This window comes from Advenella faeciporci (assembly GCF_014652395.1).
Classification (GTDB): domain Bacteria; phylum Pseudomonadota; class Gammaproteobacteria; order Burkholderiales; family Burkholderiaceae_B; genus Advenella; species Advenella faeciporci.
Map to the genome: position 1 here is coordinate 1 of NZ_BMYS01000021.1, position 51,356 is coordinate 51,356.

Below are 51,356 nucleotides of genomic sequence, written 5' to 3' on the forward strand. Positions count from 1 at the left end.
TTCGCTTCAAGCCGCTCTTGGGTAACTTCAATTGCCTGCTTTTTTTAGCCATGTTCAACTGTCAATCAAAGCCGCTTATTATCTCAAAAAATGCTTAACTTAATGGCAGTGACGCAGAGCGTGGGAACGAGATCGAATGCTTTGTAAATGCTTGTGATTAAGGGGTTATTCATTCCCAAGCCGGAGCGTGGGAACCAGGGGATAAATGCTTGTGATCGATCTCGTTCCCACGCTCCGGCGTGGAAACGCAGACGACATCCAAAACGCTGTTTTTGAGATGGCGTTTTGAACTTGATAAAAATTTACATTTTGAGTACTATTTCATTTACATTTTTTTGTATTGATCTATATCAACAAAATGCTATTTTGTATGGCGCTGAAGCATATGGAAATAATTTCACAATGTGAGATTTCCGAGTGTGGAGTGAGTGGTATGCTTTTTATTATTAGTAAAAAATAAAAATCCTGGACTTTATTTCAAAGAATATTTCAATTAAACGGTTTTAATAAAAGAGATTTATTTTTAAAACAACAAATTAATGCTTAATTTTGTAACAAAATGTATTATTAAATTTTTAAGAAATGTAAATTTCAATGTTTTTATTTTTGTAAAAAAAAATTTCATATAATGCGTTTTTTCATTTGCTAATGATTTGGACTCTAAAAAAATCGTATTTTTTAATAATCTTGAATTTTCATTATTGGAATAATTATTTTTAATTATGGATTTTTTTGTGTGCAAGATGCATTGCATAATTGGCAGTAACAAAACGATTTGTCTAAGGCTATTCTTGTTTTTTTGTATCAAGCGGGCATAATTCGGGTATCAAGGCAATTAATAAAACATAAATTTATTATTTTGTCATTAAGGGTTTTCCGTTAGATTCATAAAATGTTAACAAATTTTTTTATGATGGAAGCTTTGTTAATTAACTTTATGTTTACCAGGTTTATTAACAGCAAATTCAGAAGCGTGCAAAAAAATTTGTAAATTGGCAAAATAATCATCCATTAAAAATGCTGGGGTGTGTGAGGTCTTCGGTGTTGGTAAGGTGGTTGTGACTTTTGCTTGTGTTTCCGAATAAATTTAATAAGTGATCAAGAATAATGAGTATTAGCCAATCTCCCTTTATGCAGGACAACAACCTGGTGAATGAGTTAAGAGAAGTTAACTTGTCTTATTTGTTGTTGGCCCAACGCATGTTGCGGGATGATTTTTCCAAGGGAATGTACCGTTTGGGACTTGGCAGGGATGTTGCCGAGTTGTTAATGGATTTAAGCACTTCGCAGGTATTGTCGCTGGCTTCCTCAAATTCCCTTATTTGTGGTTTTCGCCTGAACGATATTGCCTTACTTGGCGCTCTCACTAAAGACGGCATGAATGGTACCCTTAAGCAGGTACATGCCTCCATGATGCTGGCACAGCAGGAGCCTGATCGCGTCATGCAGGAGGCTTCTCAGTGATCGAAAAGGTGAAAGCCAAGGCAAAACCCAAGGCAAAACCAAAAAGTGTTCTTAAAGACGGCATGGATATCTCGCTGGCCAGCCAGATGATACAGCTGGGTGCCCGCTTGCAGGTGCTTGAGGCGGAAACCGATTTAAGCAGTGACCGCCTTTCCCGTCTGTATCATGAAATTCATCATCGCTCTCCGCCCAAGGGCATGTTGCCTTACTCCACCGATTGGTTCATGTCTTTTTACCAGAATATTCATGCGACCCTGTTTTACAGCATTTATCTTAACCTGGTAAGTCATACTGAAACCCAGGGAATTCAGGCGGTTATTGATGCCTATACGCTTTATCTTGAGCATGATGAGGTAAAACGTGCCTGGGACGAACAAAGCAATGAGCCGGTATTAAGCTTTACCCGCGCCTGGATGCTGGTTCGATTCTTTAAAAGCGATTTAATGCAAATGTCCACCTGCTCACAGTGCAATACTGCTTTTGTCACTCACAAGCATGAGTTGGAAAACGGTTTTGTCTGTGTCATGTGCAAGCCCCCTGCCAGAATTGTGGGCATGCTGAACAAGCAGGCAACCACTTCTTACTACGGCAAGTTTTAATCGATCTTCTTCCTGCCGGCTTTGCCCGGGGATATCCGGCGGCTTGCATTTTACCTGTTTGTAGTGTGGTTTAAGTGTGGCTGTGGGACGAGCCTGTTTTTTTGCTTCTAAAAATTAAATTAATGTCATTTATGGACGTTAAGAAACAGTACAGCACTGAATACTATTAACAATTGTTGGCTGATATTAACAGCCTGAATGGATTGCCTGAATCATGCGTAAGAATTTGCCTGTTAACGATATTGAAACTTTGGTCCAGGATGACCAGTACCTTATTTCCAAAACCGATCTTAAGGGGCGTATCACATATTGTAATCCGGCTTTTGTGGAATTAAGCGGCTTCACCCGGGAAGAGTTGATAGGCAAACCGCATAATATTATTCGTCACCCTGACATGCCTGAGTTGGCATTCCAGGACTTGTGGGAAAGTGTGCAAAACAGAAAGCCCTGGACCGGCCTGGTTAAAAACCGTCGCAAAGATGGCGGCTTTTACTGGGTATTGGCCAATGTGACGCCCATCTTTCAGGGCAATGAGGTGACGGGTTATGCTTCGGTCAGGGTTAAAGCCGACCCCGAGAGCATTGCCAAAGCCGAAGCCTTGTACAGGCAGATTAATAATGGCGAGAAAATACCCTATACGATCAAACAGGGGCGTAAAGTGCCTGTAGGGATTCGCCGGATATTTGCCGGAGCAGGGCGTATTTTTCAGAAAGGATTTGCGCCTGGCCTGATGCGGGCAGGTTTGTTGTCTGTGGCGGGCATGTTGTTCCCGGCATGGTTGGCCGCTACCCAAACCCAACTTCCCGGCGGTAACCCGGCCCTCTTCGGGATCATGGCTTTGTTCATTTTTGCCATTGTGTTGCTGTCTCTGAAAATGGCCCGGGATATCAGGAAGCCTATCGACGGTGCAGCTGACATTATTCGTCAGATTTCTGCCGGTAACCTGAGTAATAATGTTCATTCCATTCCTAAAAACGAGATGGGAGAGTTGTATTATTACCTGGATATGATGCGCAAGGCTCTTATTGGTATTAGTGGCGAAGTCATGGTGGGTGCGGATGCGAATTCAAGAATTGTGACCTCGTTGCAGAAAAACAGCCAGACCCTGGCCATGCAAACGGAAGATCAGGCCGCGTCCTTGCAGGAAACTGCTGCCAGCCTGGAACAGTTGACGGTTACCGTCAAACAGAATGCCGAGAATGCACGTTCGGCCAACTCGATTGCCCTGGAAGGGTTGCGGGTGGCGGAAAATGGCAGTGACAAAGTCAATCAGGTCGTGCGTTCAATGGAAGAAATGAACGATAGTTCAAGAAAAATTGAAAGCATTGTCAAAATTATTGAAGATATTGCATTCCAGACCAATCTTCTGGCGATTAATGCCAGTGTGGAGTCTGCACGCGCCGGTGAGGCCGGACGCGGGTTTGGGGTGGTGGCCGCCGAGGTACGCAACTTATCGCAAAAAAGTTCTGATGCCGCCAAGGAAATCAAGAGCCTGGTCCATGCATCAGTTGAAGATGTCACGCAAAGTTCCCGTCTGGCAGAAGAGGCGGGCAGTGTGATGAAAGAAATCATGGATTCGGTGCAGGGCATGGTCAATATCATGGCTGAAATTTCCACAGCCTCGGTTGAACAATCCAGCGGACTGCAACAAATTAACCTGGCCGTCAATCAAATGGATCACGCCGTGCACCAGAATTCGGCCATGGTGCAAAACCTGTCACAGACTTCTGTTGAGCTGGGTCAGCGGGCACAGGAACTTAAGCAATCCATTGGCGTACTTAATAATATGCAGGGTTAAGCCTGGTTAAATGCTGAAGTAAGCCGGTTTTTACAGGCTGTTCTATTCAATGGCCGGGGTTCCTTGTCGGTAAAATGATATTTTGGTCAGTTTTGGTGCCTTTGGGTACGGGTAAGGGGCTAGCGTGTTAGTCGTCATTGGATACGGTATTGTATTAATTTGTGTTTTTGGAGCCTATGTGGGAATGGGGGGGCATCTTAGTGCCCTTTTTCAACCCCTGGAGCTGGTTCTGATTGGGGGTGCGGCACTGGGTGCTTATGTGGCCGCCAACAACATGCGTTCCATCAAGCAATTGGGTAACAGCCTGATGCGGCTTTTCAGAAAAAACAAATATGACAAGGCGCTGTACCTGGAAATACTTTCATGTCTTTTTGTGCTTACCCGAAAAGCCAAAAGCGAGGGCAAGAACGTTATTGAGTCTCATATTGAAGCGCCTGAGGAAAGTGATATTTTCAGTCAGTTTCCCATGGTGCTTGAAGATAAAAGGGTGCTGAATTTCATCTGTGACTATTTCAGGATGATTATTAGCAGCAACATGAGTGCCTTTGAGCTTGAGCAGCTCATGGATGAAGAAATTGACACGTGTCGCCATGAAATGAACGTCCCGGTCAAAGGTCTCAAAGCCGTAGGAGACGGTCTTCCTGCATTTGGGATTGTGGCTGCCGTTTTGGGCGTTGTTAAAGCTTTGGCTTCCATTGACCAGCCCCCCGCCATTTTGGGTGACCTGATCTCCAAGGCGATGGTGGGTACCTTTTTGGGTATTTTGATGGCTTATGGCTTTGTCTACCCGGTGGCTGATGCGATTGAGCGCCGTAACAATGAAAGCGTCAAGACATTAGAGTGCATCAAGGTGTCTTTGCTGGCCTATATGCACGGCTATTTGCCGGCTGTCGCAGTCGAATTTGGCCGTAAGGTCCTGTTCTCTTCTGTTCGCCCCTCATTTTCGGAGCTTGATGAACAGGTTCAATTGTCCAAGTCAGCCAAGTAAACATAAAGTATGTCAGGTAATGCACCTCGTATAGTCATCCGGAAAAAACGCGCTTCACATGATGAGGGGCATTCGGGTGGGTCATGGAAGATTGCTTACGCAGACTTCATGACTGCCATGATGGCTTTTTTTCTGGTGATGTGGATTTTGTCGCTGGTGCCCAAAAGCGAACTTAAGGATCTGGCTGATTATTTCAGACGGCCGCTTATTTCAGCCGTGACCGGTGATCCTTATTTACCAGCCACCAGAAACGTGATTCCTGGTGGGGGCACGCCATCTCCGATTCCCACCAAAAGCGCCTTGCAGGAAATTACCACCCTGATCCCGCAGGTTAGCCGTGGCGAGCAGAGTGAAGATAACGAGCGTCTGGAAAACCTGAAGCGCAATGTCGATTTGCAAATTGAAAATAATCCGACCCTGAAAAACTTCCAGCCACAAATGGTCATGGACATGACACCAGAGGGTTTGCGTATTCAAATTCTGGATAATCAGCAGCAGCCCATGTTTGCAACCGGCAGTGCACGGCTTAATCCGGAAATGATATACATCCTTAAAGAGCTGGCGCCATTGCTTAATGACATGCCTAATGGGATCTCCATTAGCGGCCATACTGATGCCACCCAATACGTAACCGGTGAGCATGCCTATAGCAATTGGGAGCTGTCAGCGGATCGGGCCAACTCTGCCCGGCAGGCGCTGGTGAATAATGGCCTGTCTGAAAGCAAGGTAAGACGGATACTGGGCTTGTCTTCCACGATTAACCTGGTCAAGGATGATCCGTATTCGCCCATTAACCGGCGCATCAGCATTGTGGTGCTGAATCATAAAACAGAGCAAATGCTTGAGAAAATGAATGCGTCTCCTGGTCTGAAGCAGGAAGACCTGGATGCGAGGCTGAGACAGGAAAAAGACAAACCGCAGACATCCGCGACCTCATCTTTAAGCAGCCTGCAAAGTCTTTCGCCTTCGGTTAATTCCGCCACCCTGGCGGCGACGTCTGAAAAGGCCCCTGAGTTGTTTGCCCGCCAGGAGTCTGTGCAGCCACAGGGCACGGTACCAGTGGCTCAGGATGCGATTGCAGCTCCAGGGGTTGCCGGCCAGGCAATGGCTGGTCAGGTTGCCAGTGAAAAGACGGTTCAGCTGGTTCAGGGTTTGGGTGACAGCGGTTATGATATTGAGCAGATCATGCCATCACCTGTCAGCAGGCAGGAAAATATTCTGTGGCAGACTGCCGATACGGTTGTTGGTTCGCTGGTGGGTACCGCCACGGCAGCCATTGCTCCCTCATTGCCGCCAGAGCAGGTTTCAACCACATCGCTGGTATCGCAAAATAAAAATCAGAATTTGCCCCGGGAAACCAAGGAAATTGAAAATCCTGTCGTTAATGTAAACAGGGCGTTTGAAAATTCGCCAGCTTCAGATGAACCAGTAGTGCCAGCGAAGAAAACAACTTCAGACAAGAACAATGCTTCCGGGAAGAAGCCTGTTTCAGCCAAGGGTAATGTTTCTGATAATAAAGCGGCTTCAGGGAATAAGTCGGCCTCAACACAGAAAGCGGCCCCGGCAAAGAAAGCGGCCCCAGCCAAAAGCGTCAATCTGGAAGTGAAGGGTGACGCCGGGAAGAAGGGAATCATCGCAAAGCAGGGAATGCCTCTGCAAAAGGCAAACCCGGATAACAAGGTTTCGTCTGTGAGTAAAAGCGGCTCCAGGAGTACCTCCGGCCCGGCCAAACCAGGCCCTTCGACCAGAGCGGTCGAGACGGAAATTGATCTCAGGAGTATTCTTCACAACAATTTTTATCAGTGACAGACAAGGTATATGAGCAGCCCAGATTTAAGTGAGTTTCATGATACGTTTTTTGACGAGGCCCAAGAACTTCTTCAGGGTATGGAACAGACCCTGCTGTCCCTGGATCCTGAATCGCCCGATCACGAATCACTGAATGCGATTTTTCGTTGTGCCCATTCCATCAAGGGTGGAGCGGCTGCTTTTGGGGTTTTTGATGATCTGGTCAGCACAACGCATAAACTGGAAAATATTCTTGACCTGGTTCGTAATGGGAAAATGCCCCTGACGCATGAGGCGATCAGTGTTTTTCTAAAAGCCAAAGATGTGTTGTGGGATCTTGTGCAGGCTTATCGGGAGCAAAACGAGCCTGGCAGTGAAAGCGCACGCGAATTGCTGGCCATGTTGCAACAACTAAGCGAAGCAAAACCGGCTGAAGCAAAAACAGCTACACAAAGTGTATCAGGGCAAGCCGTCCAACCCATTAAGACCGCCGTTGCGCAGGAAGAAACGCCGCCGGAAAAACCGGCAACAACACCGGATGTAGTGATTCCCGAAGGTGAAAAACTGCTTAAGGTTACCCTGTTTGATGTGTCGGAAAAAGACCGTTTGTCTTTGCATAATGAAATGGGCATTATGGGGACCCATATCCGTCAATCAAGTTCAGGCAATGAGCATTATTACTGGCTAAGTTCTGCCTTGCCCCCCGAAGACATTATTGCCGTGTGTTGCTTTGTGATTGATGAGTCACAAATTAAAGTGGAAGAAGACAAGCCTGTCGCACAACTGCCTTCTACAGAGGTCCCGGAACAGATGGCGGTAACCCCTGAACCGGTACCAACACCAGTACCAGCGACGTTGTCGTCTTCGCCTGTCGTGGAGCCCACGCCTGGTCCGACACCTGCACCCGCTTCGGCCCCCGTCCTGACGGCAAAAACCGTTAGCGCGGCACCGGTAAAACAGGCCTTGCCCAAAACAGCGGCAGCCAGTAAAGAAAGCGGGACGATTCGTGTGCCCATCCAGAAAGTCGATCAACTGGTCAATCAGGTGGGTGAGATGGTAATTAACCAGTCCATTCTGATGCAAGCCAACCAGTCACTGGACCCGATTGCACACGCCTCGCTGATCCAGGATATTGAACATATGGGCAGTGCCTTGCGGACCCTGCAGGAAGCGATCATGGCTTTGCGCATGATGCCCATGGATTATGCCTTCGGACGGTTCCCACGGCTGGTGCGTGAAACGGCGGGCAAACTGGGCAAGCAAATTGAACTGATTACCAAGGGCGGTGGCACCGAGCTGGACAAAGGCCTGATCGAGCGCATGATAGATCCCTTGACTCACTTGATTCGCAACAGTCTCGACCATGGCATTGAAATGCCTGAAAAGCGCATTGCGTCCGATAAGGACCCGGTGGGAAAAATCACTATCAGTGCGCAGCACCAGGGTGGTCGGATCATTATTGAGGTGATTGATGACGGCGCAGGCATGGATCGAGAAAAATTAATTAACAAAGCCATTGAAAAAGGCCTGCCCGCCTCGCACAACATGACGGATGACCAGGCATTCATGCTTATTTTTGAAGCCGGATTTTCTACTGCGGAAAAAGTGACAGATGTCTCGGGTCGTGGCGTGGGCATGGATGTTGTCAAGCGTAATATCCAGGAACTGGGTGGTTTGACGCAGATCGAATCGGAAAAGGGCAAGGGCACGACAATCCGGATCTCACTGCCGCTAACGCTGGCTATTATGGATGGCATGACCGTGCAGTCGGGCAAAGAGCGGTTTGTGCTTCCCCTGAGCCATATTGTTGAATGCCTGCAACCAAGCAGTGATCAGATCCGTATTCTTGAGGAAAACAAGGCCTTGCTGTTATTGCGAGGCGAGCACTTGCCCATTATTAATTTGTGGGAAATTTTTTCTATTCCCAATACCGAGCGTGACCTGGAAAAGTCTATTATTGCCGTTTTACAGGTTGGCAAAAGCCGGTATGCGCTGGCGGTTGACCAGCTGTTGGGACAGCATCAAATCGTGGTCAAAAACCTTGAAACACATTTCAAACGGGTGCCAGGTGTTTCCGGGGCCACCATTTTGGGTGATGGCAGTGTTGCCCTGATTCTGGACGCGGCGGCCATTCTTGAGCAAAACAGGCTCGGATTGATGCCTTATGGCTCGGGATTCAATAGCCCTGTATTACAACAAGAGAGAGTTTAAGCATGAGTCAGGAAAAAAAAGATGAGCTGAATTATCACTGTCTGGTGTTTTGTGTCGATGGGCAAGAGTTTGCCATTGATATCCTGAAAGTCCAGGAAATCAGGGAATATCAGCCGGTAAACGTGACGCGCGTGGCACATATGCCTTCGTATATACAGGGGTTGATCAACCTGCGTGGGCAAATTATTCCCATTATTGACCTTCGCATCAAACTGAAAGTGAGTGAAGTGGAGTACACCCCGCAAACCGTGGTGATTATTCTGGGTTTATCAGACCGTATTGTGGGCATTGTGGTGGATAGCGTGTCAAATGTAGAGTTAATAGCCAAAAACACCATTGAACCGCCTCCCAATGTGAATAATCCTGCACCGTATTTAATTGGACTGACCACTTATAAAGACGAATTATTGCAAATAGTAGATGTTGAAAAACTGATTGATCACGAGCACTGGACGTTAAGTGACATCAACCAGGAGGCGTGATGGATGCCCTGACAAGATCGGCATGGACGGATGCCAGCTATAAGCATGCCCTGAAAATGCTCCACGATAGAAGCGGTATCATTGTGGGCGAGCATAAAATGAAATCAAGCGAAAGATTGCTTGAGGGCTTGCGCAAAGAGTTTGGTTTTGTAACCATTGACGATTTTCTGATGGCGCTGGACAAAGACAGGGATCACACCGGGTGGCCAGCGTTTATCAATAGCTTCACCATTAACCATACCGCGTTTTTCAGGGAACCACATCATTTTGAAATTCTGGCGCAGCACATAGAAAAACTCCGGACCAATTGTGCCATTTGGTGTGCTTCCTGTTCTACCGGGGAAGAGCCCTATTCCATTGCCATGGTGTTAAATGAGATTGTGGGTGAACAGGCGGCTTGCCCCAGGATTGTAGCCACTGACATAGACAGTCAGGCGATTAAAAGAGCCAAGGCGGGGGTTTACAGCCTTGACAGATTGACGGGCATTTCTGAAGAGCGACTGCGCCGGCATTTCCTGAAAGGAAACAACCAGTTTGAGGGTATGGCCAAAGTCAAGCCGGCCTTAAGCGCCAGGGTAGAGTTTTCCGAATTGAACCTGATGTCGTTTTCATGGCCAAAGCCTGCCATGTTTGACGTGATTTTCTGTCGCAACACCATGATTTATTTTGATCACGATACGCAGGTGCGTCTGGTGGCAAGCTTCGCCCGCTCAATGAAGCCGGGTGGCTTGTTGTTTATCGGGCACTCTGAAACCCTGGCATCCACCACAGACCAGTTTACCCTGTTGGGCCAGACAGTGTACAAGCGCAATCATCGTTAGTTTTAAAGCAAGAAGAAATATGACTGAGTTGAAAAAAGGATTGATCCGGGTATTGTGTGTTGATGATTCGGCACTGATGCGACGGATTATGACTGAGGTAATTAATGCCGAGCCGGATATGGAGGTGGTGGGAACCGCACCCGATCCGCTGGTGGCACGGGACATGATCAAACAATTGAATCCCGATGTGATTACGCTGGATGTGGAAATGCCCAAAATGGACGGGTTGGATTTTCTGGAGCGCCTGATGCGACTGCGTCCGATGCCTGTAGTCATGGTTTCTTCCTTAACCCAGAAACATTCTGCCATCTCTTTGCGGGCGCTTGAATTGGGTGCTGTTGAAATCGTTTCCAAACCCAATGCGCAGTCAGGCAAAACCCTGGAGGCTTACCAGCATGAAGTCGCTGAAAAAATCCGGGCGGCCAGTCGGGCCCGTTTGAAGCAATATGTAATGCCCGGTCAGGAAGTGCCGGTCATTAAAACAGCGGGCAATGTCAGTAATGTCAGGAATGACTGGGTGGTGGCAATCGGTTCATCCACCGGTGGAACCGAAGCATTGTCCAGGGTTTTGACGGGTTTGCCACGGGAATGCCCACCTATAGTGATTACCCAACATATGCCGGCCGGATTTACCGCTTCATTTGTGCAAAGGCTTGATCGCACGTGCGCGCTGACCGTTCATGAGGCAACAGGCGATGAGGTGCTGGAAAGTGGCCATGTCTATCTGGCACCCGGCAGTGTGGCACACCTGGCCATTCGCAAGTCGGGGGGTGTTTACCGGACAGTATTGATAGAGTCTGAGCCCGTGAACCGTCACCGGCCATCGGTAGATGTCCTGTTTTCCAGTGTGGCTAAAGAGGCCGGAAAAAAAGCCACTGGTATCATATTGACCGGCATGGGTAAAGATGGTGCCCAGGGTTTGCTGGAAATGCGCCAGGCCGGTGCCGATACCTTTGTGCAAAATGAAGCTACCTGCGTGGTTTATGGCATGCCCGGAGAGGCCATGCATATTGGTGCTACCGATGAAGCGGTGGCGCTTGACCAGATTGGTGAGCGCCTTTTCAAGGGGATTGCCAAAGCGCAGTCACCGCTTAAACGATAATAATCAATGTTGAATACTTAAAATTAGGATAAATGCCATATGAATAAAGATATCAGGATTCTGATTGTTGATGATTTTCCGACAATGCGCCGTATTGTTAAAAACCTCTTGAAAGACCTGGGGTTTGAAAGTGTTGATGAGGCTGAAGACGGTGCCCAGGCGCTGGGTAAATTGCGCAATGGGGTATCTGGTTACGATTTGGTGGTTTCCGACTGGAATATGCCGGTCATGGACGGGTTGACCATGCTTCAGGAAATCCGGGCCGATGAAAAACTCAAACAGATTGCCGTTCTGATGGTGACCGCTGAAGCTAAAAGTGAAAACATCGTGAGCGCCGCCAAGGCGGGTGCCGACGGTTATGTGGTTAAACCCTTTACCGCGGCAACACTGGAAGAAAACCTGAATAAGGTGTTTGAAAAGGCCAAGCGCCGCATGGGTGCTTAAGAATGCCAAACACCGGATGGACCGCAATGCCTCCTGAAAAGGACTAAAACAATGACAGATTCAACACAACCTTTACCGGAAAACGGAAGCACCATGGGTGAAGCACCGGTGTATGACCGGATTGCCCATGTGACCCGTTTGTTGCGAGACAGCTTGCGTGAACTGGGTCTTGAGCCCAGCGTTCAGGCTGCCGCCAAGGCCATGCCAGATGCCCAGTCCCGTCTTCGTTATATTACGTCCCTGACCGAAAAGGCCGCCAATGACGTGTTAAACAGCGCGGAACTGGCCCAATCGGAGCTTGGTCACCTGAAAGCGAATGCAGCCAGTCTGTCTGAAGAACTGGAGCAAGCCATGCAGCCGGTTACCCATGCGCAGGTGCAGCTGCCTGTGGAGCTGGCCAAAAATGTCCAGGCTTTCCTGGCGGGTGTGAAAGAGGAAATCCGGCCGGTTGATACCGCCTTGATCGACATTATTACGGCCCAGGCTTTTCAGGATTTGACCGGCCAGGTGGCCGGCAAGCTGACGGTGCTGCTGGATCGCATCGAGCAGGAGCTGGTTCAGGTTCTCATTGAATACATGCCCGAAAAATACAGTCAGGAAATGGAAAAAGAAGCCCGGGAGGAAAATGCCCTGCTCAATGGCCCCGTTGTAGAGCATAAAGAAAACGGAGGTACCGTGCAAAACCAGCAGCAGGTAGACGATTTGCTGGCCCAGCTGGGTTTTTAATCGCAATGATGTTTTTTTTACCTGCCTTGTCAGGCCATAACAGGCGTTAAGGCGGGTTTTTCATCCCTTACTCCCCCAATTGCCTTGCTCGCAAACCCGCTACACTGGTAACAGTTTAGAGTGCGCTCATTCCGGATAGCGCCATTTAACCGTACCTCCCAGCATGGCAGAAGATAGCGACCTTGAAAAAACCGAAGCCGCTTCCCCGCAACGATTAACCAAAGCGCGGGAAGAGGGGCAGGTTGCGCGCTCGCGAGAGCTCAATACCTGTCTTATTTTGCTGGCCGGAGCAATGACGCTTTGGATCAGTGGCGGTTTTTTGTATGACCGGCTGGTTTATGTCATGCGAACCACCATGCATTTTGACTGGACGCCTAAAAGTGCGGTAGAAAGCCTGGCGCCAGGCATGCTGGACAACTTTCTGCATGTCCTGACCGGTTTGTTTCCGCTGTTTGTGGTGTTGGTGGTGATCGCCATCGGTTCATCGGTTGCGCTGGGCGGCCTGGTTTTTTCAGGCAAGGCCCTTAACCCCAATTTTGGACGCATGAATCTGCTCAAGGGGCTGGGACGCATGGTTAGCGCGTCAACCTGGGTGGAACTGTTAAAAACCCTGCTGAAGGCTGCCGTAATTGGTGGCGTTGGGGTCATGGTTATCAAATCTTATTTGCCGCAAATGCTGGCCCTGTCACACTTGTCTTTGCCAAGGGCATTGGCCCAAGGGATGGAAATGGTCATGTTTTGCTGTGCAACCATTATTGCCTCCCTGCTGCTGATTGCGCTCATAGATGTGCCCTGGCAAATGTTTTCCCATGCCAAAAAGCTGCGCATGAGCAAAGAAGAAGTGAAGCGCGAACATAAGGAAAACGAGGGTGACCCGCATATCAAGGGTCGAATTCGCCAGCAGCAGCGTGAAATGGCGCGTCATCGTATGATGAGCAGTATTCCAGATGCGGATGTGGTGGTTACCAACCCGACCCATTATGCCGTGGCGCTTAAATATGAACAGGAAGGGGACCGCGCGCCGCTGGTGATTGCCAAGGGGATCGGAGAAATTGCCCGTAAAATCCGTGAAATTGCCGCGGAAAACAAAGTGGTACAACTGGAGGCGCCGGCACTGGCCCGTGCCCTGTATGCCAATGTCGAACTGGATCAGCCCATTCCGGAAGCGCTGTTTACCGCTGTTGCCCAAGTGCTGGCCTGGGTTTATCAATTGCGGCAGTATCGGCAGGGAATGGCTGAAGAACCGGATCGGCCCGTGAATTTGCCGGTGCCGCCCGAGCTTGATCCGCAGTCCGGGCAGGCGCCTGCGCCTTAAGATACCCCCTGATTCTGCAATACCCTGAATGACCTAAATTATCAAGTATATGAACCGTTTTTTTTCCTCACTGAAATTGCAGGCGGCAGACTCCAGAATGCTGGCTGGTCCGGTGCTGATTGTCATGGTGCTTGCCATGATGGTCTTGCCGTTGCCGCCGTTTTTGCTGGATTTGTTTTTTACTTTTAACATTGCCTTGTCCATCATGATCCTGCTGGTGGCCATGTTTACCAAAAAACCGCTGGATTTTGCCGCGTTCCCGTCGGTGCTGCTATTTGCCACCCTGTTGCGTCTGTCACTGAACGTGGCCTCTACCCGTGTGGTCTTGTTGCATGGGCATACCGGCCCTGATGCTGCCGGTCAGGTTATTGAGGCGTTCGGCCACTTTCTCGTGGGCGGCAATTTTGCGGTAGGGATTGTTGTTTTTGCCATCCTGGTCTTGATTAACTTTGTGGTCATTACCAAAGGTGCCGGCCGGATTGCCGAGGTGGGTGCCCGGTTCACGCTTGACGCCATGCCGGGCAAGCAAATGGCGATTGATGCCGACCTGAATGCCGGGCTGATTGCCGAAGATGATGCGCGCAAAAGAAGGGCGGAAGTGGCACAGGAAGCCGAATTTTACGGTGCCATGGATGGCGCCAGTAAATTTGTGCGGGGTGATGCCGTTGCCGGCCTGATCATTATGGTGGTCAGTATTGTAGGTGGCTTGCTGGTTGGCGTTTTGCAGCATGGCCTTAGTTTTGGCGAGGCAGGCACGGTGTATACCTTGCTGACGATTGGTGATGGCCTGGTCGGGCAAATTCCCGCACTTATCATTTCAACCGCGGCAGGTGTGGTGGTGTCGCGCGTGGCGAACAACCAGGATGTTGGCCAGCAAATGATGAGTCAGCTGTTTTCCAACCCGATGGTGCTTTATATTACGGCTGCCATTATTGGCATTATGGGCCTGATTCCCAATATGCCGCATTTTGCCTTTTTGTCCCTGGCCGGTTTTTTTGCTTATTTGGGTTATCGGATACAGAAAAAAAATGAAGCGCTTGCCTTGCAGGGGCCTGTGCAGGAAACCGACGCCACGCCTGTAGATACCGCTTCAAAGGAAGCCCGCTGGGATGATGTGACCCTGGTGGAGCCGTTTGCCATGGAAGTGGGCTATCGCCTGATCAGTCTGGTGGACCAGGAGCAGGGGGGCGAATTGATTTCCCGTATTCGCAGCCTGCGTAAACAGTTTGCCCAAAATATGGGTTTTCTGCCGCCGGTCGTGCATATCCGCGACAATCTGGAATTGCATCCCAGTGAATACCGTATTTTGCTGTCCGGCGTTGAAATTGGCAAAGGCCAGGTTCAGCCCGGTAAATGGCTGGCAATTGATCCGGGCGGCGTTGAATTTGAGCTCACCGAAGGTGAAAAAACCACTGACCCAACCTTTGGCCTGACGGCTTACTGGGTAACTGAGGATATGCGTGAGCGGGCCCAGGTGATGGGGTATACCGTGGTTGATGCCAGCACGGTGATTGCCACCCACATTAACCAGTTGCTGACGCGGCACGCGGCGCACTTGCTGGGCCGCCAGGAAGTGCAGCAGCTGCTTGAGCATATTGGCAGGGAAGAGCCCAAGCTGGTTGAGGATTTTGTGCCCAAGGCCGTGTCCCTTACCACCTTGCATAATGTATTGCGCGGCCTGTTAACCGAAGGGGTGTCTATCCGGGACATGCGCACCATTGTTGAGGTTCTGACCGAGTGGGGGCCTATTCTGAATGGCCAGACCCAGCCAGGCATGATGATTAATATTGAAGAATTGATTGCGCGGGTGCGTACGGCATTGGGCAGGGCCATTACGCAGCAATGTTTTGGAGATGCGGTTGAGTGCAATGTGATTGGCCTGGCACCCCAGTTGACGCAGGTCCTGACGCAGGCCCTGACCACAAGCGGTTCATTGGAACCCGGTCTGGCCGATAACCTGCAGACGGAAACCGAGTTGGCCCTGCAAAAGCAAACCGTTCACAATTTGCCGGCTGTGCTGGTGGTGCCACCGGTATTGCGTTCTTCGTTGGCCAGGTTGTTCAGGTACGGGTTTCCACAGTTAACCGTACTATCCAACACGGAAATTCCCGAAGAACGGTACTTGAAAGTCACGTCGGTAATTGGTGGCTGATACAGGCCTGCTTCAGGCCCGGGCATGGATGTGAATTCCGGGCAGCAAGGCAGCTGATTAAGCGCTTGCCAGGGGCTTGCCCGTGCTGACCGGTTTACGCATGCCCTTGCCATCATAGGTATGCTGTACGCCAGCGGCACGGTTAAGGGAGTCAAGCGCATCCTGGTTGTATTTCAGGTAACTGTGAATCATGATGGCATTGCTTTCATTCAGGCTTTTTGCCTGTGCAACAAGCTCGTTATAGCTGTTCCATTGTTTGGCCAGGTCGTCCTGTTGCTGCGGGTCAAGCCTTTCAAGAATATCCGCCAGGCCGTGTTGTGTAGCAGAAACCGGAAAGCGTGATTGCACCAACTGCATCCTTTCTTTGTAGGCGGCTTCCAGTTGCTGGCCAATTTGCCATTTTTTTTGCGCCAGCTCGCGCAAGGGTTCAGGTGAGCTGAATTCCATGAGCGTTGCACATTCATCATTCAGGATTTGCAAAAACTGTTTCGCAATTTCTGTTTCCAATACAAGCTGCTCCAGAATTTGGCGGGACAGGGAAGGCGGGAATGAATCGATATGGGCTGTCATGGGCAAGAAGTGATTAAGTCAGTATGTCAATGGCATCTTGTAAAATGCCTTCGGCAATACGGGTGGGGTTGATATTAAGCGTGCCATTGGCCAAAGCCTGGCGAATGGCCTGTACGCGCTCAAGGTCTACATCATTGTCCGAACTGGTAAGGTCGCGGGCAACCGGGCTTAAATCCACCTTGGTGCTGCTGCCGGGTTGCGCGGTTGCTGGTGTACTGGCGGGCGCAGACGCACCGTTACGGTAGGCGGGCTTGGTAGAAACCGCGGTTGACTGATAGAGCGAAGCGGGAGAGATTTTCATGGTCATGATCTTGGGGTCTGCCGAACGGGTAAAAACCGCTTGGACAGCACTAAAACAGTTGGCTTACCGGTATTAACGGATGAATCAGTGAAAACTTTAGCCAAAGGCCGGTTTTTTCTGCCGTTAATGTGTTGATTATAAGCCAGGGCCGCCATCATGCTGCCTAAAAAAGCACATTCACCGTGTTGGCATTAATAACCGTTCCCATGATGACCTTGCCGGAACCGGTTTTAACCTGGATGCTGCCACCCACGTCTGCCGTGGTAAGTGCTTCTCCTTGCTGGGTAACGGTAAGGGCGCCTTGCCTTACCTGAAGCCGCACAGGTTGTCCTTTGCTAATGGATTGCGGGCTGCGAATCATGTTCAGCTTAATGGGGCGTCCGGCCGGGATGCGTGTATTGGCAATATGCCCCAGTAATTGCTCGGGGGTTGTACGTGAGTTTGCCGGCAGCTTAAGCAGGTCACCCTGTTTTTCTTCAATATGGTTGGGCATAAGGGTTTGCCCGATATCGATGTTTTGGGACGCAACGTAATAATTGCCTGCAATTGAAAGCGAGACACGCAGGTATTCGGTTTTGCCTGAGTCCATGCAGCGAATGCCTACGGACATCGAGGAACGCAAGGTGCCTTTGTTGGGCAGGAAATACACCCGGTCATGACAGGTTTCAAAGGACTGGGCCTTTGGTACGCTGACATTAATGGTGGGGGTGCCGTCAATGGTGGCGGCCTGTTCGGCAAGATAGTCTTCGGTTTCCTGCATGATGGCCTGCTGTAGCCCGGATATCTCATTGGCATGAGACATGCTGCCTAAGGCAGCCAGGCAAAGCAGGACCAGGCCGGGTGTTTTCAGGCCGGAGCCAAATAATTTTGTGCGAGCCAAAGTCATTATCCTGTTCATAAATCAAATTCTATCCTGACCCTTTATTTTTGATTAGCCTGAATTAAGCAGGAAAACCCCCGTTTACCTTTCCTTTGTATTGACTTCGGATAGCTTAACATATTGACTGTAATGGCTTAAATGTATGTTGCGTCAGCAGCAGGGACAGGCACTATGGACAGAATTGGTAACGAATTCAAATTTTTGCAGACCGCAGTCGGTTTGCGCCAGCAGCGGATGGAATTGCTTTCCACCAACATTGCCAACGCGGATACGCCCAATTACAAGGCGCGCGACTTCAGTTTCAGGGAAGTGCTTGCGCAGGCAAGCGGCGCGCAAAAAGGCTTGGCCGACACGCAGCTTACCCTGACTTCTGCCAGGCATATTCCGGCGGCGGCAATGGGGCCTTTGCAGTTCTCGCCCCAATATCGTTTGCCAACGCAAAACAGCCTTGATGGCAATACGGTTGAGATGGATGTGGAACGGGTGGCTTTTGCGGACAACACCATGCAATACCAGGCCACCCTGACGCTGTTGAATGGCAAGATCAAATCCATGCTGTCCGCCTTGCAGCCTAATTAATCAAAAGGAAACAGAATGTCTGACATGATGAGTATTTTCAGCATTTCCGGTTCGGCATTGAATGCGGGTTCGCAACGCATGAACGTTACGGCCAGCAATATTGCCAATGCCGACAGCGTGGCCGGGCCCGATGGGCAGCCTTACAAAGCCAAACAGGTGGTTTTCAAAATGCAGCCGCTGGGCAATGCCTTCAGTCAATACCCGATTGGGGGCGTGCAGGTCAGTAATGTGGTTGAAAGCCAGGCGCCCATGCGCTTGCAGTATGACCCGCAAAGTCCTTATGCCGACAATAATGGTTACGTTACCCTGCCCAACGTTGATGTGGTGGGCGAGACCGTCAATATGATTGCCGCCGCCCGTTCTTACCAGGCCAATGTGGAAGTCATTAATACGGCCAAGTCAATCATGATGAAAACACTGACGCTTGGCCAGTAAAGGATAAAGGCAACTTATGACAACCATTAATCCAACCAGCGGTGCCAGCTCCCTGAGCGGTGGCGCAAGCAGCCTGGGCACAAGCAGTATCGCAGAAACACAAGAGCAGTTCCTGACCTTGCTGGTAACTCAGTTGCGTAACCAGGATCCCCTGAACCCCATGGACAATGCCGGCATTACGTCGCAGCTGGCCCAGCTGTCTACCGTAAGTGGTATAGAAAAGCTTAACCAGACCGTTCTGGCCCTTACCGGCCAGCTGGATGTGTCGCAGTCAATGCAGGCTTCAAACCTGATCGGCCGCCATGTATTGGTGCCCGGTGAAGCCATCAAGCTGGGTGAAAGTGGTGTGGCCACCCCTTTTGGGGTTGACCTGATGGGTGCAGCCGCCAGCCTGAAAGTGGAAATTGTGGATGCCGCCGGCAATCCGGTACGCACCTTCGATTTGGGGCCCCAGAATGTGGATGTCATTTCCATGCAGTGGGATGGTCTGGGCGATAATGGTACGCAGGCACCGGCGGGCAAATACACGGTTCGTGTAACGGCTCTTGATGCGGCCAATAGTTCCGTTCCTGCAGAGGCCTTGCAATATGGGCAGGTACAAAGTGTTTCTTACAGCACCGAGGGCATGAAAATGGACCTGGGGCTAACCGGTCGTTACGCGCTGACTGATCTGCGTAAAGTAATGAACTGAAGATTAATTTTTTATAAGTGATTTTTTATCATGGCATTTGGACAAGGTTTATCAGGCTTGAACGCCTCGGCACAGAATCTGGACGTGATTGGAAACAATATTGCCAACTCGGCCACGGTGGGTTTCAAGGCATCGTCAGTAGCATTTGCCGATGTATATGCTTCATCACGGGTGGGTATGGGCGTGCAGGTTGCGGCCATTAACCAGCGCTTTACCTTGGGTAATATCTCTTCAACGGGTAATTCGCTTGATTTGGCCATTGATGGTGAAAAAGGCCTGTTCCGTTTGGTGGACACCAGTGGAAACGTGTCTTATACACGTAATGGTCAGTTCCAGGCAGACCGTAACAATTACATTGTCAATAGCAGCGGGCAGCGTCTTACCGGTTACATTGGTGAAAACAGCACCTTGCTGCAGGAACTGAAAATCCCGGTTGGCAATATTCCTCCCAAAGCAACGCAAAATACAGGCTTGATCACCAACCTGGATGCCAATGCGTCCATTATCTCCATTACCGGTTCTCCTGAAGTGTTGGGCGAAGTTGCGCTGGAGTCTGGTGGCGTTACCACGACCTATAATTTTCGGGTAAGCAGTACCGGTGGCCTGACCTGGACCGATGCGGCCGGTGCCACTGTACCGGCACCGCCAGATGGCACTTACACCAGTGGCACCTCAACCGTCACCCTGTCAGGTGGGCAGGTGGTTAGCGGGGCCCTGGACCCCACAGTGGCTTATCAGCCCGCACAGCAGGCAAGACCATTTTCACCGGCTGATCCGGCCAGCTTTACCCATTCGCTGAACATGAATGTGTATGACTCTTTGGGCAATGCCCATGAGCTGACCCAATACTTTGTCAAACGTGCCGGTACCACTGGTACCGAAAGCGAATGGGATGTTTATTACTATATGGACGGGGTCCCGGTGGATGCGCCTGCCGGTGGTGGCCCGTTACCCATGACCTTCGACAGTATTGGCCGTTTAACCAGCAGCAATACTTTAATGGTCACGGTTAACCAGCCCGGTACCGCAGCCGCCCCGGCAGAACCATTGGTTATTAGAATGGATTACACTGGTACCACGCAGTTTGCCGGTGCTTTTACGCCCAACTTTGTCCAGGACGGCTATGCAACGGGTGAATATAACGGTTTGTCCGTTTCTGCGGATGGTGCCATTGTGGCCAATTACACCAACGGTGAATCACAGGTCATGGGTTACGTGGCGCTGGCCAATTTTAACAACCTGAATGGCCTGCAGCCCATCGGTGGCAATGCCTGGCAGGAAACCCGTGACTCAGGCCCACCGGTTTTTGGTAAACCGGGTACCAACAGCCTGGCTCGTCTTAAAGGGCAGGCGGTTGAAGAGTCCAACGTGGATATGAGTTCCGAATTGGTGAACATGATTATTGCCCAGCGCAATTATCAGGCCAATGCCCAAACCATTAAAACCCAGGATCAGATCTTGCAGACCCTGATCTCCCTGCGTTAACCGGCAGGAGTGAAATAAATGGATCGTGCCATATATACAGCCAGCAACGGGGCAGCCAGAATCCTGGAGCAGCAGGCGGTTCTGTCCAATAATCTGGCGAACGTGAACACGCCGGGCTTTCGGGCCCAGCTTTCGCAATACCGTTCCACACCGGTGGTCAGTCCCTTAATTGGCAGTGCTGAAACCACCCGGGTGCTAACGGTGGCCACCACCTCGGATAGCGATATGGAGCAGGGGGCGTTTATGACCACCGGCCGTGACCTGGATGTTGCCATTCAGGGTGAGGGCTGGTTTGCGGTGCGGGCCCTTGATGGCTCCGAGGCGTATACGCGTGGCGGAAACCTGCAGCGTAACGCTGATGGTCTGCTGGTGACGGGGGGGGGCCTGATGGTGTTGTCTGAAGATGGCCAGCCCATTGAAATTCCCGATGCGGCCGCGATTGGTATTGAGCGTTCTGGCGGTATTAACGTCTTGGCCGCAGGTGATGCGCCCACCGAAGTGCAGCGGGTGGCCAAATTAAAGATTGGTGATCCAGGCAATGCCCGCATGGTGCGTGGTGATGATGGTCTGTTCCGTGCCGTCAACGCCCAGGGGCAGCAGGTTGAACTGCCTGATACCACACAGGTAACCGTTGTAAGCGGCATCCTGGAAGGCAGCAATGTCAGTGCCGCCGGCAATATGGTGGGGCTTATCCAGAATGCCCGTCGTTTTGAAATGCAAATGAAAGTTATCCAGGAACTGAGCAGCAAAGAGCAAAATGCGAACAGTCTGCTTTCATCGGCCGGGTAAACGCATTTTGCATGATTTTGTACTTAATTTATCATTGATTTAATCAGGAACCAATATGATACGCTCGCTATGGATTGCCAAGACAGGCCTTGAGGCCCAGCAAACCAATATGGATGTGATTTCCAATAATATTGCCAACGTCAACACCGATGGCTTCAAGCGCAACCGTGCCATTTTTGAGGACCTGATGTACCAGACCGTACGCCAGCCCGGCGCCCAGGTGGGCGATGCCAACCAGTTGCCTACCGGCCTGCAGGTGGGTATGGGGGTGCGTACCGTAGCCACCGAGCGTATCCATACCCAGGGCAATCTGAAAAATACCGGCAACAGTCTTGATATTGCCATCGATGGCAGGGGTTTCCTGCAGGTTGAAATGCCCGATGGCACCTTTGCCTATACCCGCAATGGTTCCCTGCAGCTGGACCAGAATGGCCAGCTGGTTACTGCAGGTGGTTACCCCATACAGCCGGCCATTACCATTCCCGATAATGCCTTAACCATTGAAATTGGCCGGGATGGTACGGTGTCGGTCACCCAGCCCGGTGCAACCGGCACGAGCATCCAGGTGGGCCAGCTGGAGTTGACCACTTTTGTCAATCCGGCCGGTTTGCTCAGCCTGGGTGAAAACCTTTATGCCCAAACCGATGCATCGGGCGCCGAAACCGTATCCACACCAGGTTTGGATGGCACCGGCAGAATTTTGCATAAATATACCGAAACCTCTAACGTGAACGTGGCTGAAGAGCTGGTTAACATGATTGCCACCCAGCGGGCCTATGAAATGAACAGCAAGGCCATTACCACTTCCGACCAGATGCTTGCCCGCCTGACCCAGATCTGATTGACTCACTCACTTTGCGATACCGCCTTATGTCTATGTCTTTTCGTTCGATTCGTCTGTTTACGGTTGGTCTGATTATTGCCCTGGCCAGTGGTTGTGCCATGGTGCCTCATCCCAAAATCGTGGATGGTCCCCTGACAGCCGAGCCCATGCAGCCCATGCCCGAGGTCCGGCAAGAGCCGGACGGTTCTATTTACCGGGGTGGACAGGCAGGCGTTTTTCCCTTGTTTGAAGACCGTCGGCCACGCAATGTCGGCGATATCGTGACTGTGGTGATTGAAGAGAAAACCAATGCCTCCAAGCGTGTGGCAACCACCACCAATCGTAACAGCGGCATGGATTTTGGTGTAACCGCTGCGCCTGACTGGATGCCAAGCGCATTGTCTGCCGATGAGCGTTTTTCTGCAGACGGTAGCAACGATATGGAAGGCAAGGGTAGCAGTACGGCCAATAACATGTTCACCGGTAACATTACCACGACCGTGATTGGCGTGTTGGCCAATGGCAACCTGAAAATTGCCGGGGAAAAAGCCATTGCGATTAACCAGGGCAGTGAGCACCTGCGTTTTTCAGGGGTGGTTGACCCGCGTTCCATTACCGGCACCAATACCGTGTCTTCCACTCAGGTGGCCGATGCCCGCATCGAGTTTCGTAGCAAGGGTGTGATGGACGAGGTGCAAACCATGGGCTGGTTGCAGCGGTTTTTCCTGAACATTGCACCGTTCTAAGTGTTTAATACTCATAATTGGAGTTGCAGTTTGACAATGAAATCCGGAATCCTGAAACACCTCATGGCATTGGTCTTATGGGTCGGTGTGGCTCAGGGTTTTGCCCTGGCTGAACCGTTGCGAGACCTGGCCTCCATCCAGGGGGTGCGCGACAACCAGTTGATTGGTTATGGTCTGGTGGTAGGTCTGGATGGCAGTGGTGACCAGGTGCGTCAGTCGCCCTTTACCCAACAAAGCCTGACCAATATGCTGGCCCAGCTGGGTGTTACGGTGCCTGCAGGGGTCAATATGCAGGTTAAAAACGTGGCGGCAGTCATGGTAACGGCAACCCTGCCTTCGTTTGCCCAGCCTGGTCAATCCATTGACGTGAACGTCTCTTCCATGGGTAATGCCAAAAGCCTGCGGGGCGGCACCTTGTTAATGACCCCTCTTAAGGGGGCCGATAACCAGGTATATGCCCTGGCGCAGGGAAATATCGTGGTGGGTGGGGCGGGGGCCCAGTCTGGTGGCAGCCAGGTCCAGGTTAACCAGTTAAATGGCGGCATGATTACCGGTGGTGCTCTGGTGGAGCGCACGGTGCCGACACGTTTCAGCAAAGACGGTATTATCCGGATAGAAATGCATGATACCGATTTTGGTACCACTGAAAATGCCGTGGCAGCCATTAACAAGGTTATGGGAGCAGGCGCGGCAAGATCCGTGAACGGACGCGTCATTGAGGTGCGTGGCCCCATGGTTGAATCGGCGCAAGCCGCTTTTCTGGCCCGTTTGCAGGCTATTAATGTCACGCGTGCAGCGGCACGCGCCAAGGTTATCGTGAATGCGCGTACCGGTACCGTGGTCATGAATCAGTCGGTCACCATTGATCAGGCTGCCGTGGCTTTTGGCAGTCTGGCCGTGGTCATTGACCAAAGTGTTGATGTGAACCAGCCCGATACCCCTTTTGGTGGCGGGCAAACTGTTGTTACACCCAATACCAATATCCAGGTTCAGCAGCAACAGGGCAAATTGCAAATGGTGAATCGAGGCGTGCGTCTGACAGATGTGGTGCGTGCCTTAAATGCCCTGGGTGCCAGTCCGCAAGACCTGATTTCTATTCTCCAGGCATTAAAAAGTGCCGGTGCCCTCAGGGCCGATCTGGAAATTATTTAGTTAACAGGAGTCGCCATGACAATTACCAGTTATATCCCCCGTCCCGGCGTGAGCCGTTCTGCTCCACAGTTTGTCATGGACATGAATTCGCTGCACCAGCTCAAGCGCCAGGTGGCCGGGCAAATGAATACCTCGCTGGAAGATATTGAAAAAGGCGAAAAAGAAGTTGCCCAGCAATTTGAGGCCCTGTTTATCCAGACGCTGTTAAAGCAGGCACGTGCCACGCGTCTGGGGGAAGGGATGTTTGACAGCGACCAGACTCGTTTGGTGCAATCCATGGCCGATGAGCAAATGGCGCTCAATATGGCTTCGGGCAAAGGCATTGGCCTGGCCCAGTCCTTGCTGGAACAAATCAGGGAAAGTGGTTCGGCAGCCTTGCTCAATGCAGGCAAGTCAATGGATGCGGGTTCTGTCCCGGGCGTTAATAACGCAACGTCAGCGTCCATGCCCATGGAAAACAGGGATGCGATTGGCGATCTGATTTCCACCCTGGGCAACCGGGTAAGAAGTTTCGCAAAAAACATGGCTTCGGTTATTGGTGTGGCGGATAACGCCCCGGAAAGGATCAGCAGTTTTGTTGAGAAAATGGGCCCCGCCGCCAGTGCGGCAGCAGCCGGTTCAGGTATTCCGGCTTCGCTTATTTTAAGCCAGGCCGCGCTTGAGTCGGGTTGGGGACGTCGCGAAATTTTGCATGAAAACGGGCAGACCAGTCATAACCTGTTTGGCATTAAGGCAACCGGTGGCTGGACAGGTAAAGTGGTGAATGTCATGACCACCGAATATGTCAATGGGGTGGCCAAAAAAATGGAACAGCCTTTCAGGGCCTATGATTCTTATGAGGAATCCTTTGCCGATTATGCACGCCTAATTAGCCAGAACAAGCGTTATCAGCATGTATTGACCGCAGAAAATGCCCATGAAGCGGCCCGGCAGATCCAGAAAGCCGGTTATGCCACAGACCCCAAGTACGCCAGCAAACTGATCAGTATCATGGGTTATTTTGAAGACCGTTCTCTGGCTGGCAATACAGGGTCAGGCGCAAATAAGCGGATTGCCAACATTTAAGACGGCCAGCGTGTTTAAGCCAGCCAGCGTGCCTTTTTTGGCGGTCCGGCTAAACAATTGGATTTTTCTGCCGTTAACCAACAGAAAGACAAGCAATATTTATTGACGGAAAATTATGAATTTGGCCAAACTTGGGTTAACCGCCCTGAATACGGCGCAGGCTCGCCTGACAACAACCAGCCATAATATTAATAACTACGATACCGCCGGTTATACCCGGCAGGAAACCCTGATCTCAACGGCGGGCGCTTCTTCATCGGGTACCGGTTTTTTTGGCCGGGGTGTTGCGGTAGAGACCGTTCGCCGTGCTTATAGTTCTTTTCTGAACAGCCAGCTTGTTAACAACGAAAGCAAGGGTGCATTGCTGGCTGCCTATGGTGGCCAGATTTCGCAAATCAATAATGTGCTGGCAGACCGTACCGTGGGTATCGGGCCATCCATCCAGTCGTTTTTTGATGGTGTCAATGCGGTAGCCAGCAACCCTGCCGATCCGGCTTCGCGCCAGGAACTGTTGGGCCGGACCCAAACCGTAGTTACCCAATTCAATGAACTGGGCCACTTCCTGGATCAGCAACGCGGCGAAATCAATAGCCAGATTGACAACTCGGTCATCTCTATTAATGCCCACCTTAGCCGCATTTCCCAGCTTAACCAGCAAATTGTGCAGGCCAAGGGTGTGAATCCCAATCATGAACCCAATGACCTGCTGGACCAGCGCGATTATGAAATTTCACAATTAAACCAGATTGTGAATGTCAACGTGGTTGAACAGGACAACCAGGTCAGTATTTCGGTGGGAAATGGTCAGCAGCTGCTGACCCAAAATAAAATTTATCCCTTGACAACCGGGCCGTCGGCAGAAAACCCCAAAAATACCGTGGTATATGCCACCATTCCGGTTGGCAGGCAGGGTGAAGTGGTTAAGGTTGAACTGGACGAAACCAAAATAACCGGTGGTTCGTTGGGTGGCTTGTTGAAATACCGCCGCGAAAGCCTGGAAGTCGAGCAGCGCGAGGTTGGCCAGCTGGCCACTGCGTTTGCCCTGTCCATGAACGAGGCCAATGCCAAAGGCCTGGACTTGAAAGGTGAGCCGGGGCAGGCGTTTTTCAATGTGCCCGCTCCTATTGCCACCGCCAATTCGCAAAACGTGGGTAATGTAAACCTCACAGCCAGCTTCCAGTCTGACGCTGCAGGTAAAATACAGGCTTCCGATTACGCCATTTATTTTGATGGCAATAATTACACCGTCACACGCGAAAGCGACAATCACATTATTCATACCGGTACCACGCTTGATGGCGTTGCCGTTGATGGCATGCAATTGAAAATGGAGGGCGGTGTGCCCTCGGCGGGCGATCGCTGGGCGTTGTCTGCGGTGGCGCACAGTCCGGTGCAAATCAGTGTGGCCATGACCAGTGCCGACCAGATTGCCGCTGCTGACGCAGAGGGTGGTGTGGCCAACGGCAATAATGCCCTGGACATGGCAAAGCTGCAAAGCAACAAAGTGTTGGGTGGCACCAAAACCTTTAATGAAAGTTTTTCACAAATCGTCAACCGTGTAGGGGTTCAGGCCCAGCAAAACGAATTCATGATTGCCTCCCAGAATGCCCTGACCAAACAAAGCTATTCATCACAACAGGCTTTGTCCGGGGTTAACCTGAATGAGGAATACATCAAGCTTGAAGCAGCCCAGGAAATGTTCCTGGTCGCCTCACGTATTATTGAAGTCAGCTCTGTGCTGATGGATACCATTTTATCTTTGAAGTAAAGGCTTAAGGCATGCGCATCAGTACCAGCCAGTTTTATAAAACAGGATTAAACACCATCAATGCCCAGCAATCCCGGCAACTGGATATCTTTACGCAAATCGGTACCGGCAAGAAAATTGTTTCGCCCAAAGACGATCCGCTGGGAGCCGCCCGGGCATTGAATTTATCCAACAATATGGCCATTAATGACCGCTTTGCCGAGAACCGTAGCATTGCCAACCAGAACCTGGCTTTTGAAGAAAGTATCCTGAACGAGGTGGCCACCACGCTGGTTGCCATCAAGACCAGAATTGTGGAAGCGGGCAATGGCACCATGGCAGATGCCGATCGGGCTACGCTGTCCGAGGTGGTGAACAGCCTGCGCAACCAGGTACTGGGCCTGGCCAATAGCACTGACGGTAACGGGCAGTTTATTTTTTCCGGCAACCAGTCAGACCGTGCCGCTTTTGCTCCCGATGCCACCGGCAAGATCAACTGGCAGGGAGACTTGGGCAACCGTACCATTCAAGTCAGTTCTTCGCGTCAGTTAAGTTCTGCCGATACCGGTTATGTGGTATTTACCCGTGCCGTTTCCGGAGAGAACAGTTATTTGACAGCGGCCGCCAGCACCAATACGGGGACCGGGCAAATCAGCAGCCCCAATATCAGCGATGCGGCTGGTGCCAATGTGGGCAACAATTTCAGTATTGTCTTCAGTGGTACGCCGCTGTCTTACACGGTTGAAACCCGGAATGCCGATGGCGTGGTACTGGGTACTGACGGCCCCAAGGCCTATGATGCCAGTCAGCAGCGCCTGGTCTTGCCAGGTGGCGTCGATGTTGCCTTTTCCGGCACTCCGGCCGAGGGAGATACATTCAGCGTTAATCATGCCCGTAATGAAGATATCAATATTTTCAACACGCTGGATAACCTGGCTGCCGCCCTTAATACGTCTACCAGCAGTGACCCGCAGGCGGCCGCCAGATTGCGCAATGCAATGTCATCGGCCACCCAAAGAATTGATGCCAACTACAACACGGTGCTAACCACCCGTGCCTCAATTGGTACAAGAATGAATGAAATTCAGGCACTGGACGCCAGTGGCGAGCAGCGCAGGCTTGATTTCAGAAGTGAAATTTCCGCCATTGAAGATGTTGACTTTTATGAGGCAAGTACCGAGCTGACCATGCGCGGTATGGCGCTTGAAGCCGCATCCCTGGCATTCAAGAAAATCCAGGGCCTTAGTCTGTTCAAGACTTTAGGTTGATATTGGAGTTGGTACAATGAATTTATCTGCAATACAAATTAAATCCAGCCTGCGTATTTTGGTGGCCATTATTATTTTCGGTACCCTTGCCGTGCTGGCCATGGCGGTCGTCAGTAATTTCCAAAGCACAAGCTCTATCCAGACATTAAGCCAGGCGCTTTCGCAGTATGCCCCTGCCGATGTGGCATTGGAAAACACAAAATTGCTTGAGCAATCCGAAGAAAACACACGTTATGTGATGGTGACATCGGTGGTGATTGCCCTGTTCACCCTCTTTTTTGCTTTCTTTGTGCATCGTCTGTTAACCGCGGTGATTGTCAAGCCGTTTGCCCGGGTGGAAGACTACTTCAGCCGCATGTCCAAGGGTGAGCTTAACCAGAATATCCAGGTGGTTGGCAACAATGAAGTGGCGCGTATCATGCGTGGCCTGGTGGACATGCAGGACAAACTGGGCAGTATTGTTGATCAGGTACGCGATAACCTGAATGTCATTAATGAAAACGGTGACAAGCTGGGTGAAGACAACCTGAATTTAAGTGCGCGTACCGAGCAGCAATCGGCCGCTTTGCAAGAGACCGCAGCCAGTATGGAAGAGCTCTCCAGTACCGTTAAGCAGAATGCTGAAAATGCCCGCCAGGCCAATCAATTGGCGGTTCAGGCTTCACAGGTGGCGGAAGAGGGCGGCGATGTGATGCGCAAAGTGGTTAGCACCATGGAAGAAATATCCGTGGGCTCCAATAAAATTGCCGATATTGTCAGCATGATTGACAGCATTGCCTTTCAAACCAATATCCTGGCCATTAATGCCGCGGTTGAGGCGGCACGTGCCGGTGAGCAGGGCAATGGTTTTGCGGTCGTGGCTTCAGAAGTTCGTGCGCTTTCCCAGCGCAGTGCCGAAGCAGCCAAGGAAATCAAATTGCTGATTGACGCTTCGGTGGACAAAGTGGGGGATGGTGCCAAACTGGTGGGTCAGGCCGGTGAAACCATGAGAAACATCGTGACTTCCATTTCAGAAGTGACCACCATCATGGGCGAAATTTCTTCCGCAACCGAAGAGCAGGCCACCGGGATTGACCAGATCAACCGCGCGGTGATCCAGATGGATAACGTCACTCACCAGAACTCGCAACTGGTTGAGCGCCTGACTGCCTCAACCAATTTCCTGAATGAAAAAATTGATGAAGCCATGAATACGATGGCCCTGTTTGTGACCAAAGGCCATCGCTCATTTGTAGACCAGGCAATTTATCAGTCCAGGAAAGCCGGTGTTAAAAAATCATCGCCCGCACTGGTTGCCGTTAAAAATGAAGCGCCATCACTTTCATTGCAAGAAGCCTGGAGCCAGCGCATGGAGTTTGGCGAGCAAGACGTGCCCATGTTAACCGAAAGGCCCGATGAAGCGTTGCGTTCTCCGCTCAAACCCCATAAAAAGCAGGATGACTGGGTCTCTTTTTAATTAAAACCCATTCATGATACGCCCCATCTGTTCAAACCCGTTGAAGAAAAACACTTCAAGGAACTGATTCAGATAGGGCAACACGACCATTAACAGCATCATGCTGAAGGTCAGGGTAATGGGGAAACCCACTGCGAAGACTGATAATTGCTGCGCGGTACGGTTAAGTATGCCCATGGCCAGGTTAATCGTGAGCAGGGAAACAATCATGGGAATGGCAATGAGCATTCCGGCAATAAAGATCTGTGTGCTCCATTCTATAAGCAAACCAATGCCATTCAATTGAAGGGTGGCATCGCTGATGGGAACAATTTCAAAAGACCGTGCCAGTCCCGAAATTAAAATAAGATGCCCGTTGCCAGCTATAAAAATAAGCATGGCAAGGGCATTGAGCAGGCGTGACATGACGCTGGTATTGCCACCGCTGGCCGGATCAAAAAATGAGGCGAAAGAAAGTCCCATTTGCAGGCCAATCAACTCGCCGGCCATATTCACCGCGGCAAACACAATACGCATGGTAAAACCCATGGCCATGCCAATCACTATTTGTTTGGCCATCATGATCATGGCGGCCCAGGAATCGGGCGGAATGGTTTCAAACGGGCCAATAAACGGCGAAATGGCCACCGTTAAAATAACCGAAATGCCAATCTTGACCATCACGGGCACGGTTGATTCGCCCAGTACCGGTGCACTGCCCACAAAGGCCGCGATCCGGCACATGGGCCACAGGAACAGGCCAATCCAGGTGTACAGTTGATCCAGGGTGAAGTTAATCATAAGGGGTAGCGGCTAAGCGGGCGCTTGCAAACGCAGGCGTTTACTGGGCCAGGCCAGGAATGGAAATAAACAATTCCCGTATATAGTCAGTGAGCGAGCCTATCATCCAGGGCCCCAGCAGCACCAATACGGCACCCACAGCCAGAATTTTAGGAATGAAAGACAGTGTCATCTCGTTGATTTGCGTTGCCGCCTGGAAAATGGCGATTACCAGGCCCACCACCAGCGTGGTCACCAGCAGCGGGGCCGCCAGCGAAAAGGCCAGACGTAAGGCAATATACGTCATTGACATGATGGATTCTGAAGTCATGCAAATTCCTTGTAAACAGGCGCAGGCCGTGATTATTGGTAAAAGCTGCGTGCCAGGGAGCCCAGCAGCAAATGCCAGCCGTCAGCCAGCACAAACAGCATCAGCTTGAACGGCAGGGAAATGGTGACCGGTGGCACCATCATCATCCCCAGCGACATCAAAACGCTGGCAATCACCAGGTCGATAATCAAAAACGGGATGAAAATCGTAAACCCGATCTGGAAGGCGGTTTTCAGTTCACTGGTCACGAAGGCCGGAATCAGGATCCGCATGGGTACGGCTTCGGGACTTTCAAATTCGGTCAGATTGGCCATATCCGCAAACAAGGCCAAGTCGCTTTCCCGGGTTTGACCAATCATGAAGGCATGGATCGGGCGTGAGGCCCGCTCTACGGCCTGTTCAAAGCTGATCTGGCCTTCATTCAGGGGAACATAAGCCTCTTCGGCAATCTGGTCAAGGACCGGTGACATCACAAAAAAAGTCAGGAACAGGGAGAGCCCGATAATCACGCTATTGGGGGGTGAAGCACCGGTTCCCAGGGCGTTGCGCAGCAAACCCAGCACAATCACAATACGGGTAAAACCGGTCATCATTAAAATGACGGCAGGCAAAAAGCTTAAACCGGTCAGCAAAAGCAGGGTTTGCATGCTGAGCGAATAGGTTTGCGAGCCATCGGGGTTGGCGGCACTGGTAAGTGCCGGCAAGTTCACCTGGGCAAATGCCGGATCCCCCATGAACAAAAGCGCAGGCAACAGGCAAACCAGCAGCATTTTAAGGGGCAAGTGCCGCTTCAGGGCCTCACGAAAAGTCATCTTGCCATCAGTAGAAGAAGTGGGGGGCGATGATACCTTGCCCGGTGAGGAATTGCCAGTGGTCTCGCTGCCAGGAGCACTGCTTTCCGGCGGGGCCTCAGGGGCCGGCATTTTATGCAGCAGATTGATTTGCTGGGCAGTCACACCCAGCACCAGTTGCTCGTTACCCGCCTGTACCACCACCACTTCAGTGCGTGGCCCCAGCGGGGTACGGGAAATAACGGGCAGGGCGGGGTTGCGCCTTATTTTGCCCAGCAGCCCGGTTTTACGGGCCACCATGCCAAACAGGATAATACAGAACAGTACCAGCCCAAGCGCGGCAAAAACCCGGATAATGGCCAGTTGATCCATCATGATCCCTTAATGTGGCTAACCGCGGTTTAGCGACGGTTGAAAGGGCGGTTCAGGCGGTTAAGGCGTTCGGCCGGGGTGATAATATCGGTTAAGCGCACGCCATAATTGCCATTCACGCTGACAATTTCACCCTGGGCAATCAGCATGCCGTTAATAAGGACGTCCATGGGCTCGCCTGCCTGTGCGCTAAGCTCAACCACCGAACCCTGTCCCAGCTTCAGGATATCCTTGATGGGCAGGCGGGCACGACCCAGTTCAACGCTAAGCTGAACCGGAATATCCTTGATGAATGAAAAATCGGGGTGAACCTCTTCGGCAGGAGGAGCGGGATCAAACGACTCGAAAATGGAATCGTGTGTCTGGCTTGCCGTTGCACTGGCCTGTTCGGCCATGGCTTTTTCCCATTCACTGGCCAGATCGTCCTGGTTGATATCTTCAGATGGAGTAGTATTGCTCATGGTTTTTTCAGATTAAATAGGTTTTTCAGCGTTAATACGACCGGCACTCAGGTCATTGTCATCAAGTAAAATTTCATCATCAATGGTGGTGTCTTCAAGCACCACTTTGGGCTCTTCAGGCGTGTCAAAATACGGAATTTCAAGACGCTTGATCACGCTAAGCGCATAGTGTTTGTTAAACGTACCATATTTGGCACTAATCACCGGAATGCCATCCACGGTGGCCTCTATTTCAGTGGGCAACTTAATGGGCAAAACACTGCCTTCTTTCAGCGCCATCAATTGTTCCAGCGTGCATTCGGTGGTGGTGAAATTGGCCACCAGCTCTACTTCGGTCTCGGGAACCTGGCCCGACAGCTGACGCAGCCATTTGTTTTCATTGCCCTTGACGCTTTCATCCTGAAAAGGCTCGGTGAGCAAGTCCCGCAAAGGTTCTATCATGGAATAAGGCAGGCAGACATTCAGCAGGCCGCCAATAGTGCCAAATTCGATACGAATGGGAGTCACCACAACCACCTCGTTGCTATTGGCAATATTGGCAAACTTGGTGTGCATTTCAGAACGCAGGTAATGGTATTGAATAGGATAAACCGGTTTCCAGGCGTGCACATAGCATTCAAGGGTATGCATCAGAAGGCGATGAATGATGCGTTGTTCGGTGGCGGTGAAGTCGCGGCCTTCCACCCGGGTATTTTGCTTTATCTGCCCGCCAAACAGGGTTTCTATAATCAGGAAAACCAGGGTGGGGTCAAAGCAGAACAGGGACAGGCCACGAAGGGGTTCGAGCCTGACCATGTTCAGGTTGCTGGGCACCGGCAGGTTGCGTTCAAATTCGGCAAATGTCTGGATTTTAATGGGCAACACCGAAATATCGGCATTGCGTCGCATGAAACTGAGCAAAACGGCCCGCAGGTTGCGGGCAAAACGTTCATTGATAAGCTCGAAGGTCTGCATTCGCTTGCGAATGACCCGTTCAGGTGATGACAGGTCATACGGGCGGACGCCATCGGGGTACACCTGTTCTTCAACCTCGATCTTGGGCGTGGGTGTACCTTCTATTTCAGCAAAAAGGGAATCTACCTCGTTTTGAGATAAAAACGTATCATAGGCCATTTTTATTGCACAACAAAATTGGTAAACAGTACATTGCTAATGTGCTGGGTATACGGTTCCGGATAAAACGCAGGCAACAATACACGTTTGACCGCTTCTTTAATCAGGTCGGGTGTTTCTTTGTCATGAATGGTTTCAGGGTTCAGGGAAGACAGCTCTATCAGGATGCGGCTACGGGCCTCGGGCAAATACTTGCTTACGCGTTCCATGCTGGCCTGGTCTTCAAAGCGCAGGGTAAAGCCCACATACAGCACCCGCGAGAAACCGTTGCGGTTAAGGGTAACGGTAAAAGGGTCCAGTTCCATGAAAATGGGGTTGGCACTAACCGTGGGAACAGACGGGACGGCAACCGGCTGGGTGGCCTGTTGGGCCTGTGCCGGTTGGGCGGGCAGCATCTTGCCCATGTAATACCACATACCAGCACCCCCTATGCCAAGGCATAAAATGATGATGATTAGCGTCTTGAAAAAAGAACCCGACTTCGGGCTTGCGTTATTTGTCTCTTTGCTCATGAAGGGCCATTATCAAATCTAAAAAAACACCAGGATCAGCGTATATTTTCGCTGATAAACCGCAAAGCCATTGCCTGGAATAAAGGGGGTTTTCTCCCTTTATAGACCATTTAAGGGATAATGCCAAAAATTGGGCAGTGGCCGGGCCAGGCAGATTTTATCAGGCAAATGAGCTGCTCAGGAAAATATCCTGATCAGGCAAAGGTGTTGATCAGCCCATCATGCTGGCGTGACGGGCCGGTGGCAGGCACGCCTGCATCGGCCAGGATGCCGGTGCTGCCCTTGGTTTGCCCGGCCGTACCCGGGGCATTATCATCTTCCATCAAAAAACCGTCCCGCCGGTCTTGTTGCCCGACATGGGCCTGGCCCAGGGAAAGGCCTTTTTCCTGCAGGGCCTGGTGCAAATCGGCCAGCGAGTTTTCCAGTGCCTGGCGAACCGCGGCGTTGCTGGCCACAAAGGCTGCCTGGGCCACCCCGTCCTGAATGCTGACGGACACTTTAATAGGGCCCAGCTCGGGTGGGTCCAGGCGCATTTGGGCAATATGCGTGCCATTGGCCTGCTGCCTGAAAAACAGGCTTGCCTGGGTAGCCAGCTGCTGGCTCATGGCCTGTGACCAGCCCGGATGGTAAAAAGACGTACCAATGGAAATAAGCGGGCTGGCGGATGCTTGCGCCTGGTTGCTGGCCGCCAAGGTGCCAACTGCCGGGTTTGCGTTGGCATTGGCATGAGTGGCAACAGTGGCATCAGGCAGTGTGTCTGATGCCGGGTTGGCCAATGGTTGGGCAGGTGTTTGGTGATTGAAATTTCTGGGGTCTGCCAGGTTGGGCGTTACTGCCTCTTGCGAAAGCCGGCCTAACCGGGCCTCACGGATTTGACTGGTCGCCTCTTTATTGGCAGTAAGGTTAACGGCCCGGCCGGCAGCGTTTTGTTTGTCAAGCGCTGCCAGTTGGCTGGCGGTAAGCATTGTATTTTCCGTACTTGACAAAGTATCTGGCTTTTCTTTACCGGAACCGGCCAGCCTGTCTTTAGCAGACGGCGCCAAAGAGCCTGCGGCGGTTTGCGCTTCCAGCTCTGCGTGAGCCGGGTTTTTGCCAGACAGACGGCTGGCCAGATTTCTTTGTGGTTCGATCAGCTGGCTTAAAAGGGTATTTTCAAGAGATGGCTTGCCCATGTCGCCTGCATTGACACCTGCTTCGGATATGCCCTGTTGCAGAATGGCGTGTTCTGCCAAAACATTGACCGGCAGGGCCTCACTTGGAGTTTGCGCGGCATTTGGGCCATTTTCAGGTGTTGTCCGGTTTTCCGCATCTGCGGTATTTTCGTTGGGTGCTGCAGCCTTGTTTGCCTGTGCTGCATCATCATTAACGGATGCTTTGTTTTCAGCAGTGGAACCGTCATTTTCAGTCTTGCCCGAAGCCCGGTTGTTTTGGGCTACAGGTTCTTTACTGGCAGCTTGGGCTGTCACCTTGCCGTTTTCAGTCGTGTTTTGGGTGGCCGAACTTGCAGGCGATGGCTTGTATTGTGATGAGGCCGGCGCCTGCATGGCCAGAATGCCTGAAAACGTGTTATTGGCGCTGTCGGCATTGTTGCTGCCTGCCGCATTGTTTTTTGAGAAGTTGTTGGCACTCAGGTTGTTGCTGATTGTTGTCATTGTCATACCCATAAATGTTAACCCCCTGACTGTTGCCGCCTGCTGGCAAAGTAAGCTCGGGCGGCAAATTCGTCATTCATTTTCTGTTCTTGCCGGTTGGCAATTTTCAGCTGTTCCTGCTTTCTGCGGTCTATCAGGGCCTGCATCGAGTTTACCTCGCGGCGGGCTTCAAACCAGGCTTCACGCTCTTTCTCAACCTGCTTTTCAAGCTGGGCAATAATGGCACGCTGTTGCCCCAGTGCTTCTTCCAGGGTTGAAATGAATTTCTGGAAATTCACGCATTGGGCCGAGCTCATGCCTTCCTGCAGGCGGGCCTGCAAACGGGCAATATAATCCAGCCGGTATTCTCCCAGCATTTCAAGCTGTTTGATGGACTGGGTAATATTGGCTTCGGTTTGCGCCACCACGCGTGCCGCATCGTCCATTTTCTGAACGGCCAGTTCATGCAGGGTCTCGAAAGAATCGTTATTACGGCTCATAGGGTTAGTCCTGCAAACAGACGGCCCAGTTCCCGGGAGGCTTGCTCCATATCAACCTTTTCCTCAATATCCTGCATCAGGAACTTGCGCAGGAAAGGGTAGCGGTCAATAGCCGTGTCAATCTCAGGGTCATTGCCTTTTTTATAAGCCCCAACGGCCAGCAAGTCACGGTTACGCTGGTACATGGAATACAGTTGCTTGAATTTGCGGGCCATGGCCAAATGCTCCTTGCCCACCACCGCCGTCATCACCCTGGAAATGGAGGCTTCAATATCAATGGCCGGATAATGCCCGGTTTCGGCAAGCGAGCGCGACAGCACCACGTGCCCGTCCAGAATCGCCCGCGAAGCATCGGCAATCGGGTCCTGCTGGTCATCGCCTTCGGTGAGCACGGTATAAAAAGCGGTAATTGAACCGGCGGTTTTACCGTTAACGTTTTTACCATTGCCGGCCCGTTCCACCAAGGCGGGCAGGCGGGCAAAGACAGAGGGTGGATAGCCCTTGGTGGCCGGTGGTTCGCCAATGGCCAGGGCAATTTCGCGCAATGCCATGGCATAACGGGTCAAGGAATCCATAATCAGCAATACATGCTTGCCCTGGTCCCTGAAAAACTCGGCCAACCGGGTGGCATACACGCAGCCCTGGATACGCAGCAGGGGCGACACATCGGCCGGAGCGGCCACCACCACAGAGCGGCGCATGCCATCGGCACCCAGGTTTTGCTCAATAAATTCCTTCACTTCCCGGCCACGTTCGCCAATTAAGCCAACCACAATCACATCGGCCTTGGTGTAGCGGGCCATCATTCCCAACAGGACCGATTTACCCACCCCCGAACCGGCAAACAGCCCCATGCGCTGGCCACGGCCAACCGTTAACATGCTGTTAATGGCACGCACCCCGACATCCAGCGGGGTGTCAATGGGCGCGCGATCCAGCGGGTTAATATACGTGGCGGCCAGTGGGGCCGACCAGGCATTTTCAAACGGGCCAAGACTGTCCAGCGGTTTGCCGGCGCCATCCACCACCCGGCCCAGCAAAGAAAACCCTACCGGTAAGGTATGGCCCCCCTGGTTGCTTAAGTTGGCATAAGCGTCATCGGCTGCCTGCAATGGCACCCGGGGCGGCAGGGGGGCTTCGGCAGCTTCAACCCGCGCATTGGGCGGCAAGCCTGAAATATTGCCATAAGGCATCAGGAACAGGGTTTGCCCCTGAAAACCCACCACCTCGGCCTCTACCCATTTGTTACCCACCATTTGAATGCGGCAGGCAGCCCCCAAGGGCAAGGCAAGGCCGCTGGCTTCCAGCACCATGCCGGTAGCGCGGATAATGCGTCCGGCACTGGTTTGGAGCGGGCTGTCTTCAACCCGGCTGGCAGCACGCTTAAGCTGGTCTTGCCAGGCGGCAGTACCGGAAATGGCGGGGGTTTGGGCAGGGACAGAGGCGGGCGCGTTCACGGCTTACTCCTGTTTCGTCTGGGGGGCAGGCAGGCCAAGGCTGGCCAGTGCCTGTGCCCAGCGGGTTTGCAAGGTCGCGTCAATCTCGCCATAGGCGGTTTGCACATACCAGCCGCCCTGTTCAATATTGGGGTCTGCTTTCAGGCGGATATGCCCGGGCAGGGGCAGCTGGCCGCTTTTTTCAATCAGGGCGTAATCCTCGGGGTTAAGCTGCACCTCCATGGCCTGGTTCACGCCCGGTGGCTGGGTAATGGCCTGCCTGACCAGCGGAACCAGATGTTCGGGATGCTGTTTAAGCTCTTGCCCAATCACATGGCGGGCAATGGTGGTGGCCAGCTCAATAAGCGCCTGGCCCATGCTGGCATCCAGGTTGGCATACTGCTGTTGGGCCTGTTCGGCAAGGGCCAGCAAACGGGACTGGTGGGAAGCCGTCAATTCGGCCGCCGCCGCCAGTCCTTCACTGTAGCCCCGTTCGTAGCCGGCATCGTAACCTTCTTTATTGCCAGCGGCCAACCCTTCGGCATGACCGGTGGCATAGCCCTGTTCCTGTGCTTTTTGCAGGGTGTTCCTGCGTTCCTGTTCCAGCTGCTGCTGGCGCACCAGTTCCGGGTCGGGTGCGGCCTGTTGCTGTTCCTGCTGTTTTCTAAGGGTTTCAGGGTCAACAATCGTTTCCATCCGCCAGGGTGACCAGCCGGTCTCGTTCACGGACGGCTGTCCCGCTTTTTTCTTGAAAACCGGGTCGGCCAGCACCAGGGTTTCAGGCAGCTTGTCGGGCTTAGACGTAATCATCATCAGCGGTTTTGCTTAATGAAATCTGGCCGCTGTCGGCAAGACGGCGGGCGATGCCGATAATCGCACGCTGTTCGGCCTGGACCACCGATGCACGAACGCGGTTCATATCCTGAATCTCGTCACGCAGCATTTGTGCCGCACGGTTGGACATATTCTTGAAGAAGCGCTCACGGACTGCCTCGCTGGCGCCTTTCAGGGCCAGCACCAGCATATTGTTGTCGGTGATTTCGGCCATAATGGCTTGCAGGGTCACGTCATCAAGATCGGCCAGGTTTTCGAAGGTAAACATTTCTTCCTGGACACGCTGTGCCAGCTCGGCGTCACGCTCTTGCAAGTGCGTAATCATAGAGGTTTCCAGGCCCGTGTTCATGGTGTTGAGGATCTCGGCCGCAGCACGAACACCACCCATCTTGCTGCGCTTGGCGGTTTGGCCGGAAAGCACATTGTTGAGGACTTCGGTCAATTCGCGCAGCGCGGTTGGCTGTACGCCACCAAAGGTTGCAATACGTACAATCACATCATTGCGTACCCGCTCAGTCAGCAGCGACAGGGTATCGGCAGCCAGGTCGCGATCCAGGTGCACCAGAATCGTGGCAATAATCTGCGGGTGTTCGCCGGCAATCAGCTCGGCAATGTTCGCGGGCTCCAGCTGGTTAAGGGCCTCGATGCCGTTTTCATGCTTGGTCAGGTCAAGAATGTCTTCCAGAATGCCCGCGGCGCGATCGGTGCCCAGCGCCTTGTTCAGAATGGTGCGGATATATTCCTCGGAGCCCATATTGACCGACATGAACTGGTCGGCATCTTTGCGGAACTGTTCCAGTACGGCATTCACATTGTTGCGCGTCATGTTCTTCATGCCAATCATGGCGGCACCCAGTTCCTGAACCTCATGGGCACTCATGTACCGCAGAACGTCAGCCGCGGCTTCTTCGCCAATGGACATCAACAGGATAGCGCAACGTTCCATTTTATTTTCTGCTGTCATCATTGTTTTGATTCATCCAGGTTCTAAGTACCATTGCCACGGCACGCGGGTCTTCGGCCGCAATTTTCATGACCACATTAAGATTGTCCTCGTAGTGATCATGCTTGACGGGGATTTCGGCCTTGGCCTTGCGTTCGGCTTCTGCCTGTCGCAACGCGGCCTGTTTTTCGGCCAGTTCCATGTTTTTACGGTCTTCAAGTGCGCGGATAAGCGGTTTGAAAGCTTTCAGCCAGATTAACAGGACGGCGATAAACAGCAGCAGGTATTGTCCCAAGGTTTTGGCCAAGGCATGGATTTCCGGATCTTTCCATGCCGGAACCGGCTGGTCTGACGAAGTGAATGCGCTATTGACCACATTCAGGCTGTCACCACGTTCATCAGAGAACCCCACGGCTTCCCTGACCAGGGCATTGATTTGCTGCATGGTTTCTGCAGGCAGGGGGGCGGCTTCGCCGTTTTCGTTTTCACGGAAATTAACCACCACTGCCACAGAAAGGCGCTTGATGGTACCGACCGAGTCTTTAACATGGCTGATGGTGCGATCAAGCTCGTAGTTGATGGTGGCGTTATTGGTTTGGCTGGCCGGGTTAAGGACGGTGGTAGCGGTACCTGTTGTGGCATTGGTTGCTGCATTGGCGCCCGGCGGGTTTTCAATCGGGGCAACTGGTGGCGCAGGGGGCTCGTTAGACAGGGCGCCGGGTATCCCCATGGGCTGGCCAATACCGGCCTGGGCCGTGCGGTTGGTTTGCTCGCTGCGAATGGCGGCTTCATCGGGCTTCTGGTTGGGGCGATAAATTTCTGAAGTTTGTTCGCGCTGGGCAAAATCCATGCTGGCACTGACTTGCGCATGCACATTGCCACGGCCCACCACCGGCACCAGAATGGAAATAATGCGGGCCGTTAAGCGCTGCTCCAGCTCATCGGTAAACTTAAGATGCGTCTGGTTGGCACCAATGCCTTCAAGCCCGGCACTGGAAGACAGCAGGCGACCGCTTTGGTCAACGATAGATACATTTTCAGCCGTAAGGCCCGGAACGCTGGAAGCGACCAGCCAGGCAATGGCGGCAATCTGCCCGTCACCCAGGCTGCGGCCGGGGCTAAGCGTAACCAGGACCGAAGCGGTTGGCAGTTTCCGGTCACGCACGAACAGGGTCTGTTTGGGAATCGCCAGGTGAACCCGGGCGCTTTCCACCGAATTCATGGCTTCAATAGAACGGGCCAGCTCACCTTCAACCGCGCGCTGGTAGGTAACCTGTTCGGCAAACTGGCTGGCCCCGAACTGGGGGTCGTCCATCAGCTCAAAACCCACGCCGCCACCCTGTGGCAGACCCTGCTCGGCCAGCATCATGCGGGTTTCATGCACCTTGTCGGCAGGTATCAGAATGGCAGAACCGTTCTCATTGAACTGGTACGGTACGTTCAGCTTTTCAAGCGCGGTGACAATCGCGCCACCATCCTTGTCCTGCAGGTTGGAAAACAGCACCTTGTACTCGGGCCCGCGCATCCACAGCAGGCTGACAATGATTAACGCCACCAGCCCGGCGGCCGCACCCATTAATACCGGGCGCGGCAACACCAGCAGGCGTTCCACAATGGGGAAGCGGGCAGCAAGCTTATCCATGCCGCTCATGCCGGTCTACCTGTAAACCGTAAGGCAGTTAGGGCTGTGAATTCAATAATGACCATGGGAAACAACAAAAGACAATTATCCAGTTAAACTTTTTCAGACAGGTATTATCACCTGCCCGGGTGTAAAGCAATCAGGCATTAAAGCGGGGTTTTTTGGCTTATTCGGGCTATTGAAACTGGGGGGCAGGGGGTAATATGAGGATTAATTGCATGTTTGCTTTATTTTCATATTTGTTTTATCAGCCACATCGCTTACAGTCAGGATATTTTTATGCAAGCCATCTCGCCATTAGCCATTTCCGGCATGAACACATTGCAGCAACAAATGAAGGCAATGGCCAATGGAGCAAAAGCCGGTGAAGTTTCCGCACAACTGGGTAGCATGCAGCCCTTTGGGACACAAACCCCAGGCGTCACAAAAGCTTCTTTCGCCAGCGAACTGGACGCCGCCATCAAAAGCATCTCAGCCACCCAGCAAGCCGCCAACACCAAGGCCGAACAATTCATCATGGGCAAACCGGGTATTTCGCTGAACGATGTCATGATAGACATGCAAAAAGCCAGCATTGGTTTTCAAAGCGCGATCCAGGTAAGAAACAAACTGGTCCAGGCCTACCAGACCATCGCCAGCATGCCGATATAATTCCCCTCCTGCGGAGGGGTGGCGCGAAGCGACGGGGTGGTTCCAGACCAACCAAAGCGCCCAACGAAGCCCCCAACAATTCCCCTCCTGCGGAGGGGTGGCGCGAAGCGACGGGGTGGTTCCAGACCAACCAAAGCGCCCAACGAAGCCCCCAACAATTCCCCTCCTGCGGAGGGGTGGCGCGAAGCGACGGGGTGGTTCTAAACAAACCAAGCTGCCAATCGAAGCACCAAGGTGGTTCTAAGCAAGCAGAAGTGTTTTTCACGGTGTTTGGGCTTCGAGAGGCGTTTCTGTTTATTTGCAACCACCCCGTCAGGCTGCGCCTGCCACCCCTCCACAGAGGGGAATTATCCTTCTTCGTGGAAACGTTGGTGCTTCACATTCCCCTCCCGCGGAGGGGGGCGCATAGCGCCGGGGTGGTTGTAAGCAACCCAAGGTGCCAATCGAAGCACCAAGGTGGTTGTAAGCCAGCCGAAGCGCCTATCAAAGCGCTGAAGCACTTACTTCTTCAAAGCCACATGTCCTTCTAACCAAACCATAACCCCAGCCAAATTCCTTTTTACATCCTCATCCGTAACGTGAATCACTGTCAAACCAAGACTTTTCAGATAAGCATCACGTCTTGCATCGTATTCCGCTTTGTTAATATGGCTCTCCCCATCTATTTCAAGCGCTACTTTCAGCTCGGCGCAATAAAAATCAACAATATAGTTACCAATGATTTTTTGACGATCAAAATCCAGTCCTAAAAGTTGCTTTTTTTTGATTTGGTTCCATAACAACACCTCTGATAAATTCCCTGCCTGACGCAGTTTTCTTGCTCTTTGTTTTAGTTCGGGGTTGAAGGGCAAGGCAAAATAGTTTTTTGTTTTACGCATGGTGGTTGGGATAAGTGTAGCGGGAGGTTTATGCTACTACTCGGGGGTGGGAGCAGGGTATGAAGTGTGAGAAAAAGAACACTTGTGTTTGGTGGGGCTTCGATTGGGTGTCTTGGTATGTACAGAACCACCCCGTCAGGCTTCGCCTGACACCCCTCCGCAGGAGGGGAATGTGAGGCACCAACGTTTCCACGAAGCAGGAAAATTCCCCTCTGTGGAGGGGTGGCGCGAAGCGACGGGGTGGTTCTAAGCAAACCAAGCTGCCAATCGAAGCACCTAAACAACCCAAGCTGCCAATCGAAGCCCCCGGTTAATCCCAACCCCGCTACATCCCCCGCTCAGTTCCTTTCCAGTCCCGCTTCCAGTGAATAAATCCAGGCCAGCAATTCGGCCACTACGGTATACAGTTCGGGGGGGATTTGCTGGTCCAGGTCCACTTGCATCAGCATGGCCACCAGTTCTGGTGATTCATGCACGGGTATGTTGTGCTGTTTGGCCAGTTCAATAATGCTTTGCGCAATATTGCCCATGCCCTTGGCGACCACCCTGGGAGCCGGGTCTGTGGCATGGTAAGCCAAGGTGACGGCTGTTTTACGTGTTTCAGGTATGCCAGGCTTGTTCATCACGAATTCTCTTTTTGCTGACTGTCAGACTGTGAGTGCCCGGGGTCGGTGAATACTTCGAAGGAGTGGGTTTGCAGGCCCAATGCCTGCAAACGGTTGGTGAATTCGGGCATGCGTTGTAACAACAGCGATGCGGTGCTTTGATTGTCTTTCAGTTTGGGATTGTCTATCACCTGATACTGCGCCTGCACGTGATTGTCAATAATCTGCACCATCACGCGGATTTTCCCCAGCAAGGGCAGGCTTAGTGTTAGCGTGGTTGACCAAGGCGTATTGGCTTCGCCCTGTTCCTGGCGTGCAGCCTCATTACCTGCCTTGTTTTGTTCTTCTTCCGGCTGGTTGGCGGGTTGCTGGGCGGCAAAGGCTTGCGGGTTGTCTTTCTGGATTTCCCAGGTCATGGCAGCCCCTTGCCAGGCTTCACCCTGCCACACAATACGTTGCTGGTGATGCATTTCCAGCTGTTGTTGAACCAGGCTGGCCAGTGGGCCGGATAAAGGTGGCGGGGCAGGGGTTGCTTCTGCCTTGGCCTGGGTAAGGGCCGACAAGATTGATATTTGCCGGCTGATCTGCTGTTCTGCCTGTTGTTTTTTGAGTAACAGCGCCTTGGGGTGGTTGGCCAGTTCTTGTAAATTGCCGTTGCTGCGCAAAATGTGCCATAAAGTGGCCTCATAAGACAGGCCCGGCCGGGCAATTTCGCGGCTTAAGGTTTCACGGATAATTGATGCAAACAGGCTGGATCCCAGCGCCCGTAATGCCTCTTCTTTTAAAGGAGTGCCAGCGCCCGCTGCCTGAGAAGCCGCAGTACCCAAAAAAGACCCGCCCGCTGCCTGGGTGCCTGCACCACCCGGCAAAGACCCACCCATTACCTGAGCACTCGCGCTACCCGGTAAAGAACCGCTTCCCGCCTGCAAACCCGCACCACTACCCAATGCAGAACCGCCAGACGAGGCCGCCTGTTCAGCCGGACGCGACAGAAATGACAATAACTCTTTGGGATTTTTGGGAATAATGGGAGCGTGGTTGGGGTTGCTTAATGGTGCTGCCTGTTCGGGCATTTGCCCCAGCAGGGCCACCACACTTCTTGCGGCGCTGCTCCAGCGGGTAGAAGTTGACTCTACCGGGTTGCGGGCTGTGGCTTCTGCCGTATTGCTGCCTGCCTGGCCAATTGCCTGCTGGCTGCCCATACTGCCTGTATTGCCAACAGGGGCACCTTGTAAAGCGGTACGATGCCCAAGCGTTGCCTGCACGCTTTGTGCCACCGCCTGGAAATTGCCGGTTTGCAAATGCGCCTTGGTGGCGTTTTCAAGCGCCTCGGGCCGAGCGGCCGAGCCTGTGGGTAACACCGATTGCCGGCTACGGGCCGATTGCAGCTGTCCCTGCGCGGAAAGCGTAACACCCAGCGCGGTTTCCAGTCGTTGTACAAGAAGAGTGCTTAAGCTGCTTGATGACATAAGGCATGTTTACCCCGCCAGCTTCATGCCAGAATAAGCCTTGACCATTTTCTTTTGCTGGTTACGTGTATGCAGCAACTGCGACAGGCGCTTCATTTCAGGAGAAACCGCATCACGCACGGCGGCGTCATGCATAAGTACCTGACGCAGTAAATGGGAGCAGATTTCCCTTTCAGCCTTGTTGCCAGGCTGAAGATTGGCCTTGTTGCGAAGCACTTCCACTTCATGCACATAACTTTGACCCAATGCAAGCGTGGCTTCCCAGTTTTCCTGACGGGCCGCGTCTTCCATTTGCCGGGTAATGTTCACCAGTTGCTGGTAGGCTTCTATGACGCAGCTATTGCACTCTGGGGGGAAAGGTCCCGTGGCATTGGCTGGGCTTGCCTTGTTGCATTCTGAAGGATAATAAGTCATTTTTTATATCTTTTTGGTCTAATAGTAGTAAACCAACCCTATTTACGGGGCTTATTAGCAGTGGCTGTTTTCCAGGCACCGGTAATATCATCAAGCATTTTTTCAACCACATCCAGGTGTGATTCCTGCTGGTTCACACTGGCCAATAACAATTGCTGCGACATTAACCTGAAACTGAGGATCATGTTCCTGGCCACTTCACCGGCAGATTCGTCAATGCCGGGAATAAGGCCTGAATCGATAATACTGATGGCCTTTGAAATGTTCTCGCCCCGTTTGGCAATATCGCCATTCTGGAAATACAGCCTGGCTTTCATCACGCAAGACTGGGTGGCTTCCAGCATGATGGTGATCAGTTCCTCGGGGGAGGCGGTAAGTACCTGTGTTTCCAGACCTACTTTTGCATAAGCCTTGACAGGATTCTGGCCATTAGCCACGTTAGTAGTGTTCATCATAATATGAAATAAACCCTTAAAAATCAATCATTATTTACTGCCACTGGTATTCCACATGGACAATTGCTGGCTTAAATAGGCCGATGTCCCATTCATTTTTGCAACCAGTGAATCCAGCGCGGTAAATTGGGCCCGGTAGCGTTCCATCGTGGCTTCAATTTGAGCCTGTTTGCGCTCATATTGCGAATTCAGTTCTTCAATTCGCGTCTTGGTGCCTTTACTGGCAGTGGTCACAATGCCGGTGGTGCTGCTGATCAAGCTTTTGGTTACGTTTTGCGTATACGTGGCAATGCCGTTGGTTTTGTCCTGGAACAGCTTGGCAATGTCGTCCCGGTTTTCTGTCAGGGCTTTGTCAAACTTTTCTTCGTCCAGCTTAATGCTGCCATCGGCCTGGGTGCGGATACCCAGGTCAGACAGCGTTTTAAACGCACCACCATTGCTGCTTTGGAAACTCATAATGCCGCTTAAACGGGTTTGTACCGTACGGGCCGTATTGTCACCGTTCAATATGCTGCCGCCAGCTCCTTCGGTATACGCCGTGCTGCTTTTAATGAACTTCTGGACATTGTTATAAGCCGTAATGAATTCGTTAATGGCTGACTTGGTTTTGTCATCATTGCGCGTAACAGTTAGCGTTTGCGCTTCGGTGTCTACCTTGCTTAAGTTCAGGGTAACGCCCTGGATCACACCTTCCAGCTTGTTGGTGGCCTGGGTAACCTTAATTCCGTTTACATGAATGACCGCATCGGTGGCGGCCTGTTCGGTCATGCCGGTTTTGTCCAGCAATGCGCCCAGCTCAGCGTTATTCTCTACGGTAATATCACTAACGGCTGCCTGCGTACCCGTGGCAGTGGTGCTTATCATTAAGCGGAAGGGCGTGCCTGAACCGTCATTCATGATGCTGGCGCTAAGTCCCAGCTCTTTGTCGGCATTAATCGCTTTGGCAATATCCTGAAGAGAGGTGCCCTTGCCGGTCAGGTCCAGTGTTTTTACTTCTCCGTTTTCCAGCGTAAACTTAACCACGCCACCCGTGCCGTTTGCGGCGGCTTTATCGGCCACGCCATTGGCAATCAGCGTTTGGGTAGACGCCAGGGATTCCACTTTAATGCGGTAACTGCCCGCCACCGCAGAACTGCTGGCACTGGCGCTAAAGCTTTCACCGGTTTGGGTGGCGGTATATTGCCCAAAAGTCGTATCGCCTTCAAACGCTTTGGCAGCCGTTTGCAGTTTTTCTATGGCGCTGGAAAGCTGGCCATAGGCAGACAGGCGCGCGTTTTCAGTGCTTTTGCGCTGGGTAATGGTGCTTAATACGGATTCTTCGCTGGTACGCAGACCATCTAGCAAGGTAGATAAATCTAAACCTGAACCAACGCCAATGCTGGAAATATTAGCCATAATATAAGTTCTGTCTTAATCGTTGAAGGTTATTTCCTGAAAAGGCAAAAGGCATAATGTAAAAAACGCAATGTTGGCCTATATACAAAAACCTGATGCCGGCTTGGTAAACAGACAGAAAATAAAACCTTAAAGCTGTTTATACAGGATTTAACGGCTGGGTTTTGCCAATCTTTAATTTAAGGCCTGCATTAAATAGCGCTAAAGAACAGGCCTGCCATAAATGCATGCCGGCTAAACATAAACAACTTGATCATTCACAATGACTACCAAACATAATGACAGATAAACCCGTTTTCCAAAGCACCAATTACCCGTAAAACCTGGCCTAGTTCTGCCCATTGAATGCAAGCAAAATCGTTAATAATGACAAAATGTATACCAACCATATTCATCGTGCATGAGCAAGGCTACGTTACCAACACCCTCTATAGAGCAGATATTGCGCGAACACGCACCCCTGGTGCGTAGCATTGCCCTTAAAATGATGGCCCGGCTGCCCGCCAATATAGAACTGGATGACCTGATCCAGGCCGGTATGATTGGCCTGCTGGACGCCGCCCAGCGTTTTGAAAACACCGGTGCCGCCCAATTTACCAGCTATGCCAATACAAGAATACGGGGCGCCATTACCGACGAGCTGCGCCGCCAGGACTGGCTGCCCCGCACGATGCGCAGCAAAAACAGCAAAATCCAGAAAGCCATGGCCCAGGCCCAAAAAAAACTGGGCTATGAACCCGGCGACGAAGAAATTGCCGAAGAACTGGGTATTACCGTAGAAGCCTACCGCGAACAACTGCATGACGTCGGCACCGTGCATGTGGTGCATTACGAAGACTTCAGGTTTGACAGCGACGAAGGCGAACGGGAAAATAACCAGCTGGACAGGTTGATGGGGGGCACAGATGAATACAACCCACAAGCCGCTTTGCTAAATGAAGAGTTCAAACAGACTTTGGTTGAGTGTATTGGTAAATTGCCTGAAAGGGAACAGTTAGTACTGTCTTTGATATTTGAACAGGCCTTGAACCTGAAAGAAATAGCCGCTGTGCTGGACCTGACCGAGGGTAGGGTGTCGCAACTGCGTTCGCAGGCCGTGATAAGGTTGCGTGGGATGTTGAAAGAAGCGTATTGGGACCAGTTGCCGGAAAATTTTTAATAAAAAAATTAAAAAATAACAAAAAAACATTAAAGAAAAAAAAACACGGGCCGTTAATATGAACATAAACCGGTAGTAAGCCTTCAAGACAAAGGTGTTATGACTTGGTTTTTCTTGAAGTGATCTTATTTTTTTGGAGTGTTCCATGTCTGTAATTAATACAAACTATCTGGCTCTTGTTTCCCAGAATAACCTGACAAAATCCCAGAATGCTTTGGGTTCCGCAATTGAGCGTTTGTCTTCCGGCTTGCGCATTAACAGCGCCAAGGACGACGCTGCTGGTCAAGCTATTGCCAACCGCTTCACCGCCAACATCAAGGGTCTTACGCAAGCTGCTCGTAACGCTAACGATGGTATCTCTATCGCTCAGACGACAGAAGGTGCGTTGAATGAAATCAACAACAACCTGCAACGTGTTCGTGAGCTCACAGTACAAGCGCAAAACGGCACGAACTCCGCTTCCGATATTGACTCTATTCAACAGGAAGTCAACGAGCGGTTGAAAGAAATTGATCGTGTAGCCCAACAAACGAACTTCAACGGTCAAAAAATCCTTTCGTCAGCCACTGCGACTAAAATTTCGGTCCAGGTTGGCGCTGATGACGGCCAAACAATCGATATCGCCATCGCAGGCAATACTGGCTGGAACCTTTTGTCAACTGGCACAACAGCTGCTGGATCGCTGACGCCTATAGGCACTGAGGCTCGGAAGGTCGACGCAGAAGGTTTCGATGTCCGCTCCAAGAATACCTCTACTGTCGCTACAGCTGCTGGTCATGTGGCTACCCTCGAGGCAGCGGCTGCGACCAAAGCGACGTTCGCTGGAGGCGCGAACTTGGTCTCTTACACGGACGCAGGTGGAAATACCTCCTATGCCATGGTTGAAACCACCGCTCCTACTACTGGCCCCGCTTACGCGGTAACGTTCGATGAGAATGGCGTCGGAACCGTCGGTGACGCGTTGACGGGTGCCAACCAAACGCTCGCTCGTTTTACGGGTGCTACAGTAGCAGATGCTGCCACTGTCACCATTAACGGTGGTTCGGCTAATGCATTGAAAACAATCGATGATGCTCTCAAGGCTGTTGATAACCAACGCAGCTCGCTGGGTGCGATTCAGAATCGTTTCGAATCAACCATCTCGAACCTGAACAACACGATCACGAACTTGTCTTCGGCTCGCTCGCGAATTGAAGACGCCGACTACGCAGTCGAAGTCTCCAACATGACTCGCGCTCAGATTCTTCAACAGGCTGGTACGTCGGTTCTGGCTCAAGCCAACCAAGTGCCGCAAGGCGTCTTGAGCCTGCTGCGTTAATTCCAAGCAGTATTGGGGACGGGCAACCGTCCTCAAGTGGAACTACGAAACCGCCTTTCCTTCAGGATCGGCGGTTTTTCCATTTGGGATGCTGCGGTAGAGGGAGCGTCAGCCCTTTATAGCAAGAGCACTTTCTTTTTGGTCGGCTTTCCATCGCTTCCGATGACGGTCCGATATCCGTAGAGTCCGGCCCTCTCCAAGTTATTCCGAACGGTATTGTCGCTGACGCTGGCGCCTTCTTCACGCAGTGCCTTGCCGATCTGACTCGGGTTGGCATACAGGCCGGACTGGGCCATGTCCCAAATACGCTGCCTCACGTCAGCAGGTAAAGCCTTGCCGTTCTTCTTTGGTGCTCGGCTTTTAGGTGGTGGCACGATGGCCGCTCCGGTCTCGCTGAGATTTTTCTGCACGGAATATCGCCAGCGATTGTAATTACTTCGCGCCAACCCCAAGTCCTCACATGCCTGAGAGACTGTCTTTCGCTTGCTCTTGTCGTAGTGGTTGACGGCGCTATGGACGGCTTGTACCAGTCGCGTTTTTTCTTGCTGCTTGCTCATCAAAAAAACTATAACACATATGAGACAAACAGCAGCCTTGATGCCTGTTTTTCCGACGCGATTCGATAAATACCGGGCCACTTGGTTTCCTACGGCTTTTACCCGTGATACCGAGTGGCCTCATCTCATCAGTACGCACTCATCGGCATATGCCAATGGGGGTCTCAATTTCACGCGACAGGCGACTTTGTGATCAGGAACGTGGGGTCAGTCGTTCAGGATACTCGTCGGGCATTTGCAAATGCCCTTGGTGAAACTATGCCCAGAATATCTGTAATGAATATGGTGAAGTGAACCACATACACGGAATCACCACACAGGCAAAACACCAAAGAAAAGACAAAATATCCCTTTAATCAACATTTTCCTCTAACCACTTCATTGAAGGAATGGTGACCACATGACTGACCTAATCCACATATCTCACACCAGTCTGCCTGTAATGGGAATAACAACACACATAAAGGGCATACATTACCACGCATCACAACACCCAATCACTACAGGGAAATAGCTCTTCTCGTATTGATGACATCCTGGCAAAACTCATGGTTGATCTCCACTTCAATACCAAGCCAGAAGACATCGAGCTTCCACGTATTAAAAGGCGGGCGCAGTACATCTATGACATCACCCAACAGGACTTCGACTGGTTCGTCACATTGACCTTCAGGTACAAGAAGACCGATCACGACGAAGTCGTTCTGCTGGCAAAGAAATTCTTTGATTCGTTGAGTGCTGACCTATTCGGCAAGAGATCGAAGAAAAGAATAATTCATTTCTCAGCTATTGAGCGACATACCGACGGGTATCTTCACATCCATGTGTTGCTCAAGGAACCCAAGCCAGAAACACCTATTGGGAAAGAACAAATGAAAAGCTTAGTTCGGGCGAAATGGCTTGCTGTGTCCGGCTCCAATCTCGATATGTCTGCTCACAAAAACAGCAGCGGTGAGGACGATGATTTGAAGCGCTTTTCTTCGTAATGCTGTCGTAATTGCGCCTCATCAATTCGCCAACTGAGTTTGTGGGTCTTCATGTAAGGTAGATAGTTCTTGAAGATGAAATCGTGGTAGGTCGGGACAGCTCTGCGCTTGTATTATCGCAGTTGGTACCGACATGACCCCCCGAGTTCGACAGTTAAAATTTTAAGTTATTGATTTATAGTGGATTATGTTATAAACGCTCCATTACAAATTCACATATTCAACATCAGTGGTCGGTTTTTTAACCTTCAGGCTGGCTAACACAGC

General features: G+C 51.6%; 51 protein-coding genes. 29 read left to right on the forward strand and 22 right to left on the reverse strand.

From position 1 onward, the window contains the following. Positions 1–1,107 precede the first annotated feature (1,107 nt). The 13 genes from flhD (at position 1,108) to flhA (ending at position 15,890) form a co-directional block, all read left to right on the forward strand. The gene (flhD, locus tag IE074_RS12525; protein ID WP_373297822.1) at positions 1,108–1,464 is read left to right on the forward strand and encodes a flagellar transcriptional regulator FlhD; all 357 of its coding nucleotides are present in this window, start codon (positions 1,108–1,110) and stop codon (positions 1,462–1,464) included. Then, positions 1,461–2,063 (forward strand): flagellar transcriptional regulator FlhC, encoded by a 603-nt coding sequence (gene flhC / locus IE074_RS12530; protein ID WP_229794022.1) that lies wholly within the window; start codon positions 1,461–1,463, stop codon positions 2,061–2,063. Before flhD ends, flhC begins: the two co-directional genes overlap by 4 nt. Before the next feature lie 214 nt (positions 2,064–2,277). Next, positions 2,278–3,861 (forward strand): methyl-accepting chemotaxis protein, encoded by a 1,584-nt coding sequence (locus IE074_RS12535; RefSeq protein ID WP_189385800.1) that lies wholly within the window; start codon positions 2,278–2,280, stop codon positions 3,859–3,861. Between the two features lie 124 nt (positions 3,862–3,985). After that, positions 3,986–4,849: a flagellar motor stator protein MotA gene (gene motA, locus IE074_RS12540; RefSeq protein ID WP_189385801.1), complete on the forward strand. Its 864-nt coding sequence runs from the start codon at positions 3,986–3,988 to the stop codon at positions 4,847–4,849. Between the two features lie 9 nt (positions 4,850–4,858). Further along, the gene (gene motB, locus IE074_RS12545) at positions 4,859–6,655 is read left to right on the forward strand and encodes a flagellar motor protein MotB (protein ID WP_189385802.1); all 1,797 of its coding nucleotides are present in this window, start codon (positions 4,859–4,861) and stop codon (positions 6,653–6,655) included. A gap of 12 nt (positions 6,656–6,667) precedes the next feature. After that, on the forward strand, positions 6,668–8,848 hold the full coding sequence (locus tag IE074_RS12550; protein ID WP_189385803.1) for a chemotaxis protein CheW: 2,181 nt from the start codon (positions 6,668–6,670) through the stop codon (positions 8,846–8,848). Between the two features lie 2 nt (positions 8,849–8,850). Next, a complete protein-coding gene (locus IE074_RS12555; RefSeq protein ID WP_189385804.1) occupies positions 8,851–9,330 on the forward strand; it encodes a chemotaxis protein CheW in 480 nt (159 codons plus the stop codon). Further along, positions 9,330–10,151: a CheR family methyltransferase gene (locus IE074_RS12560; RefSeq protein ID WP_189385805.1), complete on the forward strand. Its 822-nt coding sequence runs from the start codon at positions 9,330–9,332 to the stop codon at positions 10,149–10,151. Before IE074_RS12555 ends, IE074_RS12560 begins: the two co-directional genes overlap by 1 nt. Before the next feature lie 28 nt (positions 10,152–10,179). Further along, positions 10,180–11,253: a protein-glutamate methylesterase/protein-glutamine glutaminase gene (locus tag IE074_RS12565; RefSeq protein ID WP_308429767.1), complete on the forward strand. Its 1,074-nt coding sequence runs from the start codon at positions 10,180–10,182 to the stop codon at positions 11,251–11,253. A 39-nt stretch (positions 11,254–11,292) separates the two neighbouring features. Beyond that, entirely contained in the window at positions 11,293–11,697 is a 405-nt protein-coding gene (gene cheY, locus IE074_RS12570) for a chemotaxis response regulator CheY (RefSeq protein ID WP_189385807.1), read from the forward strand. A 51-nt stretch (positions 11,698–11,748) separates the two neighbouring features. Continuing rightward, positions 11,749–12,423 carry a protein phosphatase CheZ gene (locus IE074_RS12575; protein ID WP_189385808.1) on the forward strand — a complete coding sequence of 225 codons (675 nt, stop codon included), beginning with the start codon at positions 11,749–11,751 and terminating at the stop codon, positions 12,421–12,423. A 163-nt stretch (positions 12,424–12,586) separates the two neighbouring features. Continuing rightward, entirely contained in the window at positions 12,587–13,738 is a 1,152-nt protein-coding gene (gene flhB, locus IE074_RS12580; RefSeq protein WP_189385809.1) for a flagellar biosynthesis protein FlhB, read from the forward strand. A 49-nt stretch (positions 13,739–13,787) separates the two neighbouring features. After that, positions 13,788–15,890, forward strand: coding sequence for a flagellar biosynthesis protein FlhA (gene flhA, locus IE074_RS12585; protein WP_189385810.1), 2,103 nt, complete (start codon positions 13,788–13,790; stop codon positions 15,888–15,890). Positions 15,891–15,947: 57 nt separating this feature from the next. Here the strand turns inward: flhA and flgN are convergent, their stop codons facing one another. From flgN to flgA, 3 genes are all read right to left on the reverse strand, one after another. Then, a complete protein-coding gene (gene flgN / locus IE074_RS12590) occupies positions 15,948–16,460 on the reverse strand; it encodes a flagellar protein FlgN (protein WP_189385811.1) in 513 nt (170 codons plus the stop codon). A 13-nt stretch (positions 16,461–16,473) separates the two neighbouring features. Beyond that, positions 16,474–16,761, reverse strand: a complete 288-nt coding sequence (flgM, locus tag IE074_RS12595) for a flagellar biosynthesis anti-sigma factor FlgM (RefSeq protein WP_189385812.1) — start codon at positions 16,759–16,761, stop codon at positions 16,474–16,476. A gap of 163 nt (positions 16,762–16,924) precedes the next feature. After that, positions 16,925–17,647, reverse strand: a complete 723-nt coding sequence (gene flgA, locus IE074_RS12600) for a flagellar basal body P-ring formation chaperone FlgA (RefSeq protein WP_189385813.1) — start codon at positions 17,645–17,647, stop codon at positions 16,925–16,927. Between the two features lie 165 nt (positions 17,648–17,812). Between flgA and flgB the strand changes: the two genes are divergently transcribed. From flgB to IE074_RS12660, 12 genes are all read left to right on the forward strand, one after another. Next, a complete protein-coding gene (gene flgB, locus IE074_RS12605; RefSeq protein WP_189385814.1) occupies positions 17,813–18,220 on the forward strand; it encodes a flagellar basal body rod protein FlgB in 408 nt (135 codons plus the stop codon). A gap of 15 nt (positions 18,221–18,235) precedes the next feature. Next, positions 18,236–18,655, forward strand: coding sequence for a flagellar basal body rod protein FlgC (gene flgC, locus IE074_RS12610; protein WP_189385815.1), 420 nt, complete (start codon positions 18,236–18,238; stop codon positions 18,653–18,655). Positions 18,656–18,671: 16 nt separating this feature from the next. Beyond that, entirely contained in the window at positions 18,672–19,346 is a 675-nt protein-coding gene (locus tag IE074_RS12615; protein WP_189385816.1) for a flagellar hook capping FlgD N-terminal domain-containing protein, read from the forward strand. Between the two features lie 30 nt (positions 19,347–19,376). Next, entirely contained in the window at positions 19,377–20,831 is a 1,455-nt protein-coding gene (locus IE074_RS12620; RefSeq protein WP_189385817.1) for a flagellar hook protein FlgE, read from the forward strand. Positions 20,832–20,849: 18 nt separating this feature from the next. Beyond that, entirely contained in the window at positions 20,850–21,620 is a 771-nt protein-coding gene (locus tag IE074_RS12625) for a flagellar basal body rod protein FlgF (RefSeq protein ID WP_189385818.1), read from the forward strand. Positions 21,621–21,675: 55 nt separating this feature from the next. Beyond that, positions 21,676–22,461 (forward strand): flagellar basal-body rod protein FlgG, encoded by a 786-nt coding sequence (gene flgG, locus IE074_RS12630; RefSeq protein ID WP_169294901.1) that lies wholly within the window; start codon positions 21,676–21,678, stop codon positions 22,459–22,461. 35 nt (positions 22,462–22,496) lie between these two features. Beyond that, entirely contained in the window at positions 22,497–23,189 is a 693-nt protein-coding gene (locus IE074_RS12635) for a flagellar basal body L-ring protein FlgH (protein ID WP_169295006.1), read from the forward strand. A gap of 36 nt (positions 23,190–23,225) precedes the next feature. Next, on the forward strand, positions 23,226–24,341 hold the full coding sequence (locus IE074_RS12640) for a flagellar basal body P-ring protein FlgI (protein WP_373297823.1): 1,116 nt from the start codon (positions 23,226–23,228) through the stop codon (positions 24,339–24,341). A 15-nt stretch (positions 24,342–24,356) separates the two neighbouring features. Continuing rightward, entirely contained in the window at positions 24,357–25,406 is a 1,050-nt protein-coding gene (gene flgJ / locus IE074_RS12645) for a flagellar assembly peptidoglycan hydrolase FlgJ (RefSeq protein WP_189385819.1), read from the forward strand. A gap of 115 nt (positions 25,407–25,521) precedes the next feature. Further along, positions 25,522–27,174 (forward strand): flagellar hook-associated protein FlgK, encoded by a 1,653-nt coding sequence (flgK, locus tag IE074_RS12650; protein ID WP_189385820.1) that lies wholly within the window; start codon positions 25,522–25,524, stop codon positions 27,172–27,174. A gap of 11 nt (positions 27,175–27,185) precedes the next feature. Then, positions 27,186–28,421, forward strand: coding sequence for a flagellar hook-associated protein FlgL (gene flgL, locus IE074_RS12655; RefSeq protein WP_189385821.1), 1,236 nt, complete (start codon positions 27,186–27,188; stop codon positions 28,419–28,421). Positions 28,422–28,437: 16 nt separating this feature from the next. Then, positions 28,438–29,877 carry a methyl-accepting chemotaxis protein gene (locus IE074_RS12660; protein WP_189385822.1) on the forward strand — a complete coding sequence of 480 codons (1,440 nt, stop codon included), beginning with the start codon at positions 28,438–28,440 and terminating at the stop codon, positions 29,875–29,877. Here IE074_RS12660 and fliR read toward each other — a convergent pair whose 3' ends face one another. From fliR to fliF, 12 genes are all read right to left on the reverse strand, one after another. After that, entirely contained in the window at positions 29,878–30,657 is a 780-nt protein-coding gene (gene fliR, locus IE074_RS12665; protein ID WP_189385823.1) for a flagellar biosynthetic protein FliR, read from the reverse strand. 40 nt (positions 30,658–30,697) lie between these two features. After that, the gene (gene fliQ / locus IE074_RS12670) at positions 30,698–30,967 is read right to left on the reverse strand and encodes a flagellar biosynthesis protein FliQ (RefSeq protein ID WP_189385824.1); all 270 of its coding nucleotides are present in this window, start codon (positions 30,965–30,967) and stop codon (positions 30,698–30,700) included. Between the two features lie 32 nt (positions 30,968–30,999). Continuing rightward, entirely contained in the window at positions 31,000–32,133 is a 1,134-nt protein-coding gene (gene fliP / locus IE074_RS14990; protein ID WP_308429765.1) for a flagellar type III secretion system pore protein FliP, read from the reverse strand. A 26-nt stretch (positions 32,134–32,159) separates the two neighbouring features. Beyond that, positions 32,160–32,591, reverse strand: a complete 432-nt coding sequence (gene fliN, locus IE074_RS12680) for a flagellar motor switch protein FliN (RefSeq protein WP_189385825.1) — start codon at positions 32,589–32,591, stop codon at positions 32,160–32,162. A gap of 12 nt (positions 32,592–32,603) precedes the next feature. After that, entirely contained in the window at positions 32,604–33,704 is a 1,101-nt protein-coding gene (gene fliM / locus IE074_RS12685; protein WP_189385826.1) for a flagellar motor switch protein FliM, read from the reverse strand. Between the two features lie 2 nt (positions 33,705–33,706). Beyond that, on the reverse strand, positions 33,707–34,216 hold the full coding sequence (locus IE074_RS12690) for a flagellar basal body-associated FliL family protein (protein WP_189385827.1): 510 nt from the start codon (positions 34,214–34,216) through the stop codon (positions 33,707–33,709). A 194-nt stretch (positions 34,217–34,410) separates the two neighbouring features. Beyond that, a complete protein-coding gene (locus tag IE074_RS12695) occupies positions 34,411–35,868 on the reverse strand; it encodes a flagellar hook-length control protein FliK (RefSeq protein WP_189385828.1) in 1,458 nt (485 codons plus the stop codon). Between the two features lie 17 nt (positions 35,869–35,885). Then, a complete protein-coding gene (fliJ, locus tag IE074_RS12700) occupies positions 35,886–36,347 on the reverse strand; it encodes a flagellar export protein FliJ (RefSeq protein ID WP_189385829.1) in 462 nt (153 codons plus the stop codon). Continuing rightward, on the reverse strand, positions 36,344–37,804 hold the full coding sequence (fliI, locus tag IE074_RS12705) for a flagellar protein export ATPase FliI (RefSeq protein ID WP_189385830.1): 1,461 nt from the start codon (positions 37,802–37,804) through the stop codon (positions 36,344–36,346). The genes fliJ and fliI overlap by 4 nt, the downstream gene beginning before the upstream one ends. A 3-nt stretch (positions 37,805–37,807) precedes the next feature. After that, positions 37,808–38,596, reverse strand: coding sequence for a flagellar assembly protein FliH (locus tag IE074_RS12710; protein WP_189385831.1), 789 nt, complete (start codon positions 38,594–38,596; stop codon positions 37,808–37,810). Further along, positions 38,580–39,584, reverse strand: coding sequence for a flagellar motor switch protein FliG (gene fliG, locus IE074_RS12715; protein WP_189385832.1), 1,005 nt, complete (start codon positions 39,582–39,584; stop codon positions 38,580–38,582). The genes IE074_RS12710 and fliG overlap by 17 nt, the downstream gene beginning before the upstream one ends. Next, the gene (gene fliF / locus IE074_RS12720; protein ID WP_189385833.1) at positions 39,565–41,211 is read right to left on the reverse strand and encodes a flagellar basal-body MS-ring/collar protein FliF; all 1,647 of its coding nucleotides are present in this window, start codon (positions 41,209–41,211) and stop codon (positions 39,565–39,567) included. The genes fliG and fliF overlap by 20 nt, the downstream gene beginning before the upstream one ends. A gap of 270 nt (positions 41,212–41,481) precedes the next feature. Here fliF and fliE point away from each other — a divergent pair, with 270 nt between their 5' ends. After that, positions 41,482–41,853, forward strand: a complete 372-nt coding sequence (gene fliE, locus IE074_RS12725; protein WP_189385834.1) for a flagellar hook-basal body complex protein FliE — start codon at positions 41,482–41,484, stop codon at positions 41,851–41,853. A 500-nt stretch (positions 41,854–42,353) separates the two neighbouring features. Here the strand turns inward: fliE and IE074_RS12730 are convergent, their stop codons facing one another. The 6 genes from IE074_RS12730 to fliD all read right to left on the reverse strand — a co-directional run bounded on the left by IE074_RS12730 (position 42,354) and on the right by fliD (position 47,069). Next, positions 42,354–42,731, reverse strand: coding sequence for an endonuclease domain-containing protein (locus IE074_RS12730; protein WP_189385835.1), 378 nt, complete (start codon positions 42,729–42,731; stop codon positions 42,354–42,356). A 338-nt stretch (positions 42,732–43,069) separates the two neighbouring features. Continuing rightward, positions 43,070–43,354: an EscU/YscU/HrcU family type III secretion system export apparatus switch protein gene (locus IE074_RS12735; protein ID WP_189385848.1), complete on the reverse strand. Its 285-nt coding sequence runs from the start codon at positions 43,352–43,354 to the stop codon at positions 43,070–43,072. Then, complete coding sequence (locus IE074_RS12740; RefSeq protein ID WP_189385836.1) at positions 43,354–44,805, reverse strand: flagellar hook-length control protein FliK; 1,452 nt, start codon at positions 44,803–44,805, stop codon at positions 43,354–43,356. Before IE074_RS12740 ends, IE074_RS12735 begins: the two co-directional genes overlap by 1 nt. Before the next feature lie 9 nt (positions 44,806–44,814). Continuing rightward, the gene (locus tag IE074_RS12745; RefSeq protein WP_189385837.1) at positions 44,815–45,219 is read right to left on the reverse strand and encodes a flagellar protein FliT; all 405 of its coding nucleotides are present in this window, start codon (positions 45,217–45,219) and stop codon (positions 44,815–44,817) included. Positions 45,220–45,257: 38 nt separating this feature from the next. Beyond that, positions 45,258–45,674, reverse strand: a complete 417-nt coding sequence (fliS, locus tag IE074_RS12750) for a flagellar export chaperone FliS (RefSeq protein WP_189385838.1) — start codon at positions 45,672–45,674, stop codon at positions 45,258–45,260. 30 nt (positions 45,675–45,704) lie between these two features. Then, positions 45,705–47,069 (reverse strand): flagellar filament capping protein FliD, encoded by a 1,365-nt coding sequence (gene fliD / locus IE074_RS12755; RefSeq protein ID WP_189385839.1) that lies wholly within the window; start codon positions 47,067–47,069, stop codon positions 45,705–45,707. A 400-nt stretch (positions 47,070–47,469) separates the two neighbouring features. On the opposite strand from fliD, the gene IE074_RS12760 reads away from it, so the two are divergent. Continuing rightward, positions 47,470–48,228 (forward strand): RNA polymerase sigma factor FliA, encoded by a 759-nt coding sequence (locus tag IE074_RS12760; protein ID WP_189385840.1) that lies wholly within the window; start codon positions 47,470–47,472, stop codon positions 48,226–48,228. Between the two features lie 145 nt (positions 48,229–48,373). After that, positions 48,374–49,546 (forward strand): FliC/FljB family flagellin, encoded by a 1,173-nt coding sequence (locus IE074_RS12765; RefSeq protein WP_189385841.1) that lies wholly within the window; start codon positions 48,374–48,376, stop codon positions 49,544–49,546. 116 nt (positions 49,547–49,662) lie between these two features. On the opposite strand, the gene IE074_RS12770 is transcribed toward IE074_RS12765, so the two are convergent. Next, positions 49,663–50,103 (reverse strand): hypothetical protein, encoded by a 441-nt coding sequence (locus tag IE074_RS12770; RefSeq protein WP_189385842.1) that lies wholly within the window; start codon positions 50,101–50,103, stop codon positions 49,663–49,665. 548 nt (positions 50,104–50,651) lie between these two features. On the opposite strand from IE074_RS12770, the gene IE074_RS12775 reads away from it, so the two are divergent. Next, the gene (locus tag IE074_RS12775) at positions 50,652–51,089 is read left to right on the forward strand and encodes a rolling circle replication-associated protein (RefSeq protein ID WP_189385843.1); all 438 of its coding nucleotides are present in this window, start codon (positions 50,652–50,654) and stop codon (positions 51,087–51,089) included. Positions 51,090–51,356 lie beyond the last annotated feature (267 nt).

Coding starts and splice junctions, on each gene's coding strand:
- IE074_RS12625 (WP_189385818.1), top strand. CDS start 20,850: ATGGATCGTGCCATATATACAGCCAGCAACGGGGCAGCCAGAATCCTG.
- flgA (WP_189385813.1), bottom strand. CDS start 17,647: ATGACTTTGGCTCGCACAAAATTATTTGGCTCCGGCCTGAAAACACCC.
- fliQ (WP_189385824.1), bottom strand. CDS start 30,967: ATGACTTCAGAATCCATCATGTCAATGACGTATATTGCCTTACGTCTG.
- fliE (WP_189385834.1), top strand. CDS start 41,482: ATGCAAGCCATCTCGCCATTAGCCATTTCCGGCATGAACACATTGCAG.
- IE074_RS12730 (WP_189385835.1), bottom strand. CDS start 42,731: ATGCGTAAAACAAAAAACTATTTTGCCTTGCCCTTCAACCCCGAACTA.
- fliR (WP_189385823.1), bottom strand. CDS start 30,657: ATGATTAACTTCACCCTGGATCAACTGTACACCTGGATTGGCCTGTTC.
- IE074_RS12710 (WP_189385831.1), bottom strand. CDS start 38,596: ATGATGATTACGTCTAAGCCCGACAAGCTGCCTGAAACCCTGGTGCTG.
- IE074_RS12575 (WP_189385808.1), top strand. CDS start 11,749: ATGACAGATTCAACACAACCTTTACCGGAAAACGGAAGCACCATGGGT.
- fliJ (WP_189385829.1), bottom strand. CDS start 36,347: ATGAGCCGTAATAACGATTCTTTCGAGACCCTGCATGAACTGGCCGTT.
- IE074_RS12775 (WP_189385843.1), top strand. CDS start 50,652: ATGGTTGATCTCCACTTCAATACCAAGCCAGAAGACATCGAGCTTCCA.
- IE074_RS12635 (WP_169295006.1), top strand. CDS start 22,497: ATGTCTTTTCGTTCGATTCGTCTGTTTACGGTTGGTCTGATTATTGCC.
- flgN (WP_189385811.1), bottom strand. CDS start 16,460: ATGACAGCCCATATCGATTCATTCCCGCCTTCCCTGTCCCGCCAAATT.
- IE074_RS12690 (WP_189385827.1), bottom strand. CDS start 34,216: ATGAGCAAAGAGACAAATAACGCAAGCCCGAAGTCGGGTTCTTTTTTC.
- flgB (WP_189385814.1), top strand. CDS start 17,813: ATGGACAGAATTGGTAACGAATTCAAATTTTTGCAGACCGCAGTCGGT.
- flgK (WP_189385820.1), top strand. CDS start 25,522: ATGAATTTGGCCAAACTTGGGTTAACCGCCCTGAATACGGCGCAGGCT.
- IE074_RS12760 (WP_189385840.1), top strand. CDS start 47,470: ATGAGCAAGGCTACGTTACCAACACCCTCTATAGAGCAGATATTGCGC.
- flgC (WP_189385815.1), top strand. CDS start 18,236: ATGTCTGACATGATGAGTATTTTCAGCATTTCCGGTTCGGCATTGAAT.
- fliG (WP_189385832.1), bottom strand. CDS start 39,584: ATGATGACAGCAGAAAATAAAATGGAACGTTGCGCTATCCTGTTGATG.
- fliS (WP_189385838.1), bottom strand. CDS start 45,674: ATGATGAACACTACTAACGTGGCTAATGGCCAGAATCCTGTCAAGGCT.
- fliD (WP_189385839.1), bottom strand. CDS start 47,069: ATGGCTAATATTTCCAGCATTGGCGTTGGTTCAGGTTTAGATTTATCT.
- IE074_RS12535 (WP_189385800.1), top strand. CDS start 2,278: ATGCGTAAGAATTTGCCTGTTAACGATATTGAAACTTTGGTCCAGGAT.
- IE074_RS12735 (WP_189385848.1), bottom strand. CDS start 43,354: ATGAACAAGCCTGGCATACCTGAAACACGTAAAACAGCCGTCACCTTG.
- IE074_RS12620 (WP_189385817.1), top strand. CDS start 19,377: ATGGCATTTGGACAAGGTTTATCAGGCTTGAACGCCTCGGCACAGAAT.
- IE074_RS12550 (WP_189385803.1), top strand. CDS start 6,668: ATGAGCAGCCCAGATTTAAGTGAGTTTCATGATACGTTTTTTGACGAG.
- fliP (WP_308429765.1), bottom strand. CDS start 32,133: ATGATGGATCAACTGGCCATTATCCGGGTTTTTGCCGCGCTTGGGCTG.
- flhD (WP_373297822.1), top strand. CDS start 1,108: ATGAGTATTAGCCAATCTCCCTTTATGCAGGACAACAACCTGGTGAAT.
- IE074_RS12560 (WP_189385805.1), top strand. CDS start 9,330: ATGGATGCCCTGACAAGATCGGCATGGACGGATGCCAGCTATAAGCAT.
- flgM (WP_189385812.1), bottom strand. CDS start 16,761: ATGAAAATCTCTCCCGCTTCGCTCTATCAGTCAACCGCGGTTTCTACC.
- IE074_RS12765 (WP_189385841.1), top strand. CDS start 48,374: ATGTCTGTAATTAATACAAACTATCTGGCTCTTGTTTCCCAGAATAAC.
- fliN (WP_189385825.1), bottom strand. CDS start 32,591: ATGAGCAATACTACTCCATCTGAAGATATCAACCAGGACGATCTGGCC.
- IE074_RS12770 (WP_189385842.1), bottom strand. CDS start 50,103: ATGAGCAAGCAGCAAGAAAAAACGCGACTGGTACAAGCCGTCCATAGC.
- flhB (WP_189385809.1), top strand. CDS start 12,587: ATGGCAGAAGATAGCGACCTTGAAAAAACCGAAGCCGCTTCCCCGCAA.
- cheY (WP_189385807.1), top strand. CDS start 11,293: ATGAATAAAGATATCAGGATTCTGATTGTTGATGATTTTCCGACAATG.
- flgJ (WP_189385819.1), top strand. CDS start 24,357: ATGACAATTACCAGTTATATCCCCCGTCCCGGCGTGAGCCGTTCTGCT.
- IE074_RS12640 (WP_373297823.1), top strand. CDS start 23,226: ATGAAATCCGGAATCCTGAAACACCTCATGGCATTGGTCTTATGGGTC.
- IE074_RS12745 (WP_189385837.1), bottom strand. CDS start 45,219: ATGACTTATTATCCTTCAGAATGCAACAAGGCAAGCCCAGCCAATGCC.
- IE074_RS12740 (WP_189385836.1), bottom strand. CDS start 44,805: ATGTCATCAAGCAGCTTAAGCACTCTTCTTGTACAACGACTGGAAACC.
- flgL (WP_189385821.1), top strand. CDS start 27,186: ATGCGCATCAGTACCAGCCAGTTTTATAAAACAGGATTAAACACCATC.
- IE074_RS12695 (WP_189385828.1), bottom strand. CDS start 35,868: ATGACAACAATCAGCAACAACCTGAGTGCCAACAACTTCTCAAAAAAC.
- flgG (WP_169294901.1), top strand. CDS start 21,676: ATGATACGCTCGCTATGGATTGCCAAGACAGGCCTTGAGGCCCAGCAA.
- flhA (WP_189385810.1), top strand. CDS start 13,788: ATGAACCGTTTTTTTTCCTCACTGAAATTGCAGGCGGCAGACTCCAGA.
- IE074_RS12615 (WP_189385816.1), top strand. CDS start 18,672: ATGACAACCATTAATCCAACCAGCGGTGCCAGCTCCCTGAGCGGTGGC.
- IE074_RS12660 (WP_189385822.1), top strand. CDS start 28,438: ATGAATTTATCTGCAATACAAATTAAATCCAGCCTGCGTATTTTGGTG.
- fliF (WP_189385833.1), bottom strand. CDS start 41,211: ATGAGCGGCATGGATAAGCTTGCTGCCCGCTTCCCCATTGTGGAACGC.
- IE074_RS12555 (WP_189385804.1), top strand. CDS start 8,851: ATGAGTCAGGAAAAAAAAGATGAGCTGAATTATCACTGTCTGGTGTTT.
- fliM (WP_189385826.1), bottom strand. CDS start 33,704: ATGGCCTATGATACGTTTTTATCTCAAAACGAGGTAGATTCCCTTTTT.
- motB (WP_189385802.1), top strand. CDS start 4,859: ATGTCAGGTAATGCACCTCGTATAGTCATCCGGAAAAAACGCGCTTCA.